The following is a 40489-nucleotide window of genomic DNA, read 5'->3' as shown; positions in this document are numbered from 1 at the left end:
CTTCACGTAATGCCATCAAACCTGGCATTTCTGCTTCTGCTAATTGAATTTCTTTGCGACCCCAGTCTGCTAATGCAATGTCTTTTACTTTAAATGGTACATATGTACCTGGTTGTGATGCCATTGTGTGTGTTTTTTCCTGATTATAAATTGAATGCCGTTTTAACCGCATCTACGTAGTCTAATTTCTCCCAAGTGAATAATTCCACTTCTTTGCTTACTTTTTGGCCGTTAGGACCAGTGAAGTGTTTTGTAACGATCTCGTTCTTACGTCCCATGTGACCATAAGCCGCAGTCTCCGAATAAATCGGGTTACGTAATTTCAAACGTTGCTCGATGAAGTATGGACGCATATCGAAGATAGCCTCTACTTTACGGGCGATTTCGCCGTCTGTCATATCAACTTTCGCTGTTCCGTAGGTATCTATGAACAAACCGCAAGGTTTAGCTACACCAATCGCGTAAGAAACTTGCACTAATACTTGGCCACATAAACCAGCAGCTACTAAGTTTTTCGCGATGTGACGCGTTGCATAGGCAGCAGAACGGTCTACTTTGGACGGATCCTTACCAGAGAATGCACCACCACCGTGAGCACCTTTTCCACCGTAGGTATCTACGATGATCTTGCGGCCTGTTAAACCGGTATCTCCGTGTGGACCACCGATCACGAACTTACCTGTTGGGTTAATGTGGTAGGTGATCGCATCGTTGAATAAAGCTTGCAATTCAGGCTTTAATTTAGCCTTAACGCGAGGGATTACAATCTCAACGATGTCCTTGTTGATTTTCGCTAGCATCTCAGCTTCTGACGCGAAATCATCGTGCTGTGTCGAAACAACGATCGTATCGATGCGTTGAGGTACGTGATTATCACTGTATTCGATCGTAACCTGAGATTTTGCATCAGGGCGAAGGTATCCGATTAACGATGGTTCGTTATTGCGGATAGCTGAAAGTTCTTGTAAGATTTTGTGGGCTAAGTCTAAGGCCAAAGGCATGTAGTTGTCAGTCTCCTTCGTAGCGAAACCGAACATCATTCCTTGGTCACCTGCACCTTGCTCTTCTGGATTTTTGCGATCAACTCCTTGGTTGATATCGGCTGATTGCTCGTGAATCGCTGATAAAATACCGCAAGAGTTCGCTTCAAACATATATTCTGATTTCGTATAACCAATCTTGCGAATTACTTCACGTGTGATGGCTTGCACGTCTAAATACGTTGTTGTGTTCACCTCTCCAGCTAACACGACTTGACCTGTGGTTACAAGTGTTTCGCAAGCTACTTTAGAAGTGGGGTCAAAGGCCATAAAATGGTCAATTAACGCATCAGAGATTTGATCAGCTACTTTATCTGGGTGTCCTTCAGAAACCGATTCAGAGGTGAATAGATAAGCCATAAATTTTATGAAATTTTAATTATTTCCCAAAAACTCTTCCATAGTCGCATGCCCATTAGCACTAATTCCTTTTCGTTGAACAACATTCAAAAACGTCATACATAATATTTTTATATCTAATAAGAATGAAACCTTTTCAACATATTCTACATCTAGCTTAAATTTCTCCTCCCAACTTAGAGCATTGCGACCGTTTACTTGAGCCCATCCAGTAATACCTGGCCTCACATTGTGTCTACGAGTTTGTTCTGGTGTGTAACGAGTTAAGTATTGAGTTAATAACGGCCTCGGTCCGACTAAACTCATATCACCTTTTACTACATTTATCAATTGAAGTAATTCATCAAACGATAACGCTCTTATTACTTTACCTATCTGTGTGAGTCTAACTTCATCTGGCATTAAATTCCCATGAACGTCTTTCCCATCATGCATTGTCTTAAACTTAAATATGGTAAAAGGCACGCTTAGAAACCCTGGTCTTACTTGAAAAAACAAAGCATCTCCTTTATTGACAACTAGAAGTAAGACGAAACATATTATAATTATAGGCGAAAATATGAACAACAAAACCAATGCTGCTATAAAATCTAATATCCTTTTAAAATAACTCTTATACATTAGCTATTTCGATATTTAGCAAAAATATGATCTAAACTTTCAAAGATTCTATCAAACTGTTCTTCAGTCAAATTTGAACCACTTGGTAAGCATAAACCATCTTCAAACAACTTGTTTGAAACTCCATTTAGGTAAGACTTACAATCTGCAAAAATTGGCTGCTGATGCATTGGTTTCCAAAGTGGCCTTGATTCAATATTCTTTTCTTCTAATACAAGTCTTACAATTTCACGTGTCAATCCATTATTTAATGCAGGATCTACTAAAATACAAGTTAACCAACGATTAGAGTAATATCCTGAAGGGGCTTCTTGAAATTTGATTGTAAATCCAGTGCTATTATGCTTCGAAAAATACTTTTTATATCTCTCGAAATTGTTTCTCCTTGCTTCAACTCGATCATTTAACACTTCTAGTTGCCCTCTCCCGATTCCAGCTAACACATTCGACATTCTGTAATTATAACCAATATGAGAATGCTGGTAATGAGGAGCTGAGTCTCTTGCTTGAGTAGCAAGGAAACGAGCCTTTTGAATCATTTCTGCATTTTCAGATAATAATGCTCCACCACCTGATGTTGTAATAATTTTATTCCCATTGAAACTTAACACACCAAAATCACCAAAGCTTCCACAAGGTTTATTATCTATATTAGAGCCTAATGCCTCTGCAGCATCTTCAATTACAGGAACCTCATACTCATTTGCAATTGAAAGTATTTCTTCCATTTTCGCAGGCATCCCATATAAATGAACAGCAATGATGGCCTTTGGCATTTTCCCATTCTGTTTAGCTTCTTCCAATGAAGTCCTTAACAATACAGGATCAATATTCCATGTATCAATTTCGGAATCAATAAAAATAGGGATGGCACCTTGATATGCAATTGGATTAGCTGAGGCAGAAAAAGTAATTGATTGACAAAAAACTGTATCGCCAGCTTTTACACCCAATAGAATCAATGCTAAATGTAAAGCTGAAGTTCCTGATGATAACGCTGCAGCATAACTAGACATTGTTTGAACTTGAAGTCCTTGTTCAAAAGCATTTACATGTGGTCCAAGAGGAGCAATCCAATTGGTTTGGAATGCTTCATTTACATACTTAAGTTCATTTGTAGCTATATGTGGTGAAGAAAGCCAAATTTTAGAATTCATATCAGCTATTAATTAACTTTAATTACTCTTCCAGGATTACCAACAACAGTGACATTGTCCGGAATATCATTTATAATAACTGATCCTGCTCCTACAGTTACATTTTCACCTATTTTAATTCCTTGAATAACAATTGCCCCAGCACCTATCCACGTGCCAGACCCAATAATGACGTTGCCACAAAGTGTTGCATTAGGTGAAATATGAACATGTTTTCCCAAAACACAATCATGATCAACTATCGATCCAGTATTTAATATACAATGCTCTTTAATTACTACACCACAATTAATTATGACACCAGCTTGTATTACAGTTCCTAAACCAATTTTAGAATTAATGGAAATAATTGAATTAGGGTGATATAAAGAAATATAGCTTCCTTTAGAATACTGCTTAGAAATAAATTGTCTTACCTTGTTTGACCCTATTCCTATTATTAATTTGTGATTTTTTGGAATTAGTTTCTGCCTTTTTAGAACTTCAACGTTATTAATTTTTTTAGAAATATAGTCATCCCAAAAAACAAATTTGTAACCATTAAGTTTAGCCAAATATGATAAAACAATAGCATGTTGACCTGCGCCGATAATAATTAAGGTATGAATCAAGGAGTCGAAATTTATACAATTTATTATGATAACTTATTAAAATTATTTATCATATTTAGTTATAATTTTAAAGTATTTATTCGCAAGATTATGAAGTGAAAAGGATTGCGCATATTTAAGACAGTTAAAAGATTGCCTTTTATGCAGTTCGTCATCTTTGATATAGTCAATGAATTTTCGAACATCTATTATATCTAATACAGGAGGTAAAACGTATCCAAGATTATTTTCTTGAATAAGTTTTTTTTGCCAACCACCGTAATTTATTAAAATTGGTCTGCCAGATGCTAGTGTATCGAAAAACTTATTAGCAGAATTTTTCCACAATTCTGGTATGTTACAAACAAAAGAACTACCCATTTGACAAGAATTATAAATAGAAGGTAATTCAGACTTTGAAACTTCACCATTAAAAATGATAATTTTATCTAGTAATCCTAACAATTTAGCTTGCTTTTCTAACTTTTCTCTAACTTTTCCATCACCAAAAATGTGAAATTTTACATTAGAATCTAAATCATTTATCATTAAACCTAAATCTAATAAATAATTTAAACCATTAACTTCCCCTATTGTTCCACAATAAACTATATTGAAATATCCATTACTGTTATTTAAATCAAAACTTTCAATAACATTTTGAAATCTATTTATTTCAGAGATATTTTCAATAACATTAACAGATTTATTAGTCAAAAAATCGTAATCCTTAACTATCGAACATTTCATATCTTCTGATAAGCAAACAATATCATTTGAATAATAATAAGTAAATCGTTCGAAGAGTTTTATTAAATAAATAAAAAATTTATTCTTAATAACCCCTATTGAAACTACAGCTTCAGGCCATAAATCTCTTATTTCAAAAATATATGGAATCCCAAAAAAAAATTTGTTAAGAATTGCAGGAAAAGCAACAGTTAAAGGCGTACTTGAGGCTAAAACTACGTTTGCTCTTAATTTTAAAACCCTAAAAGATGAAAATATTAAAAAATTTAAAAAAATTAAAATTCTCCTTACAAAAGAAAATTTATTATTGTAAGGCAAATAATGGTAATGTATTTCAATGCCCTCATAGTTTTCAATCACCCAGCTTTTCTTACTGTGTATAATATTATTACTAGTCGTAATAATAATAACTTTCCATCCAAATTCAATGAATTTTTTAGCAAAATCATAAGATCTCGTTCCTCCGCATTCAAAAGGTAATTTAAAATATTGATGTATATATAAGATTGTCATTTAAAATACATTCTGCGTGAAACCATGAATAGAATAAATATCATTTGAAAAAACACCCCCAAAGAAAAATATCCTCCAAAAACAAAATAGAAACATAATGTAGCCACTAAATACATTATAGCAGTTCTCAACATTAATGTCGCTCTAACTGTAAAAAAATCAATTAAATAAAAATAAAAAGAGTTAACAAATCCTACAAATACAATCCCTAAAACTCCAAAATTTCTCCAAATATCACCAATTAAAGTAACAGGAGCAACAAAAATAGAAGAATCTTCAAAAGTACCAACATATGATTTACCAAATAAAAACCCTAGCCTTGAGTATTCTAAGTATAGTTTATTCGAATCAATAGGGAATAAAGAAAATGAAAGTTTTAATGTTAAATTTGTTGGAGAAAAATAAGCACGATTAATCATAAAATCTAAGCCCGAATTAAAAATTTGTTCAAAACTAAAACCGAACTTATTGTACTGAATATACGTCATAGCTCCACCTAAAATTGGGAATACCAAAGCAAAAATTATCACTTTAAATAAATAGGAATTAAAGTTGACAGAAAAAGAATAATTATAAAAAAAAACAAGCAACAATAACATAAGTACAGGTGCCCTATCAAGGGTTTGTACAGTTGCTACTATTAAAATGAAAGTAGAAAGATTAAGTAATATTGAATTATTTAAATTATTAGTTTTTTTTAAAACTAAAAGATATACAACAATATAGGGCAAAATATTGCGTCTTATAATTTGTATAAACAAATCGGTAAATTTACTACCTTCATCCCATCCCATTGTCCTAAATTCAGCAGAATTTATCTCTGAACCTAAACTAGTAAGCTTACTAAACCCCATACCAAAAATAAATTCACGCCCTACCAGAAATCCCGATAATATAACAAAAAACCAAAAAAAAAAAAATTGTTTCTTTTTGACAATTATACTATTTTTTGAAACGTATTTATTTTTTAAGAAAATAAAATTGTGCGATTTCCATATTAAAGAATCCTTGGTAATAATTTTTAAAAAATTATACCCACTGACGAATACGATAAAATACAATAATGATAAAAAAAAATTCAATTTTACAGCGTTGGAGTATACATCATCACTTACACTTAGATATAATTCATCATTTTCTTTCCCAGATAAAAAATAAAAAATAGCAGGAGCAAGTATGAATATTACATAGACATATACTTTAATGTTAAATGCGCTTAATGTTCTGTATATCATTAACTTAATTTAGATATAGCAATTAATTTTTCATTTTTAAACTCAATATCCTCCTCTAAATACATGCCCTCTCCCCATTCATTCCATGCATTGATTAATAATAATTTTTCGCCGTCAAAATCATGGCTCGATAAAATTAAATTATTCATGCCATCAACCATTATTTCGATAGAATATCCTATAATAACTTTTGCTCTATTTTTATATCTCGGAGTGTTATCAAAATCTACAAAACCATAAGGAATTACTGGTATCTGAGATATTTCCTTTGCTAATTCATATTGAGAGAGTACGATTTGCCACAATTTACTACAATCATAAAATTTACACTTATTAAAAAACTTATCATAGATAGTATATAATATTTTTTTTATAACAATTGGAACTAAATTATGAATAATTGTAGAAATACTAAATTTGTTAAGCCCTTTCTTAATCGTATCTTTCATGGCATTAACTGGCTGTGATAAACTTAACGAATCAAACAGATAATATAAATTAGAATCCAAATTTCCATTTGTAACAATTGCTGAAATATGAATTTCTATAGAATGATTTTCAAAAAAATAATTTCTAAGATTGTTTATAAATTTGACAAGATTCGGAATATTCAGTGGTAAATAAATATGATATAATACCTTATTACCAATTTTAATGTATCTTTTATCAGTAAAATGCTTTGCTAGATATTCAAAGTAAATTTCTTGTTCCTTTAAAGAAGATTCATATTCTTGACTGATTAAAATGTCAAATGCTCCCATTCGATTAGTCCAAGATCTAGTCCATGGATGATTAGCCCAACACAAAGAATAACTGAAATCTAAATTATCATTTTCTAACAAAAAATTTAAAGGCTGAGATAATGGTGACTTACCCAAATACCAGTAATTATAAATTATGAATCCATCAATACCATTTTCTTTAGCTAATTTAAATTGTTTACGAAAAGTTTCTCCATCATCCATAAGGTCATAGTAACCATGAAAAGGAATCCGTGGCTGTCGATGATTAACAAATAATTTTTTAGCTGATTTAACATTATCCCATTCTGTAAAACCATCTCCCCACCATTTATTATTAAATGGATCATTATGAAATTGAGGTAAATAAAATGCGTATTTCTTAACTTTCATATCAATTTTTATAAACTGTAAACGCTTTTACTTCGCAATTTACAACTACTGAACCAGCAGCAATTATACATCCCTCTCTCAGAATACTATTTGCTAAAATAATTGCACCTTCGCCAATCCAAACATTATTTTCAATCAAAATTGGCCCTTTAGAAATTAATGCTCTATTTTTGGGAGAAACATCTTTGTATTGATACAGAACCTTGCCTCCATAACCATGATCATGGTCTATAATTAAAACTTTACTACCAACTAAAACATTATCACCTATTATAATCTGATTTATAACACCAATGTGCAAATGATCACCAAAACTAGTATTAAAACCAATAATCAACTTTGGAATATTTGATTTAGAATAAAAACATTCAATTCTAGCAAAAGACCCAATATTCACTTCATTATTAATTAAAATACTTTTAGTATTAATAAAACGAGCACCTCTTCCCAGATATACAAATAATCCAGAATCCTTATGGAAGGAAAAAAATAATGTATAAATAAACCCTCGGAATCTCCTTAAAAACGATTCCTTTATTCTTAAAATAAGATTGAAAAGACTTTCACCAGATAAATCTCTATTAAATATATTATTCATTCAGTTTTAATAATTTAATGATATTTTTATTATAAATGTAGTAAGCCCAAGGAAATCCGATAAAAACAGTATTAAAAAAATATGTAAAAACTAACCCGTCCAAACCATACTTATTCCCAAAAGCATAGAATCCCAAAACCATAATTATTGCTCCAAATATTGAATTTAATAAAAATGCTTCAATTTTAAATGTTCTTAATATTTGTGCCCAAAAGAAAATTAAAACATTACAAAGACCTATAAAAGAAAATAAAAATAAATATTTAACACTTAACATACGTTCAATAATATTATAGTTAAAATGTTCTAAAATATTATAAAAAATGATTAAGATAAGTGCTAAACTAAAATAAACAAATATCAAAAGTAACTTGATTTTTTTAATTTTATACTTAAATTTTGTGAACTCTCTATTTGAAATATAACTAGAAAACAAAAAAGTATATGGGCTAGCTAAACTCATGGTTAATGTAGTAATTCCAGAAAAGATAGAGATTGTAAAACCTAATTGACCAGCAACAATCGGGCCTTCGATTGCGAAAGCCAAGGGAGTAAATAATTGAAATATAAAATATCCTGAAATCCAGCTTAATGCAATTCGCCACTGGATTGGGAATAATTCATTCCAATAACTAAAATTACTTTTTTCGTATTTTTTTAACAAATTAAATAACTCACTTAAATAACCAAATTTATATAGCAAAATAATGATAATAATATTTGAAATAAAACTAGCAATACTCAAAGAGTAAAGTTTAAAGTTGTTGATTATCAAAATGAAAAATAAAAAATAAAAAATTAACTGATAATATAATCTTAATTTATTTACTTTTAAAACATACCCTAATCCTTCAATAAAATTCAATATACCCGATAAAAAAAGATTTAGTGATGAAGAAATTCCTAATGAAACAATAATAAAATTTATATCGGCTATATCCCTACTATTATGAAATTTATTAAAATAATTTATTCCACCAAAAATAAAAATAAATAAAAATAGGATTGAAAAAAATGAAAATATGTTTATTGTGATTTTAAAAATAGAGCTAATCCTTGTTAACTCATGAATCGATTTTATATTAAATATATTTTCAACTTTTGAACGTTCATGAGCAACAAACCTTAAAATTATTGGGCCTATACCTAATTCAAAAAAAATTTGAATGCCAATGATACTTATTAATGTATAATAATATCCTTGTTCAGTTTTTGAAAAGAATAATGTTATTATAAATAGGGATGATAAATTTAAAATCCCCTGGATTCCCCTAGATAAAAAATTTATTACACTTGGATTATTTAAAATTTGCTTTATCAATGGAATTATATATTGTAATAATGAATTTATAAATTGTTAATGCAGGAATAAATAATATTAGTTTTGCATAAAAAACAAAGAGAACAATTCTATAATGTTTAGTATGTCGATACAAAGATGAGTGAATATTATTAAATTGAAAGGTAAAATTCTCATTGAGAATCATTCTACAATACCAAATAAAAAGAAATTTATTTACTATTTTATATATTAAATTTAACTTAACTACATATTTCACGGTATGTTCTAAGTCATTCTTATTTATTATGTACAAAATGTTTTTTAAAAACACTTCGATTAAATCGTAACCGCCTTTTGAAGGAACTGGTATTGTTTTAAATATACATTCATTAATTACAATTATATTTTTTTTTAAATCTATGAGTCTGAGTAATACATCAAACTGTATTAGTTTTAAATGTGAGCTCCTACTAAAATCACTTAATTTCGAAAAGTCACTTTTCCAAATTCCAAATGAACCAATCCATGTGCCACTATAATATGTGTATTTTATAAAATCATTTATACTATTTATTTCCCTTTCTTTAATCTTTGAATAATTATTTGAAAAAAATAGAATATTATCTTTATTATTAAAATCTTTAATATAATTTAATAAAATCCTTAATGAATTATAATTGTGAGTTAATGTATCATTATTTAGTTTTAGAAAAGTACCATTACCATAACTAAGAACTTTTTCAAAATTTTTATCAACTAAATCAATTTTATTTTTATAATATCTTATTTTTTGGGGAAAGGATTCGATAAATTTCATGCATACTAATTCAGTTTCATCTTCAGAAGCATTATCTGAGATAACTATCTCAATTTCATTCGTTTCTATAAAAATTTTTTGAATTACTATAGAATTTAAAGTTTTATTCAAAAAATTACTTCTGTTTCTAGTTGGTATGCAAATTGACAAAAGTATTTCAGACATATTTATATTTATTCTGTTAGGAGTTTTCTATTATTAGACATTTTTTTATATGAAACCAAAAACATGTTAAATCCCACGATCATAAATAATCTTCTTCAACGATTCTACTTTTGCATAAGGAGAATCAATATGATCTATAAGAATTTTTTCATTCTTTTTCACTCCGTGCGTAAACACTTCACCATTCTTTATTTCGCGAACAGATAGTTGGCCTTTATGTAATGGTACGGCTAAATAAAAATATTCTTCAAACTCTTCATTTTTCACAACGTACCCTTTTGGAATATCTTTTTTCGCATAAATACCTCTAACCAATGCATCTAGATACTTGATTTCTCTTTCTGAATTTCTACGTTTCTGTTCAGGTGATCCACCACACATCTCTATTGCCTTATGATAGGCCTTGAACCAAATATCAATCTGTTCTGATGTAGAGTTATAGATTTGCATATCATACCCTTCCATAGGCGTGTCAACGTGTCTTTCGAATGTTCTTGCTCCTTTTGCATATGCAATTAACATTGAATTTGTCCAATCGTGATACTCGTGGGTTGACTGCCCAATAATAATTTCAGGATATCTATTCTTCAAAAAATCAATTTGGTTTAATTCTAATTCTGAATCCTCAGAAGGATAAAGTGAAACACAATGATTAAGTGCGATAGGAATATCTCTATTTAAAAAGAACGCCACAACGTCATCTTGATCTTTTAAAGAAGATCCTCCATTTGAAAGTATAACTGGTTTTTTAGTTCTAGCAATTCGTTCAAGTAATGGCCAATCATTAATGTCGGAACTTGCAACTTTAATAATTGGTAAATCGAACTCCTGGCAAAGATCTACAGATGCCTCATCAAATGGCGTAGACATTGGAATACATCCTGAACTAACAATTTTATCAACAAGTGCCTTGTACTCTTTTTTTGTTAACTTTTTCTCGGTTGTTTTCTTTATATATTTAACATCTTTGCTTCCCACATAATCAGGATGAACAAAAGTATCCATATCTCTAAATTGAAGTTTTATGGCTGCTTTGACATTATTAAATCTCACAACTTGGGAAAACTCTTCAACTTGACTCAAGCCTCTTTGTAAGTCCCCTAAATGATTGTTTGCTAATTCTAAAACGAATAACCCGTCAAAAATTTCATTTTTTGATTTTCCCATAATTTATTTACTCTAAAATGTTTACTATTTTATTGAAATTATTAATTGTATAAGTAGGATTTTCAAAGTTCCCGTAACCATATTCTACTAAGGCAAAGTCTAAGCCGTTTGCTATTGCAGCTATTCCATCGTGAGACGTGTCCCCTACGAATAAAGATTCAGACTTTTCTAAAGTAAAAGATGTAATCAGATTATGAACTAACTTGGCTTTATTTTCAAAAATTAATTCAAAACTATCCGGACAATAGACTCCCTTAAAATATTGGTTTAAATTTAAATACTCTAGAATTAAATTAGTTGGCTTTTTTCTTTTGTTCGTCGCTATATATAACTCTAATTCGTCATTTATAAGGGATTTCAATACTTCCGAAACATTCTCAAATAATTGGCTTTTTTTAAATCCTTCATTATCATAATGTAACTTAAAAGCATCTACAAATTTTTTAATAACTAAAGAATCAGTTTCACCATTAAAAGTATGGAGAACCTCATTTATGGGTGGCCCTATTAAAGGTTTAATGTCTTTAATACATTCTACCCCATAAATTTTATTAAATGCAAATGAAAACGACTCAACTATTCCAGGAGCAGAATCAATTAACGTACCATCTAAATCAAATAGAATATTTTTGTATTTCAATTCACTTAGAATTTTACTGTTTTTACAATCATATTAGATTGTAATTCTTGCTCACTTAAAAATGGGAACATATCTTCCAAAGGTGCGGATACCATTTTGCCATCAGGCAACTTCTTTGAGCTAAGTTTTGGCTCAAACATTTGCAATGGATCGAGTTTCACATTAATAAGTATGGGCCCATCTAAGTTGATTAATTTTAGTAATTCATCCTTAAAATCAAACTTTTCTAAAGTATATGAAGGAATATCAAATGAGTTACCAACCTTTTCCATATCTGGAAAGCTTACGCCATTATCTGGGGCACTTCCTATCGCTAAACCAAAAAAGTTTTGTTGAGTAGATTTTATAGATAAATACCCGTTATTATCTAAAACTATAATCTTTATATTTAGATTATTATGTTTTATGGTTTGCAACTCCTGTAAATTCATTAAAATGCTTCCATCACCAGCAAAACAAATTATTCTTTTATTAGGATCAGCAACTGCAGCACCAATAGCAGCGGGCAAATCATATCCCATAGATGCTGAACCAGAATTACTAAATAATTGCTGGCCTTTTTTTATGAATGATGTTTGAAATGGTACTATACATGCTGTAGCATTACCACAAACGATGACATCATCCCCTGATAGAAGAGTTTGCAACGTGGATATAAAATAATAAGGATTAATAGGTTTTAGTGGGTCCTTATGATGATCCTGAACAACTGGATATTTATTTTTTCTAACTATACACCACTCTAGCCATTCTTTAAAATCGAAATTACATTGATCTTCCTTAACACGTTTAATAAGAGATGATAAGATAAACTTTGCATCATAAACCAAAGGAAGGTCTGCCTTTAAAAAAGGCCTTCTCAATTCTGCGGAATCAATATCAATATGAATCTTATAAGCATCCCTTGCAAAATTTTCCCAATTATAACTTAATTGTCTGATAGGCATTCTACTGCCAATAATGATAACTAAATCTGAATTTTGTACTGCAAAATTACCTGCCCTGTTTCCAATACTTCCTTGTTTCCCAACATAGTTAGGGTGGTCATGATGAATTATGTCATGCGACCATGCAGTAACCACGGGAATACCTGTAATTGTAGCGAACTCTTCAAATTCTTCTAAAGCATTCGCCAGCCTCACTCCTGTACTACCAATTATTACTGGCCTTTTTGCTCTCGAAATTTTATCTACAATTTTAAGCAAATCTTCCTCTAACACTTGGGGGTCCATAGTAATTACTTCTGGAGTAAATCCTTCACAATTATCTATGTCAACCTCTGCTGCCTGAACATCAACAGGAATACTTATCCAAACAGGCCCTGGTCTGCCATTAGTTGATAAATGTATCGCTTTCTCTAAATGAAATTTTATTGAATTGGGATCAGTAACTTCAACAGCATACTTTGTAATCCCTTTTACCATGTTAATTATATCTACTTCCTGATCTCCCAATTGTCTTAACCCTTCAATATTATAGTTAGACATGATGGTTTCTCTCTTGACCTGTCCTGAAATGACAATTATTGGAATCGAATCAGTAAATGCCCCATGAACTCCATTTAAGGAATTAATAGAGCCCGGCCCAGTAGTTACATTTACTATTGCTGGCTTATTTTTAACTCTAGCATATCCTTCCGCTGCTATAGCGGATGCCTGCTCATTATGATTGCACACAAATTTTAATCCTGAAGTTCTACCAATTGAATCATTAAGATGCATTGCTCCTCCACCAGTGACTAAAAACACAGTGTCAATGCCTTCGCTTACAAGTTTAGAAAATATATAATTTGATAGTTTCATATTTTAATTAATTGTTTGGTATTGCGTACAAAACAAAATCCAAACCATCATATTGATGAGTCCTAACACTAAATTTATAAAAAGGAAAATTCTCTTTTATATAAAGTATTATCTCCCACAAATCATTTGGTAAATGATAAATACAAACTGCAATTTTAGGTTTATTTTTAATGATTGTATTGTAAGCACCTTTAAGGGCACTTAATTCAGCTCCCTCAATATCAAATTTGATAAAGGATATATCATCATTGAAGTAATCATCAATTTTTTTGCATTGAACGATTATAGACCCTGATTCACTTAATCCAGCACCTCCGCCTCCTGTTGCGTCAAATTTTAATTCAGCATTTTCATTGCCAACAGCGATATCTAAAACCTCTATATTTTCAAGACTTTTTGAACTAATATATGTTTTTAAAGTACTTAAATTTTGAGGGTCAGGCTAAAGGCAAATATATTTTTTAAAGGGCACTTTTGCGAATTTTAAATAATCATTTAACGTATCACCTGTATATGCTCCACAATCTAAAAAAGTTTCAGGTTTAGTTAATTTTACAATATCTTCAGGGAAATATTGATTATTTGTTGAAGCAGTAGGTAGTTCAATAAATGAATAACCGACTCTAACTTTTAAGTGCTTTATAAACTGAATTCTACTTTCTTCATCCTCCAAAAAAGAAAATGCCTCTTCTATTTTTAATTTATTACTTAAATAATAATCAGGTGTTTCAAAATGATAATATGGTAATAAATCATGAGAGAAAATCTGAAACACCCTATTTATAGGGATAACATTTGAAATACCAAGATTTAATAATTGATCGTATGTAATTCTATACGAATGACCTGGTGACCAAATAGTAACAACCCAGAATGGATTTTCCTCACCAAATTTTTCAATTGCATTAGCAGGTGTGTATACATTAATACCATCCACTAATGTATTATTCTTCTTTTCATTATTATCTGCAAAGCATAAAATATGAAAGCCTTTAGTTTTAAATTAACTAGCAATCTTACGTCCTAAATTACCCGATCCGAATAATATTAGTTTTTTGTTATAGATTTGATTCTTGGTATCTAATAACTCTTGATTAATCTTATTAATCTCCAAGTCATTTAGTATTTCATTAATATTCATTCTAGCTTAATTTACAAATTATTGGAACTTCAATATTATTTAATTCGAATTCTAACTTAAGATTATTTGATATTTCATTTTGATAAATCAATGATGTAACTATAATGTTAAACTTTTCATTTTGATATGAAGAAATTAATTCCCTCCCATTCTGAACTTTTATTTGATTAATTATTTTACCTTCATTAAGACTATTGTTATCAAATAATAATATTTTATTTTTTATCCCAAGTTTTTGAACTGAGTTAAGAAGTTTAAAGGCGAATTGGCCAATTCCTACAAAAGCCAAATTTTCGCCTAGCTCTGCAACTTTACTGATTTGTTCAATAATTTGATTATAAAGAATATCCGATGCACTAATATATTCTTTTATTGAAGGCAGTATTTGCTCATCAAAAGCAATTTTCGATTTTGCCCCATCAATATTTTTTTTAAACAAACTGTATACAGCATTATAATCATTAGTAGAAGCAATTTTCATAATACGAATTCCGGAATCAAGTAAGGAATACCCTCTGCTACCAAAAAAATTATAAAAAGAACTTGAAGAAAAATGATTTATATGTTCTGTGTTAAACTCTTGGAAAGGTGCATGAATCAAATCTTTATAATTCATTGCATTAGGACATTCTACATAAATAAATCCACCTGGATTTAAAATTGTTTCTATTGATTTTAGAGCCGATTCTAAATCAAGGATATGTTCCCAAACATGAGAAAGTATCACTACATCATACTTTCCAAATGTTTCATTAAGTTCAAATAATGATGCATTAAGACAATTTATATTCTTTTCGTTTTTAGTAATATTTACGCAAGAAATGGATGGGTCAATACCAGTAATATTATTAAATCCTTCATTTTTAAGTTGTTCAAGTAATCCCCCACTTGCACAACCGACATCAACAATTGCTAAATTTTTATCATCAAACTTTGACGAAATATACTTAGCAGTATCTATCAAGCGGTTTCGATCATATTCATTATACCCGCCTCCTGTTGATATTTCTTTGCTCTCATACTTTGATAGATTAGAATAATAGTCATCCAATTCGTCTTGAGTAACTTTTGTGTCAGCATAAATAAAACTGCACCCTTGACACTGAACTAAATCATAACCCTCAAGCATTGGATGAGAATTAAATAAGCTAAAATTTATCTTTTTTAATAATAAGGCATTATATGAATTACATACAGGGCACGAACGATTAGGTTGATTCATAAAATTTGATTGTTTTATTAATTGATTCACTTAATTGAATCTTTATATTAGCATTAATTGAATTAGACTTAAATACACTGGGGCAATAGATATCAACATCTTCTTTTCGAATAGGTGTTCCCAGAATTTTAACAGAAACAGAAGAATTTGAAATTGCCTTAATTTTTTCCGCAAGAGATTTGATTGAAATTGATTCATCTGATCCTACATTATAGGGCGAATTAGACTCCCCTAAAATCAATATTCTCCAAAGCAATACCATCAAATCGGAAGCATACATATAACTTCTAATGGTGCTTCCATCACCCTTAATTATAACGTCTTCTTTTTTCAGCACATTATTAATAAAGTTACCTATCGCAAAATGAGTGTTAAGAGGTAAATAGGGGCCTACAAATGCAAAGCATCGAGCAATTTTTACGGGCAATCCTAATTTTTCAAAATAGGTTGAACAATACAGTTCAGCAATTCTTTTCCCTTCGGCATAAGCTGAATTAGGGTTATTTATATCTACTTTGAAGCTTTGGCTTTCATTAATATGTGAAACATTAAAAGGCTGTTTACCATATATGGCGCCTGAACTAATAAAAAGAAAGCTTTCAATAGGCTGCGTTAATGCAAAATCTAAAACTCGTCTAGTTCCTACAGTAATTGTATCTAACATTAACAAGGGATTCCCTTTATTCAATGATTCACTTGCGGCTGTCGCGGCGTGAATTATATATTGAAATTTATCCTCTAGATTAAAGTCAAAACTTAAAATATCTCCTTTGACAAATATGACTGAATTAGAATGCTGGTTGTAGAAAGGAAATTCTTGTAAAAATGATTCCGGATCTCTGGTTAAAGTAGTTAATCTCGCATTTAGATTTAATTTTTCATTGGCATAGATAAAACTCTCAAGTAACCACTTACCAAAAAACCCAGTTCCGCCAGTTAAAAAAATAGATTTTTCTCTAAATGATTCCCAAATATCTTGGGTATTATGTAAAACATGCTCTAAATCTTCAACAGGTAACCTCTTCATTATAACGAGCTAATATACTTTCTAATGACTTCTATAATATAGTCATAATGAACTTTATTCAATCCTGGCCAAACTCCTAACCAAAATGAATTATTCATAATGATATCTGTATTTTTCAAGTCACCTATTTTACGGTAGTTTAAATTCGCATATGCCGGCTGTCGCAATAAATTACCTCCAAAAAATAACCTTGTTCCGATTTTATTTTGTTCCAGGTATTCTACTAATTTATTTCTATTGAGTGGGCTTCCTTCTTTAATAGTTAACATAAAGCCGAACCAACTTGGATCTGAATTTTCGGTCGCTTTTGGCAATATAAAATGATCTTCAAATTCTTTAAACATTACAGTAAGGAGAGCATGATTTTCTCGACGCCTCGCTACAAAATAGTCAGCCTTTGTTAATTGACTTAACCCAACAGCAGCTTGCATGTCAGAAACCTTTAAATTAAAGCCAATGTGAGAATAAGTATACTTATGGTCATACCCATCTGGCAAATCCCCCAATTGTTGACAATAACGAATACCGCAAGTATTATCTGTCCCTGGAGCGCACCAACAATCTCGTCCCCAATCTCTGAAACTCTCAGTTACCTTCTTTAGAGAAGCATTGTTAACTAATACAGCCCCTCCTTCTCCCATGGTTATATGGTGTGCTGGATAAAATGAAAGGGTTGCCAAATCTCCAAAAGTACCCGTCTTTTTCCCATTATATATGGCACCTAATGAGTCACAATCATCCTCAATAACCCACAAATTATGTTTTTTAGCAATATCCATTACGGCTTTAAGATCGAATGGATTTCCTAAAGCATGAGCTAACATAATCGCTTTAGTTTTAGGAGAAATTGCCTTTTCAATATCCTCAACTTTAATATTATAGCTAGGAATATCAACGTCTACAAACACTGGAATACATCCAAATTGAATTAAAGGATTAATCGTAGTGGGGAAGCCAGCTGCAACTGTTATTACTTCATCACCAGGCTTAATTGCTCTATCTCCTAATTTAGGAGAGGTCAACGCATAAAAAGCCAAAAGATTAGCAGAAGACCCTGAGTTCACCAAAAAAGAATAACGACTTCCAAAATATTTAGCCAACTCTTTTTCAAGTTTTAAAGAAAAACGTCCAGCGGTAAGCCAGGCATCCATCATCGACTCAATACCCCAAAGCACGTCATCTTCATCTATAACTTTCCCAGAAACAGGGATATAGCTAACTCCTGGAATGATTTCTTTATTGATGTTTTTTGAAAATTTTTCGATAAGCGCTTTTTTTAGCGATTCGTCATCGATATTATTAAAATCAATCCCATTTAATATTTCAGCGTTCTTTATCATTTATTTTAAACTTAAATAAAATTCAATATCATTTTCAACTAATTTTTTAGCACTAATCCCTTCATAATACCCTTTATACCAAGCAATTGTTCTTTCTACCGCTATTTTGGCATTAAAAACTGGCTTCCAGTTTAATTCAGACAACGAACGGCTAATATCTAATTTTAATAACCCTGCTTCATGTGGATTATTGCTATTTTGCTCAATACTATAATTTCCATTTCCCCAATACTCTATGGATTTTTCGACCATATTAGCAACCGAAAGGGTATCAGAGATATTCGGGCCAAAATTGTACGCCTTTGAATAGTGCGTAGGAACCTCAAAAAGTTTTTTTCCTAATTCTAAATAACCAAAAAGTGGCTCAATCACATGTTGCCATGGTCGAACAGCATTCGGGTTTCTAATCGAAATAGTATTATTCTGATATAGAGATTTGACAATATCAGGTATTAAGCGATCTTTAGACCAATCACCTCCTCCTATTACATTTCCTGCTCTTCCTACTGCAAGAGCTTTGCCATGAACTTCTATTTTTGAAGTATTAAAAAATGAATTTCGATAAGAATCTATCACTAATTCTGCACAGGCTTTACTTGCACTATACGGATCATACCCACCTAATCGATCATCTTCTCTGTAGGGGTACTCCCATTCATTATTGTGATAGACTTTGTCTGTTGTAATAAGAACAACAGAACAAGTATGGTTTAGTTGACGAACAGCATCTAATAAATTAGCTGTACCGATTGCGTTAACTTCAAAAGTCTCTGACGGAATTTCATAGGAAAGCCTAACCAAAGGCTGCGCAGCTAAATGAAATACAAAATCCGGCTGAAAATCCTTAATAGATTTAATTAATGCTTCCTTATTTCGAAGATCATTTATTTCAGATTCACATATTTCTGCACCGGAGAGCTCATTAAATAAATTTAACTCTGTTTCTGGTGCTAAAGCATAGCCTTTAACTTTAGCTCCTAGCATACTAAGAATTTGGATCATCCATGATCCCTTAAACCCTGTATGACCAGTAACAAAAACCTTTTTCCCTGAATACGTTTCCTTTAAAGATTGCATGTAACTATTTCCAAATTTTCCATGATGCTAATCCTGAATTCCATAATTCATTCAAATCCATCTTATCTTTCAATGAATCCATTGGACGCCAAAAACCGCTATGTTTAAATGAATTTAATTGTCTGCTTTGGGCTAAATTTTCCAAAGGATTTCTTTCCCAAATAGTAGAATCGCCTTCAGTAATATAATCGAACACGTCAGGCTCACAAACAAAAAATCCACCATTAATCCAGCCTATGTCTTCAGAACGTTTTTCATGAAAAGATTCAACTAAGTTCTCAGAGTTAATTTGTAAAACTCCAAATCTACCACTTGGTTGAACAGATGTCACCGTACATAATTTCCCCTGTTTTTGGTGAAATTCCACCAGCTCATGAATGTTTACATCTGCCACTCCGTCGCCATACGTAAGCATAAACGGCTCATTATTTACATATTTTTGAATACGTTTAATTCTACCTCCTGTCATTGTTTCAGGTCCAGTCTCAACTAAAGTTATCTTCCAGTCTTCGGATAAATTATTATGAACCTCTAACTTATTATTCTTAACATCAATAGTAACATCTGATTGATGTAAAAATAAATTGGCAAAATATTCTTTGATAACATATCCCTTATAGCCTAAGCAAACGACAAAGTCATTAAATCCATAACTTGAATAGATTTTCATAATGTGCCATAAAATAGGCATTCCTCCTATTTCGACCATAGGCTTAGGCCGAACATCTGTTTCTTCTGCTAATCGGGTACCAAACCCTCCAGCTAGGATTACAACTTTCATATTTTATAATCTATCGGTTACTAAATCTCTAGGTAAAACTGATTTAATATCATAAATGACAGCTTCATTACTGGTTTTAAGATTACTTAAATCCATATTTAAAAATTCTGAATGAGAAACGGCTAAAATTATACCATCGTATTTTGACAGTTCAAATGTTAAATCCAAATTATAAACATGTTTAACTTCTTCTGCATCAGCATGGGGATCATATAAATCAACGTTTATGTTAAACTGATATAATTCTTTTACAATATCAACAACTTTTGAATTTCGTATATCAGGACAATTCTCTTTAAAAGTTACTCCTAAAATTAAAACTCGGGATCCAGAAATAATATGATTCTTAGAAATCAAGAGCTTAACTAATTTATTGGCAACAAAAATCCCCATATTATCATTAACTCTCCGACCAGACAGTATAACTTGAGGATGATAACCAAGACTTTCGGCCTTGTGTGCTAAATAGTAAGGATCGACACCGATACAATGTCCTCCAACAAGTCCTGGTTTATATTTTAAAAAATTCCATTTTGTTCCTGCGGCTTCAATTACATCATTGGTATCTATACCCATCTTATCAAATATTAATGATAGTTCATTAATAAATGAAATATTTATATCCCTTTGGGCATTTTCAATAGCTTTAGATGCTTCAGCAACTTTGATTGATGGAGCTTTATGAGTGCCGGCAAATATTATAGATTTATATAATTCATCTACTATTTCCGAGACTTCCGGGGTGGATCCAGATGTAACCTTTTTAATTTTAGTTAATGTATTAACTTTATCTCCTGGATTGATTCGCTCAGGGGAATAACCACAGTAAAAATCTTGATTAAATTTTATTCCTGAATATTTTTCTAATACTGGAACACAGTCTTCTTCCGTACAACCAGGATAAACCGTAGATTCATAAATTACTATGTCGCCTTTTTTTATTACTTTACCCAACATCTCTGAGGCTTTCAACAATGGTGTTAAATCCGGCGCCTTAAATTGATCAATGGGTGTTGGAACAGTCACAATAAAAACATTGTAATGATTTAATTCATCTACATTAGCAGTAAAATTCAAACCTAAACCTAAATTAGATTTAGCCAATTCCGTTGCTAGTTTCATACCCTCAAGGTCTGCTTCATTAGTGCGATCAATTAGAAGATTAAGCTCGTCAATTCTATTTTGGTCGATATCAAATCCTACAACTTTAAACTTTTTACCAAATTCTATAGCCAAGGGTAATCCAACATAACCTAGCCCAATTATTGCTATTTTTTTTCCACTTAAATCCATTTAGAAAGTTTAATAATTTTTGCGCACTAAACTGCCCACCAACACCTTTTAATTTATATAATTTGAGTTACCCTGAAATTTTACATAAAACTAGTTAACACTGTAAATCAATGCATTAATGATTTGCGAATATTTGTGAATACTTATTAGTCCAATGGACCACACTAATCGTTTTTCTCTTTCTCTCTCCACGGCTTCGCCATCCTGAGTCACACAAAAAGGGTGCTCAGAAAATCGAATTCAAGAAACAAATATACCCCCATTTTGGTTTAGCGCCAAGTCTAATTTATTTAATGGGAATATTTAACATTATATCCATCGAATTATTCGAATAGTCCTATTTTAATCGCTGAGGGCTCGTCCTTTGGTTTCAGGTAAATAAATCATGCCTATGATGACCGTTAAGGCTGCTAGGGCGATGGGATAGAACAATCCGGCAAAATTCGAATGAGTGACCGCTCCCAGCCAAGTGGCCACAAAAGGGGCACATCCGCCGAACACCCCATTAGCAAAGTGATACGGGATGGAGAGGGAGGTGTAGCGGATTTTGGTAGGGAAAAGTTCGACAAGGAATGCGGCGATCGGGCCGTAGGCCATCGCCGCGAAAGTCACTAATAAGCTGCAAATGAAAGCCAGTTCGAGCTTTCCGGTCCAGTTCAGGAAGATCGCGCCATTGACCATCGTGCCCTCCTGGGCTACGATCGTGGACATCCACGAGAAAAGGGGGTAGTACCCGAGCGCAGCGAGGGCCATACCGCCCAGCATAATTTTCTTGCGACCCACCCGGTCAGACAGGCTCCCGAAATACACAAAGAGGGGAGTGCCCACCACCAAACTCGCAGCGATAATGAGGTTCGTCGTAATGAAATCGACCTGGAGGATTTTGTTGATGAAGATTTGGGCATAAAATTGTCCCGTATGCCAAACAACCCCCTGCCCCACAATCGCCCCAAACATCGCAATTAACATTAAGCGGCGATTCGCCTTACTGGCGAAAGCTTCCTTTAAAGGATTTTCGGAGAGTCTGCCTTCCACCTTGAGTTTGGAGAATAGAGGAGATTCATCCATATTTCGGCGAATGAAGTAAGACACCACCACTAAAATACCAGAAAGCGCAAAAGGCACCCGCCAGCCCCAGTCCTTAAAGGCCGCATCGCCTAAAAGCTGCTGCGTCGCTAAGATGACCAGGATGGAGACGAAGAAACCGAGCGTGGCGGTTGTTTGGATGTAGGACGTGTACTTCCCGCGTTCGGCGTCTGGTGCATATTCCGCGACGTAAGTCGCGGCGCCCCCATACTCACCCCCTAAGGCTAATCCTTGGATGATTCTTAATGCCAAAAGCACAGCCGGAGCCACCAACCCAATCTTCTCATAACTCGGTATAAACGCAATCGCAAACGTCGACCCACCCATCAAAAGCAGCGTCAACAAAAACGTATACTTCCTCCCTATCAAATCCCCCAGCCTCCCAAAAAGCACCCCACCAAAAGGCCTCGCCACAAACCCAGCCCCAAAAGCCGCTAACGTCGAAATAAACGCCGCCGTCGGATCCTCCTTCGGAAAGAAACTCAACGAAATAATCGCACTCAAACTCCCAAAAATATAGAAGTCATACCACTCAATCACCGTCCCCACACTCGACGCCACAATCACCTGCCACAACTTCTTAATGGGTACTTTATTATTATCGAACTCTTGCATAGTACATTCTCAATTTCTTCCTAAAAATACATAAAATATCACTATCTCACCTTTATGGCGCGACAATTGTTGTAATTCCTTACCTAAAACTGATAATATTGGCTCTGAAGAGCCTATAGGCAGTTTTTGCTAATATAACTTACAATTGTATAAACGGCTTTTTCGGATATTGACACATTTTGTCAATACCTGGGAATGGCTCTTAGTGCCTCGCGCCTATTTTACCAATAGTCCCCTAAGGCGCACACAAGGCACATAAAGATAAATTTAAGGCCCCTAAAATCACATTATCAGTAAGCTGTTAGGAAGACAGAATGGGTGGGAATACATTTGGAACACCAAACCACTAATCAATATGTTTAATCACTTCTCTAGATACCTGAAGCTCATCCGTGCCGTTCCGCTGCATGTGATGGCGCAGGATCTCGGGATCGACGCCGGGCTTTTGAGCAAATACGAAAACAGCAATCGCATCCCAGATCTCGACCTCGTCATCATTTTTGCCCATTACCACCAGGTAAACGCGCGCGAACTGTGCATCAATTGGATGCGGGAGCGCATCAAACGATCCTTTGTGGGCTACGAAAATTTAGTAGAGGAAGCTCTACCCCACGCTGAAAAAGACGTCAAGTACTTCCTAAAGTACCACAAAGTCAAATTAGAGCGGAAATTCTGTTTCAAGCTCATCCTTAAAAACGCCATCACCTACGACGACGCGCAGGTCACAAACCTACGCCATTTTCAATTCCGCCGCCACGGCGTCTTTAACCACTAAACCCTACAAACATGTTCAATTTTTTTGGCAACAAAGAGCCCCTGCTCTTCTACAACGGCCACATGGGCCCCTACAAATTCACGAAAGTCACCGTCACCATTTTTGAAAAAGACCAAGAAGTCTACACAGAATCGGTCATCGTAGCCCCGGCAGCCAGGTCTCAATTGATATTTGACTCGAAGAAGTTCTTGACGGAGTTGAGGAATAGATGAAGTGAGTGCCCTAGCGTGTAAACAGGCCTACAAATGAAGTAGACAGCGACACCAGAAAGCTAAAAATCAACGGGGCAATAAACCCCGTTACCACAAAACCTGGCACATAGGCCGCCACTAAATAGACTAGACCTACCGAGATCACTAGAGAGAACAACCCTAAAGTCATGAACGTAATAGGGAAGCTGATGATCTTCAAAACGGGTTTGACGAAGGAATTCACAAAGCCCATCGCTAAAGCGACCAAAAGTGCGGTCGTGAAACCATCTACCGTAATGCCTTTTAAATAGCGAGGAATGACCAAAACTACGCAGGCAATGATGATGTAACGAATGATGAATCCGATCATAGGAAAGATTATTTAGCAGCGTGACGAGACTGAAGAACGGCGATGATTTCGCTTAAATCAATTCCACGGTCCTCTAATAAGACTAAGAGGTGGAAAATAAGGTCAGCCGCTTCGCCTTTGAAAAGGTCATCGTTTTGCATTAGGGCTTCGATGACGAGCTCGACGGCTTCTTCGCCTACTTTTTGGGCCACTTTGTGGGTGCCTAATTGGAATAATGAAGCGGTATAGGATGAAGACGCTGGGGCTGTTTTGCGGCTACGGATGACGTGCTTTAATTGATCTAACCAGGCTGCGTTGTCTGCATTTGACTCGTTGAAACAGGTGTCTGCTCCGGTGTGGCAAGTGGGGCCAGCTGGTTTGGCCTGAATTAAAATGGTGTCTGCGTCGCAATCGATTGAAAGGCTGACCACGTCTAGGAAGTTGCCTGATTCTTCGCCTTTAGTCCAAAGACGGTTCTTCGAGCGGCTGAAAAAGGTCACGCGCTGGTCGGAAACGGTCTTTGCGTAGGCTTCCTCATTCATGTAGCCTAACATCAAAACGGTACGGGTGCTGGCATCTTGGATGATGGCGGGCACGAGGCCTTTGGAAAAATCGGGTTGCTTGGACATATTTCTATTAAATGCGCATCGGAATGCCTTGGGATGCAAGGTAATTCTTCAATGCCAAAATTTCAATTTCTTTAAAGTGAAATATACTTGCGGCGAGGCCTGCGTCAGCTTTGCCGGTCGTGAATACTTCGGTAAAATGTTCCATCATTCCCGCTCCGCCGGAGGCAATAATGGGAATGGAGGCTGCTGAGGATATGCGTGCGGTCAAATCACAGGCGAAGCCTGCTTTCGTTCCGTCGGCGTCCATCGAGGTTAATAATAGTTCGCCAGCACCACGGTTTTCAACTTCGAGGGCCCATTCGAGGGTTTTTAATTCGGTGATGCGTCTGCCGCCGTGGGTGTGGACGAAGTCCAGGCCCGCGGCGGGTTCAAAGCGCGTATCGATCGCGACAATGATGCATTGAGAGCCAAAAGCCAAAGCCAGTTCATCCACCAGCTCTGGCCGGCGCACCGCAGACGAGTTGATGGACACTTTGTCCGCGCCGGCGTTCAACAACGCCGATACGTCAGCAATGGACGAAATTCCGCCGCCCACGGTAAAAGGAATATTCACGTGCCGCGCGACTTCACGGACTAAATTCACCAACGTCTTCCGGTCATCGACCGTCGCCGTAATATCTAAAAAAACCAGCTCATCCGCCCCCTGCTGCGCATAAAGTGCCCCCAGCTCCACCGGATCACCGGCATCGCGCAGGTCCACAAAGTTCGTCCCTTTCACGGTTCGCCCTTCTTTAATATCCAGACAAGGTATGATGCGCTTTGTTAACATGCTGCTGAAAATTTGGCCAAATCCGCTAAACTAATCCGACCCTCATAAAACGCTTTCCCCACAATCACCCCAAACAAATTCATCTCCCGCAAGCGCACTAAATCCTCCATACAAGCCACCCCACCGCTCGCAATCACGCTCAGCGACGGGCTCGAAGCCTGAATTTTTTCATATAAATCGAAGCTGGGGCCTTGCAACAAACCATCTTTGGCTACATCTGTCGAAATCACATATTTCGCGCCTTTCGAGGTATAATCCTGCAAAAAGTCAAAAATCGAAATATTCGAATTTTCCTGCCAGCCCGAAACCGCAATCATCTCATTCTGCGCATCCGCCCCCAAAATAATCTTCTCCGACCCATACTTCTGCAACCATTCGCAGACCAGCGCAGGATTACGCACGGCAATACTGCCGGCGGTAATCTGCGCGGCACCCGCAGAAAAAGCCGTATCAATCATCTCGTCGGACTGAACCCCGCCACCAAAATCAATATGCAACGACGTGTTCGACGCAATGCGTTCCAAAACCGCGGCATTCACAATCTTTTTCGCCTTCGCCCCATCCAAATCCACTAAGTGCAAACGCTGAATTCCGGCCCCTTCAAAGGCTTTGGCGATCTCCAAAGGGTCTTCTGAATAGACCGTTTTTTGGCCATAATCCCCCTGAGTCAATCGCACGCATTGCCCATTTATCAGATCGATCGCCGGAATTAGTTGAAACATATTAGAGTGCTAAGAAATTTTTCAAAATCTGTTCGCCAGCCTTTCCGCTGATCTCCGCGTGAAACTGCGCGGCATAAAAATTATCCTTTTGTAACATCGCCGAAAACGGCTGTACATACTCACAAACCGCTGTCGTATACTGATTTACGGGCGCATAAAAAGAGTGCACGAAATAGACAAACTCTTCTTCTTTCAGTCCTTTCATCAAGGGATTTTCGCCATTTTGCGTGATTGAATTCCACCCAACGTGCGGAATTTTCAAGTCTTTACTGATGAACTTCTTCACCTCCACGTCAAACACCCCAATGCAATCTGTGTTTCCCTCTTCCGAGTGCTTGCACAATAATTGCATTCCGATGCAGGTCGCCAAAACTGGCTGCTTCAACCCTTTTATCACCTCGTCTAGGCCCTTTTCTTTCAAATAAGCCATCGCCGTACTCGCCTCGCCCACCCCCGGAAAAATTACTTTGCCGGCATTTTTAATCTGCTCCGGATCATCCGTCCACTGGTATTTTTGCCCAATACGGTCCAACGCGTACATCACCGACGCCACATTCCCCGCATTGTATTTTATGATCGCAATTTCCATTAGCGTACAAAGGTATTAACTTTGGGGGATAATTGCCCCCTTTGCGGGGCCCTTTTATGAACAAAAAACTCGTTTACGAAACGCTCTACCTCGTTTGGATGGGCCTATTGCCCTTACTGCCGTCTGGCTTTTTGGGCTACTACGCGCTAGCGAATCCTGCGTTTTTTACGTCATTTTCATTGCTGGGGTCGGTGGTTTTTTGGATTTGCGCCGCTTTGATTATGGGCCTAGCCCTCTGTCCCACGACATTTTTTGCCCTGTTTACGGGCTATGTTTATGGCTTTTCGGGGCTATTACCGTTGATTTTGGCTTATTCGGCGGCTTCGGCGCTGGGTTATTTTCTTGCCAAAAAGTTCGGCGCGACAGCTTTGCTGTCGCGTGTTCCTTCTAGTTTCCTAGCGAACGTGCGGTCTTCCTCCTTTTCCTGGGTGTTCCTCGCGCGGCTTTCTCCAATTTTCCCTTTCGCCATCACAAATGCAATTATGGCTTTCGTTGGTGTTCCCTTCCGCGCCTTTATTACGGCTGGAACTTTGGGAATGTTACCAAGAACGTTCTTAGCGGTCTTTACGGGGATCTCTGCCTCATCTTGGGCTTTATTATTTGCACGCCCCGAATTAGTGCGCTGGCAAGATGTGGTTTCTGTGCTGCTATTGATCGTTTCCGCTGTGGGAATGTATTTTTTAGGGCGCCGTTCTTTGCGATAAATGTGTTTCTGGGCTTTAATGGCACTATTGTGATGAAATAAGCGTGAGCCACTCAGGCGACTTTTCAGGTATTGACAAAAAGTGTCAATACCTGAAAAGTCCTCTCATTGCCTCGAACTTATTTTCACTTTTTCCACTTTGGAACGATTATCAGTTTATTAAAGGGTAATATCCAAAAAATGGGTTACATTTATCCATGCAACCACTAAACATCAAACTATACGATTTAGCTCGTGCTAAATTGCACCTGAAAGATTCTGATGCCATGGAATTTGTATCCACCATTCACGAATTACAAGAAAATCAGAAAGATAATTTAGTAACAAAAGATTTTCTCAGCAAAGAACTTTCGGATACAAAATTCGATATTCTAAAATGGATATTTATTTTCTGGGTAGGCCAATTATCGATCACAATAGGCATCGTTCTGATGCTAATCAAAAAATAAATTCATTTTATAAAACGCGACGCCATGAACGCTGATTCAAGTATTAATAAACTGCAAGATCACCGATTCGAAAATCTGGTGACGAAAGAATACCTGGATCAAAAACTTTCTGAGATACCAGTAAAATTGAATCATTTGGAATTGAGAAGCATAGAACGTATGAACACCTTAGAAATAAGGCTCCTTGAAAAATTCAATAAACTAGAAATTCAGTTAATAGAAGCTAAATTGGAAATATTCCAATGGATGTGCTTCTTTTGGATTACACAGATGGCGGTCAACGTTGTAGCCATTATGATATTACTCAAAAAGTAATCCACTGACTAAGTCCGCAGGGCGGCTTAACGACAAAATCGTGACTAAATCGCGCAGCGATGACTAAGGCGCAACGCGTCGACCAAGCCCGCAGGGCGACTTCGCGAAGCTTCGCAATCAAGCCGCTTCGCGGCGACTTGCTACGCAAGCGAATCAATCACCTGAACTTTTCCCCAAAGGTGCATGTTCTCTTGGATGAACTTCTTGTGGAGGGGGTGGTAGAGGTATTCTTTTTCTTTTTCGGCGCTGTCGAAAACAAGGACTACCGAAAAGGTGTAACTTGCTTCTGTAACTGATTTGTCAAAATCGGTGACGATGGGCTTGCCTACGTGGGCTGAAGCGATCATGGGTAGGGTGCCTAACGTTTTTAGGGCGCGGAAGAGTTGATCGGTTTCGGTGGTGGAGGTTGGGTTTTTGGCCCAAAACAACACATGATGTATAAAGGTCATTTTCGTTGAAGGTTCAGCTGATGCCACAAAGGGCAAGGTCGAGGCTAGGGCGATAAAATCGCGGCGGGAGGTTGACATAGGTTTAATATTTTTTCAATTCTACGATGGAAAATCCACAAATCAAAGTGATTGTGACCGGGGTAACCGGGATGGTGGGCGAGGGCGTGATGCTGGAGGCGTTGCGTTCGCCGTTTGTGAAAGAGGTTTTGGCGATTAGTCGCAAGCCGTCTGGACATGCTCACCCGAAACTAAAAGAGTACTTTTTGGCCGATTTTTATCAGCCGGAGGAGATCAAAGAGGTGGTGAAAGACTACGATGCGTGCCTGTTTTGCCTCGGAGTTTCGTCCGTGGGGATGAAGGAGGAGGAGTTTAGGCGCAAGACCTACGACTTAACCTTGAGTTTTGCGGCTCAAATGCCCAAACACATTAGCTTCAGCTATATTTCTGGGATGTCTACAGACAGCACCGAAAAGGGTTCCATCATGTGGGCACGGGTGAAGGGGAAGACAGAAAATGATCTGAAAAAGATGGGTTTTCGGGATTCGTATTCGTTTAGACCGGGGTATTTGCAGCCAATGAAGGGGAATAAATTCACCTTGAAATACTATAAATACATCGATTGGATGTATCCGCTGCTGCTTTTGGTGGCGGGGAAGACGGCGTCTACTTTGGAAGAATTAGCGAAAGCGATGATCGAGGTGGCTGCCTTTCCGACCGAGAAGAAGACGATCGAGGTGGTGGATATCAAGGCTTTGGCAGAACAAATGAGCCATAGAATCTAGGCAAATTGCCTAGAAATGGGTAATTTTGTGGTGAAATGTAATACAATAAAAGATGGATAAGAAAGTAGTTTTAATGATCTTAGATGGCTGGGGCATCGCAACAAACCCCAAAGTTTCCGCAATCGACGCGGCCAAAACGCCATTTATTTCTTCGCTTTACGGCAAATATGCGCACTCGAAATTAGAGGCGTCCGGCTTAGCAGTAGGTTTACCAGAGGGCCAAATGGGCAACTCGGAAGTGGGCCACATGAACTTAGGGGCAGGCCGCGTGGTCTACCAAAACCTCGTTCGCATCAACAAAGCAGTCACCGAAAATACCTTGGGCCAGGAGCCTGAATTAGCGAAAGCATTCGACTATGCTAAAGCAAATCACAAATCCGTTCACTTCATGGGTCTTGTGTCCGACGGCGGCGTTCACGCACACATCGAGCACTTGAAATCCTTGCTTTCGACGGCTTCAGAGGCAGGTTTGGGCAAAGTTTTCGTCCATGCTTTCACAGATGGCCGTGATACGGATCCCAAATCAGGTCTGAAATTCATGACCGATTTATACCAACACACCTTAAAAACCAACACGCAAATCGCCTCAGTAACGGGTCGTTACTACGCGATGGACCGAGATAATCGCTGGGAGCGCGTGGCTTTGGCCTACAAAGCAATGGTTCACGGCGAAGGAAATCCGTCTACTGATGTACTGAAGTCCATCGAAGAAAGCTACGCGGCTGGTGTAACGGACGAATTCATCCACCCAATCATCATGACCGATGCTTCAGGTGCTCCTGTAGGAAACATCCAAGAGGGCGACGTGGTAATCTGCTTCAACTTCCGTACCGACCGTGGTCGCGAAATCACTCAGGCTTTAACGCAGCGTGATTTCCACGAAGAGAACATGCACAAAATGAATTTGTACTACTTGACGATGACGGAATACGATAAAGAGTTCCAAAACGTCCACGTCATCTTCAACGATTCTAACCTTCCAATGACAATGGGCGAGGTCCTAGAGGGCGCAGGTAAAAAACAAATTCGCATCGCTGAAACCGAAAAATATCCACACGTAACATTCTTCTTCTCTGGCGGTCGCGAGGCCCTTTTTGAAGGACAACAAAACATCCTACGCAACTCCCCAAAAGTCGCCACCTACGATCTTCAACCCGAAATGTCTGCCGCAGATCTTCGCGATGCGTTGATCCCAGAATTAGAAAAAGAGGAGGTAGACTTTGTTTGCTTAAACTTTGCTAATCCTGACATGGTAGGACACACAGGTGTTTTCTCTGCCGTAGTGAAAGCAGTAGAAACGGTAGACGCTTGCGCTGAGGCAGTTGTAACAGCGGGTCTAGCTCACGGCTATTCCTTCATCATCATCGCCGACCACGGTAACGCGGACGTAATGATGAACGAAGATGGTTCGCCAAACACAGCTCACTCAACAAACTTGGTTCCTTGTATCTTAGTAGACAACGACTTCAAACCTACGCTTCGCGATGGCAAATTAGGTGATGTGTCTCCAACGATCCTGAAAATGATGGGCGTGGCTCAACCGAAAGAGATGACGGGGGTGGCGTTATTCTAGTCGTCCCTTGCGGGACTTAGTCGCGACTACGACGCCTTAGTCCGAAATGGCCTTGAGGTGCTCCAAGGGTACAAATAGGTTAAAATACTTTCAAGGCACTAAATGGGATTTTCGCGTATTGACACATTCTGTCAATACCTGGAATGTCGCCTGAGTGCCTTGAAGTTTATTTCACACTTTAATGGGTATGGAGTACGGAGAGGCAGATTGCATAGAATTCACTACATGATTCGCCGGAGGCGATGCCAAATTTGTGCTTTGAATCGAAGGCTCATTTGAACTTTGGTCTTTGCTCTTTGAAATAAAAAAAGTCCAGCATTTCTGCTGGACTTCTTTTATTTTTCAATCGGTTGATTCTCCTGATCTACTATCACGAAGACATCCTCGGATGGTCGCTTCATGAAATACTTTTCGCGAGCGTATTTTTCTAACAACGCTGGATTGCCCATCACGGCAGCACGCTCCTGTTTCAGCTCTTTTAACTTGTGCCGATAGTATTCGTGCTCCGCCTTTAGGTCTGCCAATTCGGTGTAGAGTCTATATTGGACCGAAAGATCGTTTGTATCTAATACGAACATCCAAACCAACAAAACGGAGATGGAGACGTAATAGAAACGATTTGGCCCTAAAAATAAACTACGTACGCGATCGAGCATAGAATTAGAAATTCAAACCTGGGAAATATGCGTTAGCCCCTAATTCCTCCTCAATGCGAAGCAATTGGTTGTATTTAGCCATACGGTCAGAACGAGACGCAGAACCTGTCTTGATTTGGCCTGTGTTCAATGCTACTGCTAAGTCAGCAATCGTAGCATCTTCAGTCTCTCCCGAACGGTGTGACATGATGTTTTTGTAAGAGTTGCGTTTCGCTAAGTTAACTGTGTCGATCGTTTCAGTTAATGAACCGATTTGGTTAACTTTTACTAAAACTGCGTTTGCAACGCCTTTGTCGATACCTTGTTGTAAACGCTTCACGTTCGTTACGAATAAATCGTCACCTACTAACTGGCATTTTGAACCGATCAATTTCGTTTGCTCAGCCCAACCTGCCCAATCGTCTTCAGCCATACCATCTTCGATTGAGATGATTGGGTATTTGTCAGCCCAAGTCTTCCAGTAAGCAGCCATCTCCATAGAGTTCAATTGCTTTCCGTCAGATTTTTTGAACGTGTAAAGACCTGTTTTCTCATCATAGAATTCAGACGCAGCAGCATCCATTGCGATGAAGATTTCCTCGCCTGGCTTGTAACCTGCTTTTTCGATCGATTGCAATACGATTTCGATTGCTTCTTCGTTCGACTTGATGTTTGGTGCAAAACCACCTTCATCACCTACGTTAGTAGAATATCCTTTGGACTTCAACACACCTTTCAATGCGTGGAAAACCTCCGTACCCATACGTAAAGCGTGAGAGAATGACTCCGCTTTCGCTGGCATAACCATAAATTCTTGGAAGTCAATCGAGTTATCCGCGTGAGAACCACCGTTTAAGATGTTCATCATCGGAACTGGTAACGTGTTTGCGTTAACGCCACCGATGTAACGGTATAAAGATAAACCTGCTTCTTGAGCTGCTGCTTTCGCCACTGCCATCGAAACACCTAGGATCGCGTTAGCGCCTAATTTGCTTTTGTTAGGAGTTCCGTCTAATTCAATCATGATGTTATCGATCATGTTTTGCTCAGACACTTCTAAACCCCAAAGTTCTTCAGCAATCGCCGTATTTACGTTCTCAACTGCTTTTAAAACACCTTTTCCTACGTAAACTGATTTGTCTTCGTCACGAAGTTCAACTGCCTCGTGGATACCTGTAGAAGCTCCAGATGGAACTGCTGCACGTCCAAAAGCACCGTCTTCGGTCTTGATATCCACCTCGATCGTTGGATTTCCGCGTGAATCTAAAATTTGTCTTGCGTGTACATACTGTATTGCACTCATCGTATATTATTTATTGTGATTAAAGGAATTACTATTTATTGGCTAAATTGCCTTGCAAAATAACGTAAATTTTGGCTTAAATCCGTATTAATCCTATGAAAAATCGCATCCCTTTTCTCTCTTTCCTTTTTGTTTCTCTACTGAACCTCAACACGTTCGCTCAAAATGTAGACGCAGATACCTTTGAAAAGAAGATCAAAGAGACGCCGAACGCTTATTTGCTGGACGTGCGGACTTCAGGGGAATTTGGAGGAGGACATTTGCCAAATGCAGTAAATATAGATGTTCGTTCTCCAGAATTTAATGCCAAAGTGGCGCAACTATCGAAAGATAGACCTGTATTGATTTACTGCCTTTCGGGAGGTCGTTCTGCCCAAGCTGCGGAGCAAATGCGGGCAGCAGGGTTTCAAGTTACTGAAATGAAAGGGGGCTATTTAAAGTGGACGACTCGTCTGAAGCCTCTAGAGGGAGTCCCCAATGTGAAGCATGATGCGGCTTGGAATTTGGGAGATTTTAAAAAAGAAATCGCTTCATCTGATGCCGTTGTGGTTGATTTTTATGCCAAATGGTGTGCTCCCTGCCTAAAAATGATGCCCATCGTCGATAAATTATCTGCAGAATTCAAAGGTCGCGTGACGGTTTTAAAGGTCGAAGCAGACGGCAACCAAGCCATCATGCAGGCCTACGGAATAGACGAAATCCCGAGTTTCATGGTCTTCTCTAAAGGGGAGTTGATCACCAAAACATCGGGATTCCGCGAAGAGGCCGCGTTAAAAGAACTCTTTACTGCGACCAAGAAGTAGGCTGACGCTCCCATCGGTGCGCGCGCAACTCCTCTACTAATTCTTTTGATAAACCTTCTCCATCCGAAGTGGCGGTATTACTTTCTACATGTTTGATCTTACGCATACCTGGAATGATCGTGCCCACATCTGGATTCGATAGGATGAAACGCAAGGCCATTTCAGGTAAATCCATACCTTCTGGAACCAACGGTTTCAACGCATTCGCGTGATCCACACTCGAAATCAGATTCTCTGGAACGAAATAAGTCGAACGCCAATCATTCGCCGGGAAGGTCGTTTCATAGGTCATCAAACCTGTCAAACTTCCTTCATCAAAAGGAACGCGCGCAATCACGCCCACGTCTAACTTCTTACATAGCGGGAATAATTGGTCTTCTGGGTTTTGGTCAAAAATATTGTAAATCACCTGCACCGAGGAAATCAATCCGGTTTCTAAGGTCTGCAAGCAGTTGTTTGGCTCCCAACGGTTCACCGAAACACCCCAATGAGCTACCTTTCCTTCTTTAGTCAATTTCTCGACTGCCATTTTCCACTCATCGCGATCCGCCCAATCATCTTCCCACACATGGAACTGCTGCAAATCAATTTGCTCCACCTTCAGATTGCGCAAACTTTTCTCCGTGTATTCCACGATGTGATCAGCAGGAAAGCAATCTTCGATTTTAAAATGAGACTTGGATGGCCAGGTAAAGTTTTTGGGCGGAATCTTTGTCGCAGCATATAAGGTCGTTTCTTTATGTCGTCTCAAAAGACCTCCCAAGATTTCCTCACTCTTACCCTCAGCGTAACCCCAAGCCGTGTCAAAAAAATTGCAGCCTAGCTCAACCGAACGGTCTAATGATTTATTGACTTCTTCAATATCAGATCCGGTCCAACCGGCTAATCCCCACATGCCATACCCCACTTCACTCACTTGCCAGTTCGTCCGGCCAAATCGTCTTGTTTTCATAGTATCTAGTTAATGCTCAAAAATAAGCAAAATATTCGTTTTCATTACTCCGTATACTACGTGAAAGAGTTGTTTCGGACTTTATTTTAGACACCAATAGCCGCCATTAACCCTCAATAATATATGTAAACTATCATTTATCAACCGGTTAATAAATGAAATAATCACAATAATAGTTAATAACGCAAATAACCTAATTATAATTACTATCCCCCTTAACTCAGCGTAGATTTGTAGTACCATCTGTTCCCAATTTATGACAGTAACCATTAGAAAAGAACAAAGCTGCACGCTGGTATTAGGCGATCAAACCATTTGCATTAAAGACATTCTTCGTATCGAAGGAGAAGGAAACTATTCGAAGTTTCACATGCAAGATGGGTCTAAAATTATATCTTGTCGCACGCTTAAATACTTCGAACCCTATTTGTTAGAGCGTGGATTTATACGCCCATCTAAGTCAGCGATTGTGAACATGAATGCGATTCAAGCGATTGATTTCAATATCCACAAAAGCATTCGATTAGTGAACCAACACCAGGTGACGATCTCGCGTAGACAGATTAAACCGTTGAAGGATTTGTTTAAAGCGATGGCCTAAACCGGCACATGCACTAACTTCTTCGTCTCGAAGAAATCCTCCTTAAAGCTTTTGGAAAGATGATAGACCTTGTGCTTTCTTCCAAATTCCTGTAATTCTTCCTGTAAATCTCCTCCTTTAAGGCAAAGCAGGCCATTCTTCACATCATGGTAGCTATTTAGGCTAATCTTATTCTTCACCCAACCGAAGAAAGGCAATAGACGCGTCACCGCGCGAGATACCACGAATTCAAACTCGCCGTCCACATCTTCGGCACGACCGTGGGTGGCTTTGACATTTTTCAAGCCTAGGGCTTCTGCAACGCCTTGAACGACTTTGATCTTCTTGCCGATGCTATCCACTAAATGGAAGTTCACTTCCGGGAAGAGGATAGCCAATGGAATGCCCGGGAAACCTCCACCCGTGCCCACGTCCAAAACTTCGGTTCCTGGTTTGAAATCGACAAATTTTGCAATCGCTAGCGAGTGTAAAACGTGGTGCAGCATCAAATTATCAATGTCTTTGCGAGAAATGACGTTGATCATTTCATTCCACTCCGAATACAGAGGAAACAATTGCTCGAATTGAGCCAATTGTTGCTCGGTGATGGATGGGAAATATTGTTTGATAATGGCTGCTTTCATATTAACGTTTTTTTCGTCTAGCTTTCTTGGATTCAGAAAGCAATTTTTTCGCCTCTGTATACTGTGGAGACTTCTTCTCCGCATGTTCTAAAACTTCCTTGCAATAATCTACTGCTTGGTCGTAGTTCTGTTGTTGATAAGATATGCGGGCCAAACCGAGGATAGAGGCCCAATAGTAGCCAGAGTCTGCCGCATCTGTGGCCTTCGTAAAGGCGATACATTGTTTGAAATAGGTTGCGGCTTCAGTGTGGTTTCGATAGACATACAGGGCGTAATAGCCTAAAATATAGCTGGCATAGCGACCGGAAGTGCCTTCGTAGCCTACTTGATGCTGATCAATGCGACGCAAAATTTCTTTCGAAAGAGCTGATGCTTCCTCTATATTGCCATTCATGTAGGCAGCGCGTGCGTAATAACGATGGAAGTAGGGGTTGTCAGGAAAGGTTTCGGAGGTGTATTTCGCCATTCCGTATGCTTTCTCGTTCATATTCTCCATGCCGTAAATCTGTAATAAGAAATAGCGGGCTTCCGTTCTGGTATAAAATGCTTGGTAAGAAACCTTTTCGAGTTGGGCGATTCCTTGGGTTTTATTTGCCTTAGGAAAAAGCCACAAAACGGGCCTTAGTAAGGGGAAGTTTTGCTTGATAAAGAAGTAATAATAGTTGTAAAGGCCATCGCCAAACATCAATTCAGGGCTGAAATCAGCAAAATTTCGAGAGTATTCGAGGTATTTGAGGGCGTTTTTGGCGGCCAAAGTCGCGCGCGTCCAATGTTTACGCTCAGCGTGTAGACGTCCTTTGAAAGCGTAGGCGGCGGCCATGAAAAAGGCCGCTTCTGGGTTTTCCGTTTCGTCGTAAATCTTTTCGGCCTTTTCAATACTTTTGTCCATGTATTCGATCAATCGATCGTCATAGACTTCACTCCTAGTATTGGGCACAATTTTCCACCATTGCATGAGACCTAATAAGAAATCAGGCAGCGGATGGTCTGGGTACTTAATCTTTAAATAATTGAATTCGCGCTCAGCTTCCGGGAAATGGAAGTTATACATCTGGTTGATGGCCACAGTGGCCTCCGTCTGAACTTCGGTAGTAAGTAAAAGCATTCCTTTGGAACGCTCCTTCTCTGCCTCATCCGCCTTCTTCCACCATTGTGCATTCGAATCGAAAGCGGGTAGAAGAAGGCCGAAAAATAAGGCTACAATACTAAGATGATATCTCAATTTGATCTCCATTTTGGTTTAAGAATTTAAATTCTGTAATGCCAAATGAGGAATCTTCCATAATCGTAATCCAGGTCTTGTACTTCAAGAACCAGTTCATGCGAATAGAAGGGAAACCTTTCGTGAAATAAGCACTCAAGAAAGGATGTACCAAAATGGTCAATTTCTTCTCGTTTTGCTTCGTCACTAAATGTTCCAAATGCTGTTCAACAATGTCAGATACCGCGATACTCGCCGTGATACTTCCTGTTCCTGCGCAGCTAGGACAAGTTTCATGCGTAGCTACGTTCATCTCTGGACGCACACGCTGACGGGTAATTTGCATCAAGCCAAACTTCGTCAAAGGCAAAATGGTGTATTTCGAACGATCACCACGCATTTCATCGCGCATGATATCCTGAATTAACTTGCGGTTATCTGCCTTCTTCATATCGATGAAGTCGATCACGATAATACCGCCCATGTCGCGTAGACGTAATTGGCGAGCTACTTCTTTTGCAGCTTCTCGGTTCACACTTAAGGCAGTTGCTTCTTGATCTTCTTCTGAATTCGACTTGTTTCCCGAATTCACGTCAATCACGTGCAAAGCTTCCGTGTGTTCCACGATTAAATAACCTCCACCAGGCAAAGAAACCGAACGACCAAAAAGCATTTTCAATTGCTTCTCAATACCTAATTGCTCGAATAACTTGGTTTTGCTTTGGTGTAACTTAACAATCTTCTCCTTTTCAGGAGCGACATTGTGTACATAGCCTTTTGCCTCATTGTACAATTCTGGTGTATCAACGATGACATTATCGAAATCATTGTTCAACAGGTCGCGTAACATCGAAGTAGCGCGGCTCATTTCACCAATAATGCGATCTCCAGCTTTTGCCTCGACTAATTTCACTAAACCCTCTTCCCATTTCGCAATGGAATCTTTTAGGTCGCGCTCCATTTCTTCCACCGCTTTGCCTTCAGCTACCGTACGCACGATCACACCGTAATTCTTCGGCTTAATCGAGGTCATTAGCTTTTGAAGGCGATTGCGTTCCGCTTTCGACGTGATCTTCTTCGAGATGTTCACACCGTTTGCAAAAGGAACTAAAACAAGGAAACGACCTGCGATGGAAATATCGCAAGATAAACGAGGGCCCTTAGTTGAAATAGGCTCTTTAACGACTTGAACTAAAGCTAAATGTCCTTTTTGAACCGCTTTCTCGATCTTCCCTAATTTATCAATTTCGGGCTCAAGCTTGAAGTTCTCTAAACGAATAACTTTGTTTTTCTTCGTCATTACCTCCTGCGTAAACTTTTGCAAGGTGGGTAAATTAGGGCCAAGGTCATGGTAATGCAAGAATGCATCTTTCTCATAACCAATGTCAATAAAAGCGGCGTTCAGTCCTGAAACCAATTTTTTAACCGTTCCGAGGTAAATATCCCCCACAGAAAACTGAGGTTCAGACTGTTCAATATGGTACTCTACTATCCTTTTGTCGTGCAAAAGGGCGATCCGATCCCCCTTGGGAGTCGAATTAATGATTAATTCATTGCTCACAATTTATGTCGAGAAGAAGGGTACAAGGCCATTTGGCCTATATAGTCTAAATATACAGGAAATTAAACACCAAAAACAGGCCATTTCGAAAAATGCCTGTTCCTGGGTTACCTAAATACAAATTCCAAAAGGGAAAATGGATTTATGAAGACTATTTCTTCTTGTGACGATTCTTGCGAAGACGCTTCTTTCTTTTGTGAGTAGAGATCTTGTGACGTTTTCTTTTTTTACCGCAAGGCATAATGTTAAGAATTAATGTGTTAAATACTTTACGAGATTGACTTTCAACCTCAATGCTCCTGCATTTCTGCAAGCAACTCTTTCGCGGCCTTCTGCTCTTCTGCATCCTTAGATTGCTCTAAAACACGCTTCAGAACCTTCTGAGCCTCTTCTTTTTTATCTAACTGGGCTAAACAAAAACCGAGATTTAACGCGGCTTTGTGGTTATTCGGCTCCAGCTTCAATATCTGGGTGAATCGTTCTTGGCCTTTGCCAAACTGATTCGATTTAATCGATAATATCCCTAAATTAAACAGCGCTGGCACAAACGTGGGCTCTTGTTCAATCACTTCGCGAAGTAGCGTAATGCCCTTCATCGGAGTGGGTGTATCTACGTAAGTCATCGCCATGTTCGATTTTACCAGCAAGTTGTTCGGGTCGATGGCCAAAGCCTTCGAGAAGTACGATCTTGCTTTTTCGCCCATTTTACCGCCTTTCTGTGCATTCAAAGCATACGTTTGTGCTTCAAAATACAGCTGTCCGGCACGCAAAACGTTCGTCAAACTAGGATGCTGATCCGCATAATTCGCTGCAAAAACCGCAGCAGAATCATAATGACTCGCATTCATAAAAGCACGCATCAGATTCTCTAGGGCTTTCACCTGTGAGGCATCTGTCTTGGCTGCAGCAAAAGCTGATTTCAACGCTGAAATCTCTTTTACTTGAGCAGGAGTCAAAGGAGCAGCATGCTCTTCTTTCTCTGCGACTTTTTCCGTCTTTTCGCTTCCCGCGTCTCGGTTAGCGCCCCCCGAAGGAGTATTTTGTGTCTTTCCCGCCACATTAC

43 protein-coding genes and 1 pseudogene (1 of these 44 only partly in view) are annotated in these 40489 nt (G+C 37.6%); 8 read left to right on the top strand and 36 right to left on the bottom strand.

The features are described from left to right. The 23 genes and pseudogenes from ACRZ9O_RS10235 to ACRZ9O_RS10125 form a co-directional block, all read right to left on the bottom strand. On the bottom strand, positions 1–124 hold a 124-nt coding region (locus tag ACRZ9O_RS10235), incomplete at its 3' end, for an adenosylhomocysteinase (RefSeq protein ID WP_459458869.1). Positions 125–143: 19 nt separating this feature from the next. Further along, the gene (gene metK / locus ACRZ9O_RS10230) at positions 144–1400 is read right to left on the bottom strand and encodes a methionine adenosyltransferase (RefSeq protein ID WP_459458859.1); all 1257 of its coding nucleotides are present in this window, start codon (positions 1398–1400) and stop codon (positions 144–146) included. A gap of 15 nt (positions 1401–1415) precedes the next feature. Next, positions 1416–2021 (bottom strand): sugar transferase, encoded by a 606-nt coding sequence (locus tag ACRZ9O_RS10225; RefSeq protein ID WP_459458857.1) that lies wholly within the window; start codon positions 2019–2021, stop codon positions 1416–1418. Continuing rightward, entirely contained in the window at positions 2021–3178 is a 1158-nt protein-coding gene (locus ACRZ9O_RS10220; protein WP_459458855.1) for an aminotransferase class I/II-fold pyridoxal phosphate-dependent enzyme, read from the bottom strand. The genes ACRZ9O_RS10225 and ACRZ9O_RS10220 overlap by 1 nt, the downstream gene beginning before the upstream one ends. 8 nt (positions 3179–3186) lie before the next feature. Beyond that, positions 3187–3789 carry an acetyltransferase gene (locus tag ACRZ9O_RS10215; protein ID WP_459458853.1) on the bottom strand — a complete coding sequence of 201 codons (603 nt, stop codon included), beginning with the start codon at positions 3787–3789 and terminating at the stop codon, positions 3187–3189. Between the two features lie 42 nt (positions 3790–3831). Next, the gene (locus ACRZ9O_RS10210; RefSeq protein ID WP_459458851.1) at positions 3832–5031 is read right to left on the bottom strand and encodes a glycosyltransferase family 4 protein; all 1200 of its coding nucleotides are present in this window, start codon (positions 5029–5031) and stop codon (positions 3832–3834) included. Beyond that, on the bottom strand, positions 5028–6266 hold the full coding sequence (locus ACRZ9O_RS10205) for a hypothetical protein (protein ID WP_459458849.1): 1239 nt from the start codon (positions 6264–6266) through the stop codon (positions 5028–5030). Before ACRZ9O_RS10205 ends, ACRZ9O_RS10210 begins: the two co-directional genes overlap by 4 nt. Next, the gene (locus ACRZ9O_RS10200; RefSeq protein ID WP_459458847.1) at positions 6266–7399 is read right to left on the bottom strand and encodes a glycosyltransferase WbsX family protein; all 1134 of its coding nucleotides are present in this window, start codon (positions 7397–7399) and stop codon (positions 6266–6268) included. The genes ACRZ9O_RS10205 and ACRZ9O_RS10200 overlap by 1 nt, the downstream gene beginning before the upstream one ends. A gap of 1 nt (position 7400) precedes the next feature. Then, a complete protein-coding gene (locus ACRZ9O_RS10195) occupies positions 7401–7997 on the bottom strand; it encodes an acyltransferase (RefSeq protein WP_459458845.1) in 597 nt (198 codons plus the stop codon). Then, entirely contained in the window at positions 7990–9318 is a 1329-nt protein-coding gene (locus tag ACRZ9O_RS10190) for a hypothetical protein (protein WP_459458843.1), read from the bottom strand. Before ACRZ9O_RS10190 ends, ACRZ9O_RS10195 begins: the two co-directional genes overlap by 8 nt. After that, positions 9296–10261, bottom strand: a complete 966-nt coding sequence (locus ACRZ9O_RS10185; RefSeq protein WP_459458841.1) for a glycosyltransferase — start codon at positions 10259–10261, stop codon at positions 9296–9298. Before ACRZ9O_RS10185 ends, ACRZ9O_RS10190 begins: the two co-directional genes overlap by 23 nt. Before the next feature lie 66 nt (positions 10262–10327). Next, the gene (locus ACRZ9O_RS10180; protein ID WP_459458839.1) at positions 10328–11428 is read right to left on the bottom strand and encodes an N-acetylneuraminate synthase family protein; all 1101 of its coding nucleotides are present in this window, start codon (positions 11426–11428) and stop codon (positions 10328–10330) included. Between the two features lie 7 nt (positions 11429–11435). After that, positions 11436–12068 carry an HAD family hydrolase gene (locus ACRZ9O_RS10175; protein ID WP_459458837.1) on the bottom strand — a complete coding sequence of 211 codons (633 nt, stop codon included), beginning with the start codon at positions 12066–12068 and terminating at the stop codon, positions 11436–11438. Between the two features lie 5 nt (positions 12069–12073). Continuing rightward, entirely contained in the window at positions 12074–13870 is a 1797-nt protein-coding gene (locus tag ACRZ9O_RS10170; RefSeq protein WP_459458835.1) for a thiamine pyrophosphate-binding protein, read from the bottom strand. A gap of 7 nt (positions 13871–13877) precedes the next feature. After that, a pseudogene (locus tag ACRZ9O_RS10165) lies at positions 13878–14300 on the bottom strand (FkbM family methyltransferase); the annotation flags it as partial. Between the two features lie 12 nt (positions 14301–14312). Next, complete coding sequence (locus ACRZ9O_RS10160; RefSeq protein WP_459458833.1) at positions 14313–14807, bottom strand: hypothetical protein; 495 nt, start codon at positions 14805–14807, stop codon at positions 14313–14315. A 205-nt stretch (positions 14808–15012) separates the two neighbouring features. Further along, positions 15013–16233 carry a class I SAM-dependent methyltransferase gene (locus ACRZ9O_RS10155; protein ID WP_459458831.1) on the bottom strand — a complete coding sequence of 407 codons (1221 nt, stop codon included), beginning with the start codon at positions 16231–16233 and terminating at the stop codon, positions 15013–15015. Beyond that, positions 16220–17260, bottom strand: a complete 1041-nt coding sequence (locus ACRZ9O_RS10150) for an NAD-dependent epimerase/dehydratase family protein (protein ID WP_459458829.1) — start codon at positions 17258–17260, stop codon at positions 16220–16222. Before ACRZ9O_RS10150 ends, ACRZ9O_RS10155 begins: the two co-directional genes overlap by 14 nt. Next, entirely contained in the window at positions 17260–18600 is a 1341-nt protein-coding gene (rfbH, locus tag ACRZ9O_RS10145; protein ID WP_459458827.1) for a lipopolysaccharide biosynthesis protein RfbH, read from the bottom strand. The genes ACRZ9O_RS10150 and rfbH overlap by 1 nt, the downstream gene beginning before the upstream one ends. Beyond that, a complete protein-coding gene (gene rfbG / locus ACRZ9O_RS10140) occupies positions 18601–19677 on the bottom strand; it encodes a CDP-glucose 4,6-dehydratase (protein ID WP_459458825.1) in 1077 nt (358 codons plus the stop codon). A gap of 4 nt (positions 19678–19681) precedes the next feature. Then, positions 19682–20458 (bottom strand): glucose-1-phosphate cytidylyltransferase, encoded by a 777-nt coding sequence (gene rfbF / locus ACRZ9O_RS10135; RefSeq protein WP_459458823.1) that lies wholly within the window; start codon positions 20456–20458, stop codon positions 19682–19684. A 3-nt stretch (positions 20459–20461) separates the two neighbouring features. Then, positions 20462–21751 carry a nucleotide sugar dehydrogenase gene (locus ACRZ9O_RS10130; protein WP_459458821.1) on the bottom strand — a complete coding sequence of 430 codons (1290 nt, stop codon included), beginning with the start codon at positions 21749–21751 and terminating at the stop codon, positions 20462–20464. Positions 21752–22093: 342 nt separating this feature from the next. Next, on the bottom strand, positions 22094–23452 hold the full coding sequence (locus ACRZ9O_RS10125; RefSeq protein WP_459458819.1) for an MFS transporter: 1359 nt from the start codon (positions 23450–23452) through the stop codon (positions 22094–22096). 355 nt (positions 23453–23807) lie between these two features. Here ACRZ9O_RS10125 and ACRZ9O_RS10120 point away from each other — a divergent pair, with 355 nt between their 5' ends. Continuing rightward, a complete protein-coding gene (locus ACRZ9O_RS10120; protein WP_459458817.1) occupies positions 23808–24227 on the top strand; it encodes a hypothetical protein in 420 nt (139 codons plus the stop codon). 222 nt (positions 24228–24449) lie between these two features. Here ACRZ9O_RS10120 and ACRZ9O_RS10115 read toward each other — a convergent pair whose 3' ends face one another. The 5 genes from ACRZ9O_RS10115 to hisH are packed head-to-tail and all read right to left on the bottom strand — an operon-like array spanning position 24450 to position 27476. Next, positions 24450–24788: a phage holin family protein gene (locus ACRZ9O_RS10115; RefSeq protein WP_459458815.1), complete on the bottom strand. Its 339-nt coding sequence runs from the start codon at positions 24786–24788 to the stop codon at positions 24450–24452. Positions 24789–24796: 8 nt separating this feature from the next. Continuing rightward, complete coding sequence (gene hisIE / locus ACRZ9O_RS10110) at positions 24797–25396, bottom strand: bifunctional phosphoribosyl-AMP cyclohydrolase/phosphoribosyl-ATP diphosphatase HisIE (RefSeq protein WP_459458813.1); 600 nt, start codon at positions 25394–25396, stop codon at positions 24797–24799. A gap of 7 nt (positions 25397–25403) precedes the next feature. Continuing rightward, positions 25404–26165: an imidazole glycerol phosphate synthase subunit HisF gene (gene hisF, locus ACRZ9O_RS10105; RefSeq protein ID WP_459458811.1), complete on the bottom strand. Its 762-nt coding sequence runs from the start codon at positions 26163–26165 to the stop codon at positions 25404–25406. Continuing rightward, on the bottom strand, positions 26159–26887 hold the full coding sequence (hisA, locus tag ACRZ9O_RS10100) for a 1-(5-phosphoribosyl)-5-[(5-phosphoribosylamino)methylideneamino]imidazole-4-carboxamide isomerase (RefSeq protein ID WP_459458809.1): 729 nt from the start codon (positions 26885–26887) through the stop codon (positions 26159–26161). The genes hisF and hisA overlap by 7 nt, the downstream gene beginning before the upstream one ends. Position 26888: 1 nt before the next feature. Continuing rightward, entirely contained in the window at positions 26889–27476 is a 588-nt protein-coding gene (hisH, locus tag ACRZ9O_RS10095; RefSeq protein ID WP_459458808.1) for an imidazole glycerol phosphate synthase subunit HisH, read from the bottom strand. 56 nt (positions 27477–27532) lie between these two features. On the opposite strand from hisH, the gene ACRZ9O_RS10090 reads away from it, so the two are divergent. From ACRZ9O_RS10090 to ACRZ9O_RS10080, 3 genes are all read left to right on the top strand, one after another. Further along, complete coding sequence (locus ACRZ9O_RS10090) at positions 27533–28180, top strand: TVP38/TMEM64 family protein (protein WP_459458806.1); 648 nt, start codon at positions 27533–27535, stop codon at positions 28178–28180. Between the two features lie 196 nt (positions 28181–28376). Next, entirely contained in the window at positions 28377–28628 is a 252-nt protein-coding gene (locus ACRZ9O_RS10085; protein WP_459458804.1) for a hypothetical protein, read from the top strand. 24 nt (positions 28629–28652) lie between these two features. Further along, positions 28653–28943, top strand: coding sequence for a hypothetical protein (locus tag ACRZ9O_RS10080; protein WP_459458802.1), 291 nt, complete (start codon positions 28653–28655; stop codon positions 28941–28943). Between the two features lie 140 nt (positions 28944–29083). Here the strand turns inward: ACRZ9O_RS10080 and ACRZ9O_RS10075 are convergent, their stop codons facing one another. Continuing rightward, the gene (locus ACRZ9O_RS10075; protein ID WP_459458801.1) at positions 29084–29470 is read right to left on the bottom strand and encodes a Dabb family protein; all 387 of its coding nucleotides are present in this window, start codon (positions 29468–29470) and stop codon (positions 29084–29086) included. Between the two features lie 26 nt (positions 29471–29496). Between ACRZ9O_RS10075 and ACRZ9O_RS10070 the strand changes: the two genes are divergently transcribed. Further along, positions 29497–30174: an NAD-dependent epimerase/dehydratase family protein gene (locus ACRZ9O_RS10070; protein WP_459458799.1), complete on the top strand. Its 678-nt coding sequence runs from the start codon at positions 29497–29499 to the stop codon at positions 30172–30174. 52 nt (positions 30175–30226) lie between these two features. Beyond that, a complete protein-coding gene (gpmI, locus tag ACRZ9O_RS10065) occupies positions 30227–31747 on the top strand; it encodes a 2,3-bisphosphoglycerate-independent phosphoglycerate mutase (RefSeq protein ID WP_459458797.1) in 1521 nt (506 codons plus the stop codon). 335 nt (positions 31748–32082) lie between these two features. Here the strand turns inward: gpmI and ACRZ9O_RS10060 are convergent, their stop codons facing one another. Both ACRZ9O_RS10060 and eno read right to left on the bottom strand, forming a co-directional pair. Continuing rightward, positions 32083–32403 carry an FtsB family cell division protein gene (locus ACRZ9O_RS10060; RefSeq protein ID WP_459458795.1) on the bottom strand — a complete coding sequence of 107 codons (321 nt, stop codon included), beginning with the start codon at positions 32401–32403 and terminating at the stop codon, positions 32083–32085. 4 nt (positions 32404–32407) lie between these two features. Then, positions 32408–33685 (bottom strand): phosphopyruvate hydratase, encoded by a 1278-nt coding sequence (gene eno / locus ACRZ9O_RS10055; RefSeq protein WP_130922293.1) that lies wholly within the window; start codon positions 33683–33685, stop codon positions 32408–32410. Positions 33686–33780: 95 nt separating this feature from the next. Between eno and ACRZ9O_RS10050 the strand changes: the two genes are divergently transcribed. After that, a complete protein-coding gene (locus tag ACRZ9O_RS10050) occupies positions 33781–34488 on the top strand; it encodes a thioredoxin domain-containing protein (RefSeq protein ID WP_459458793.1) in 708 nt (235 codons plus the stop codon). Here ACRZ9O_RS10050 and ACRZ9O_RS10045 read toward each other — a convergent pair. Beyond that, a complete protein-coding gene (locus ACRZ9O_RS10045) occupies positions 34469–35440 on the bottom strand; it encodes an aldo/keto reductase (RefSeq protein WP_459458791.1) in 972 nt (323 codons plus the stop codon). The two genes, ACRZ9O_RS10050 and ACRZ9O_RS10045, sit on opposite strands and share 20 nt — an antisense overlap. A gap of 256 nt (positions 35441–35696) precedes the next feature. On the opposite strand from ACRZ9O_RS10045, the gene ACRZ9O_RS10040 reads away from it, so the two are divergent. After that, positions 35697–36041 carry a LytR/AlgR family response regulator transcription factor gene (locus tag ACRZ9O_RS10040; RefSeq protein ID WP_459458789.1) on the top strand — a complete coding sequence of 115 codons (345 nt, stop codon included), beginning with the start codon at positions 35697–35699 and terminating at the stop codon, positions 36039–36041. Here ACRZ9O_RS10040 and rsmG read toward each other — a convergent pair. The 4 genes from rsmG to ACRZ9O_RS10020 form a co-directional block, all read right to left on the bottom strand. Next, positions 36038–36664 carry a 16S rRNA (guanine(527)-N(7))-methyltransferase RsmG gene (rsmG, locus tag ACRZ9O_RS10035; RefSeq protein WP_459458787.1) on the bottom strand — a complete coding sequence of 209 codons (627 nt, stop codon included), beginning with the start codon at positions 36662–36664 and terminating at the stop codon, positions 36038–36040. The two genes, ACRZ9O_RS10040 and rsmG, sit on opposite strands and share 4 nt — an antisense overlap. Position 36665: 1 nt before the next feature. Beyond that, on the bottom strand, positions 36666–37898 hold the full coding sequence (locus ACRZ9O_RS10030) for a tetratricopeptide repeat protein (protein WP_459458785.1): 1233 nt from the start codon (positions 37896–37898) through the stop codon (positions 36666–36668). Then, the gene (locus ACRZ9O_RS10025) at positions 37870–39426 is read right to left on the bottom strand and encodes an Rne/Rng family ribonuclease (protein WP_459458783.1); all 1557 of its coding nucleotides are present in this window, start codon (positions 39424–39426) and stop codon (positions 37870–37872) included. The genes ACRZ9O_RS10030 and ACRZ9O_RS10025 overlap by 29 nt, the downstream gene beginning before the upstream one ends. A 290-nt stretch (positions 39427–39716) precedes the next feature. Further along, a protein-coding gene (locus tag ACRZ9O_RS10020) for a tetratricopeptide repeat protein (protein WP_459458781.1) crosses the window boundary here: on the bottom strand, positions 39717–40489 show its 3' portion. The gene runs 73 nt beyond the window's last position; the window shows 773 of its 846 coding nt (coding positions 74–846); the start codon falls outside the window, past its right edge; its stop codon occupies positions 39717–39719.

It is taken from the genome of Aquirufa sp. HETE-40SA (assembly GCF_054558635.1).
This window is presented reverse-complemented; position numbering and strand designations above follow the sequence as displayed.

Excerpts from the sequence above, each read along its gene's own strand:
- metK (WP_459458859.1), bottom strand. The coding sequence starts at position 1,400 with ATGGCTTATCTATTCACCTCTGAATCGGTTTCTGAAGGACACCCAGAT.
- ACRZ9O_RS10225 (WP_459458857.1), bottom strand. The coding sequence starts at position 2,021 with ATGTATAAGAGTTATTTTAAAAGGATATTAGATTTTATAGCAGCATTG.
- ACRZ9O_RS10220 (WP_459458855.1), bottom strand. The coding sequence starts at position 3,178 with ATGAATTCTAAAATTTGGCTTTCTTCACCACATATAGCTACAAATGAA.
- ACRZ9O_RS10210 (WP_459458851.1), bottom strand. The coding sequence starts at position 5,031 with ATGACAATCTTATATATACATCAATATTTTAAATTACCTTTTGAATGC.
- ACRZ9O_RS10205 (WP_459458849.1), bottom strand. The coding sequence starts at position 6,266 with ATGATATACAGAACATTAAGCGCATTTAACATTAAAGTATATGTCTAT.
- ACRZ9O_RS10200 (WP_459458847.1), bottom strand. The coding sequence starts at position 7,399 with ATGAAAGTTAAGAAATACGCATTTTATTTACCTCAATTTCATAATGAT.
- ACRZ9O_RS10195 (WP_459458845.1), bottom strand. The coding sequence starts at position 7,997 with ATGAATAATATATTTAATAGAGATTTATCTGGTGAAAGTCTTTTCAAT.
- ACRZ9O_RS10185 (WP_459458841.1), bottom strand. The coding sequence starts at position 10,261 with ATGTCTGAAATACTTTTGTCAATTTGCATACCAACTAGAAACAGAAGT.
- ACRZ9O_RS10180 (WP_459458839.1), bottom strand. The coding sequence starts at position 11,428 with ATGGGAAAATCAAAAAATGAAATTTTTGACGGGTTATTCGTTTTAGAA.
- ACRZ9O_RS10170 (WP_459458835.1), bottom strand. The coding sequence starts at position 13,870 with ATGAAACTATCAAATTATATATTTTCTAAACTTGTAAGCGAAGGCATT.
- ACRZ9O_RS10155 (WP_459458831.1), bottom strand. The coding sequence starts at position 16,233 with ATGAATCAACCTAATCGTTCGTGCCCTGTATGTAATTCATATAATGCC.
- ACRZ9O_RS10150 (WP_459458829.1), bottom strand. The coding sequence starts at position 17,260 with ATGAAGAGGTTACCTGTTGAAGATTTAGAGCATGTTTTACATAATACC.
- rfbH (WP_459458827.1), bottom strand. The coding sequence starts at position 18,600 with ATGATAAAGAACGCTGAAATATTAAATGGGATTGATTTTAATAATATC.
- rfbG (WP_459458825.1), bottom strand. The coding sequence starts at position 19,677 with ATGCAATCTTTAAAGGAAACGTATTCAGGGAAAAAGGTTTTTGTTACT.
- rfbF (WP_459458823.1), bottom strand. The coding sequence starts at position 20,458 with ATGAAAGTTGTAATCCTAGCTGGAGGGTTTGGTACCCGATTAGCAGAA.
- ACRZ9O_RS10130 (WP_459458821.1), bottom strand. The coding sequence starts at position 21,751 with ATGGATTTAAGTGGAAAAAAAATAGCAATAATTGGGCTAGGTTATGTT.
- ACRZ9O_RS10125 (WP_459458819.1), bottom strand. The coding sequence starts at position 23,452 with ATGCAAGAGTTCGATAATAATAAAGTACCCATTAAGAAGTTGTGGCAG.
- ACRZ9O_RS10120 (WP_459458817.1), top strand. The coding sequence starts at position 23,808 with ATGTTTAATCACTTCTCTAGATACCTGAAGCTCATCCGTGCCGTTCCG.
- ACRZ9O_RS10115 (WP_459458815.1), bottom strand. The coding sequence starts at position 24,788 with ATGATCGGATTCATCATTCGTTACATCATCATTGCCTGCGTAGTTTTG.
- hisIE (WP_459458813.1), bottom strand. The coding sequence starts at position 25,396 with ATGTCCAAGCAACCCGATTTTTCCAAAGGCCTCGTGCCCGCCATCATC.
- hisF (WP_459458811.1), bottom strand. The coding sequence starts at position 26,165 with ATGTTAACAAAGCGCATCATACCTTGTCTGGATATTAAAGAAGGGCGA.
- hisA (WP_459458809.1), bottom strand. The coding sequence starts at position 26,887 with ATGTTTCAACTAATTCCGGCGATCGATCTGATAAATGGGCAATGCGTG.
- hisH (WP_459458808.1), bottom strand. The coding sequence starts at position 27,476 with ATGGAAATTGCGATCATAAAATACAATGCGGGGAATGTGGCGTCGGTG.
- ACRZ9O_RS10090 (WP_459458806.1), top strand. The coding sequence starts at position 27,533 with ATGAACAAAAAACTCGTTTACGAAACGCTCTACCTCGTTTGGATGGGC.
- ACRZ9O_RS10085 (WP_459458804.1), top strand. The coding sequence starts at position 28,377 with ATGCAACCACTAAACATCAAACTATACGATTTAGCTCGTGCTAAATTG.
- ACRZ9O_RS10080 (WP_459458802.1), top strand. The coding sequence starts at position 28,653 with ATGAACGCTGATTCAAGTATTAATAAACTGCAAGATCACCGATTCGAA.
- ACRZ9O_RS10075 (WP_459458801.1), bottom strand. The coding sequence starts at position 29,470 with ATGTCAACCTCCCGCCGCGATTTTATCGCCCTAGCCTCGACCTTGCCC.
- ACRZ9O_RS10070 (WP_459458799.1), top strand. The coding sequence starts at position 29,497 with ATGGAAAATCCACAAATCAAAGTGATTGTGACCGGGGTAACCGGGATG.
- gpmI (WP_459458797.1), top strand. The coding sequence starts at position 30,227 with ATGGATAAGAAAGTAGTTTTAATGATCTTAGATGGCTGGGGCATCGCA.
- ACRZ9O_RS10060 (WP_459458795.1), bottom strand. The coding sequence starts at position 32,403 with ATGCTCGATCGCGTACGTAGTTTATTTTTAGGGCCAAATCGTTTCTAT.
- eno (WP_130922293.1), bottom strand. The coding sequence starts at position 33,685 with ATGAGTGCAATACAGTATGTACACGCAAGACAAATTTTAGATTCACGC.
- ACRZ9O_RS10050 (WP_459458793.1), top strand. The coding sequence starts at position 33,781 with ATGAAAAATCGCATCCCTTTTCTCTCTTTCCTTTTTGTTTCTCTACTG.
- ACRZ9O_RS10045 (WP_459458791.1), bottom strand. The coding sequence starts at position 35,440 with ATGAAAACAAGACGATTTGGCCGGACGAACTGGCAAGTGAGTGAAGTG.
- ACRZ9O_RS10040 (WP_459458789.1), top strand. The coding sequence starts at position 35,697 with ATGACAGTAACCATTAGAAAAGAACAAAGCTGCACGCTGGTATTAGGC.
- rsmG (WP_459458787.1), bottom strand. The coding sequence starts at position 36,664 with ATGAAAGCAGCCATTATCAAACAATATTTCCCATCCATCACCGAGCAA.
- ACRZ9O_RS10030 (WP_459458785.1), bottom strand. The coding sequence starts at position 37,898 with ATGGAGATCAAATTGAGATATCATCTTAGTATTGTAGCCTTATTTTTC.